This is a genomic window from Bacillus sp. USDA818B3_A (assembly GCF_009928415.1).
Classification (GTDB): domain Bacteria; phylum Bacillota; class Bacilli; order Bacillales; family Cytobacillaceae; genus Neobacillus.
Genome location: NZ_JAABNN010000013.1, coordinates 1 through 57671, shown reverse-complemented (window position 1 = coordinate 57671; position 57671 = coordinate 1). Strand labels below are relative to the sequence as shown.

60 protein-coding genes and 3 pseudogenes (1 of these 63 running past the window's edge) are annotated in these 57671 nt (G+C 37.6%); 30 read left to right on the top strand and 33 right to left on the bottom strand.

Annotated features, from left to right (window positions below; all coding sequences use genetic code 11):
- Positions 1-48, bottom strand: the start of a protein-coding gene (hemE, locus tag GXK58_RS18380; protein ID WP_160724632.1) for a uroporphyrinogen decarboxylase. Its footprint begins 999 nt before the window's first position; only the first 48 of its 1047 coding nucleotides appear in the window; it begins with the start codon at positions 46-48; its stop codon lies off the left edge, out of view.
- A gap of 244 nt (positions 49-292) precedes the next feature.
- Between hemE and GXK58_RS18375 the strand changes: the two genes are divergently transcribed.
- Together GXK58_RS18375 and GXK58_RS18370 are read left to right on the top strand one after the other, a co-directional pair.
- Positions 293-787, top strand: a complete 495-nt coding sequence (locus GXK58_RS18375; protein WP_160724631.1) for an antibiotic biosynthesis monooxygenase family protein — start codon at positions 293-295, stop codon at positions 785-787.
- A gap of 136 nt (positions 788-923) precedes the next feature.
- Positions 924-2315, top strand: a complete 1392-nt coding sequence (locus GXK58_RS18370; protein ID WP_160724630.1) for a hypothetical protein — start codon at positions 924-926, stop codon at positions 2313-2315.
- A gap of 14 nt (positions 2316-2329) precedes the next feature.
- On the opposite strand, the gene GXK58_RS18365 is transcribed toward GXK58_RS18370, so the two are convergent.
- Positions 2330-2965 carry a phosphatase PAP2 family protein gene (locus tag GXK58_RS18365; RefSeq protein ID WP_160724629.1) on the bottom strand — a complete coding sequence of 212 codons (636 nt, stop codon included), beginning with the start codon at positions 2963-2965 and terminating at the stop codon, positions 2330-2332.
- Between the two features lie 148 nt (positions 2966-3113).
- On the opposite strand from GXK58_RS18365, the gene GXK58_RS18360 reads away from it, so the two are divergent.
- Positions 3114-4289, top strand: a complete 1176-nt coding sequence (locus GXK58_RS18360) for a M20 family metallopeptidase (protein ID WP_160724628.1) — start codon at positions 3114-3116, stop codon at positions 4287-4289.
- Positions 4290-4306: 17 nt separating this feature from the next.
- On the opposite strand, the gene GXK58_RS18355 is transcribed toward GXK58_RS18360, so the two are convergent.
- From GXK58_RS18355 to GXK58_RS18345, 3 genes are all read right to left on the bottom strand, one after another.
- Positions 4307-5029, bottom strand: coding sequence for an EcsC family protein (locus GXK58_RS18355; protein WP_160724627.1), 723 nt, complete (start codon positions 5027-5029; stop codon positions 4307-4309).
- Positions 5030-5128: 99 nt separating this feature from the next.
- Positions 5129-6340, bottom strand: coding sequence for an ABC transporter permease (locus tag GXK58_RS18350; RefSeq protein WP_160724626.1), 1212 nt, complete (start codon positions 6338-6340; stop codon positions 5129-5131).
- On the bottom strand, positions 6333-7073 hold the full coding sequence (locus GXK58_RS18345) for an ABC transporter ATP-binding protein (protein ID WP_160724625.1): 741 nt from the start codon (positions 7071-7073) through the stop codon (positions 6333-6335). The genes GXK58_RS18350 and GXK58_RS18345 overlap by 8 nt, the downstream gene beginning before the upstream one ends.
- A 627-nt stretch (positions 7074-7700) precedes the next feature.
- On the opposite strand from GXK58_RS18345, the gene GXK58_RS18340 reads away from it, so the two are divergent.
- Both GXK58_RS18340 and GXK58_RS18335 read left to right on the top strand, forming a co-directional pair.
- On the top strand, positions 7701-8120 hold the full coding sequence (locus GXK58_RS18340) for an HIT family protein (RefSeq protein WP_160724624.1): 420 nt from the start codon (positions 7701-7703) through the stop codon (positions 8118-8120).
- Positions 8121-8277: 157 nt separating this feature from the next.
- On the top strand, positions 8278-8808 hold the full coding sequence (locus tag GXK58_RS18335) for a tryptophan transporter (RefSeq protein WP_160724623.1): 531 nt from the start codon (positions 8278-8280) through the stop codon (positions 8806-8808).
- Between the two features lie 53 nt (positions 8809-8861).
- Here the strand turns inward: GXK58_RS18335 and GXK58_RS18330 are convergent, their stop codons facing one another.
- Positions 8862-9053, bottom strand: a complete 192-nt coding sequence (locus tag GXK58_RS18330; RefSeq protein WP_160724622.1) for a hypothetical protein — start codon at positions 9051-9053, stop codon at positions 8862-8864.
- Positions 9054-9188: 135 nt separating this feature from the next.
- Between GXK58_RS18330 and GXK58_RS18325 the strand changes: the two genes are divergently transcribed.
- Both GXK58_RS18325 and GXK58_RS18320 read left to right on the top strand, forming a co-directional pair.
- A complete protein-coding gene (locus GXK58_RS18325) occupies positions 9189-9551 on the top strand; it encodes a YtxH domain-containing protein (protein ID WP_160724621.1) in 363 nt (120 codons plus the stop codon).
- A 149-nt stretch (positions 9552-9700) separates the two neighbouring features.
- A complete protein-coding gene (locus GXK58_RS18320) occupies positions 9701-10276 on the top strand; it encodes an HTH-type transcriptional regulator Hpr (RefSeq protein ID WP_160724620.1) in 576 nt (191 codons plus the stop codon).
- A gap of 8 nt (positions 10277-10284) precedes the next feature.
- On the opposite strand, the gene GXK58_RS18315 is transcribed toward GXK58_RS18320, so the two are convergent.
- Entirely contained in the window at positions 10285-10623 is a 339-nt protein-coding gene (locus tag GXK58_RS18315; RefSeq protein ID WP_160724619.1) for a DUF1878 family protein, read from the bottom strand.
- Positions 10624-10876: 253 nt separating this feature from the next.
- On the opposite strand from GXK58_RS18315, the gene GXK58_RS18310 reads away from it, so the two are divergent.
- Positions 10877-11056 carry a hypothetical protein gene (locus GXK58_RS18310; RefSeq protein WP_098529757.1) on the top strand — a complete coding sequence of 60 codons (180 nt, stop codon included), beginning with the start codon at positions 10877-10879 and terminating at the stop codon, positions 11054-11056.
- Between the two features lie 95 nt (positions 11057-11151).
- On the opposite strand, the pseudogene GXK58_RS18305 reads toward GXK58_RS18310, so the two are convergent.
- A pseudogene (locus GXK58_RS18305) lies at positions 11152-11241 on the bottom strand (YjcZ family sporulation protein); the annotation flags it as partial.
- Positions 11242-11280: 39 nt separating this feature from the next.
- Positions 11281-11367, bottom strand: coding sequence for a YjcZ family sporulation protein (locus tag GXK58_RS18300; RefSeq protein WP_160724698.1), 87 nt, complete (start codon positions 11365-11367; stop codon positions 11281-11283).
- A 210-nt stretch (positions 11368-11577) separates the two neighbouring features.
- Between GXK58_RS18300 and GXK58_RS18295 the strand changes: the two genes are divergently transcribed.
- Positions 11578-12450: a peptidylprolyl isomerase gene (locus tag GXK58_RS18295; protein WP_160724617.1), complete on the top strand. Its 873-nt coding sequence runs from the start codon at positions 11578-11580 to the stop codon at positions 12448-12450.
- Positions 12451-12496: 46 nt separating this feature from the next.
- On the opposite strand, the gene GXK58_RS18290 is transcribed toward GXK58_RS18295, so the two are convergent.
- The 6 genes from GXK58_RS18290 to GXK58_RS18265 all read right to left on the bottom strand — a co-directional run bounded on the left by GXK58_RS18290 (position 12497) and on the right by GXK58_RS18265 (position 20307).
- Complete coding sequence (locus GXK58_RS18290) at positions 12497-12685, bottom strand: sporulation YhaL family protein (RefSeq protein ID WP_160724616.1); 189 nt, start codon at positions 12683-12685, stop codon at positions 12497-12499.
- A 124-nt stretch (positions 12686-12809) separates the two neighbouring features.
- Positions 12810-13754 (bottom strand): 3'-5' exoribonuclease YhaM, encoded by a 945-nt coding sequence (yhaM, locus tag GXK58_RS18285; protein ID WP_160724615.1) that lies wholly within the window; start codon positions 13752-13754, stop codon positions 12810-12812.
- A gap of 56 nt (positions 13755-13810) precedes the next feature.
- The gene (locus tag GXK58_RS18280) at positions 13811-16810 is read right to left on the bottom strand and encodes an AAA family ATPase (protein ID WP_160724614.1); all 3000 of its coding nucleotides are present in this window, start codon (positions 16808-16810) and stop codon (positions 13811-13813) included.
- A gap of 16 nt (positions 16811-16826) precedes the next feature.
- Positions 16827-18047, bottom strand: coding sequence for a metallophosphoesterase family protein (locus GXK58_RS18275; RefSeq protein ID WP_160724613.1), 1221 nt, complete (start codon positions 18045-18047; stop codon positions 16827-16829).
- 114 nt (positions 18048-18161) lie between these two features.
- The gene (locus GXK58_RS18270) at positions 18162-19415 is read right to left on the bottom strand and encodes an ABC transporter permease (RefSeq protein WP_160724612.1); all 1254 of its coding nucleotides are present in this window, start codon (positions 19413-19415) and stop codon (positions 18162-18164) included.
- Positions 19408-20307 carry an ABC transporter ATP-binding protein gene (locus GXK58_RS18265; RefSeq protein WP_160724611.1) on the bottom strand — a complete coding sequence of 300 codons (900 nt, stop codon included), beginning with the start codon at positions 20305-20307 and terminating at the stop codon, positions 19408-19410. Before GXK58_RS18265 ends, GXK58_RS18270 begins: the two co-directional genes overlap by 8 nt.
- A 140-nt stretch (positions 20308-20447) precedes the next feature.
- Between GXK58_RS18265 and GXK58_RS18260 the strand changes: the two genes are divergently transcribed.
- Positions 20448-20633 (top strand): YhzD family protein, encoded by a 186-nt coding sequence (locus GXK58_RS18260; protein ID WP_160724610.1) that lies wholly within the window; start codon positions 20448-20450, stop codon positions 20631-20633.
- Positions 20634-20811: 178 nt separating this feature from the next.
- Here the strand turns inward: GXK58_RS18260 and GXK58_RS18255 are convergent, their stop codons facing one another.
- From GXK58_RS18255 to GXK58_RS18240, 4 genes and pseudogenes are all read right to left on the bottom strand, one after another.
- Positions 20812-21603, bottom strand: coding sequence for an enoyl-CoA hydratase (locus GXK58_RS18255; protein ID WP_160724609.1), 792 nt, complete (start codon positions 21601-21603; stop codon positions 20812-20814).
- A gap of 275 nt (positions 21604-21878) precedes the next feature.
- Positions 21879-22042 (bottom strand): annotated as a pseudogene (locus GXK58_RS18250) (coproporphyrinogen III oxidase); the annotation flags it as partial.
- Positions 22043-22064: 22 nt separating this feature from the next.
- Positions 22065-22934, bottom strand: a complete 870-nt coding sequence (locus GXK58_RS18245) for a Cof-type HAD-IIB family hydrolase (protein WP_160724607.1) — start codon at positions 22932-22934, stop codon at positions 22065-22067.
- 117 nt (positions 22935-23051) lie between these two features.
- The gene (locus GXK58_RS18240; protein ID WP_160724606.1) at positions 23052-23399 is read right to left on the bottom strand and encodes a YlbF family regulator; all 348 of its coding nucleotides are present in this window, start codon (positions 23397-23399) and stop codon (positions 23052-23054) included.
- Between the two features lie 153 nt (positions 23400-23552).
- On the opposite strand from GXK58_RS18240, the gene GXK58_RS18235 reads away from it, so the two are divergent.
- The 7 genes from GXK58_RS18235 to GXK58_RS18205 all read left to right on the top strand — a co-directional run bounded on the left by GXK58_RS18235 (position 23553) and on the right by GXK58_RS18205 (position 30884).
- Positions 23553-24929, top strand: a complete 1377-nt coding sequence (locus tag GXK58_RS18235; RefSeq protein ID WP_160724605.1) for a YheC/YheD family endospore coat-associated protein — start codon at positions 23553-23555, stop codon at positions 24927-24929.
- Between the two features lie 2 nt (positions 24930-24931).
- Entirely contained in the window at positions 24932-26035 is a 1104-nt protein-coding gene (locus GXK58_RS18230; RefSeq protein WP_160724604.1) for a YheC/YheD family endospore coat-associated protein, read from the top strand.
- Positions 26013-27377 carry a YheC/YheD family endospore coat-associated protein gene (locus GXK58_RS18225; protein ID WP_160724603.1) on the top strand — a complete coding sequence of 455 codons (1365 nt, stop codon included), beginning with the start codon at positions 26013-26015 and terminating at the stop codon, positions 27375-27377. The genes GXK58_RS18230 and GXK58_RS18225 overlap by 23 nt, the downstream gene beginning before the upstream one ends.
- Positions 27374-28414: a YheC/YheD family endospore coat-associated protein gene (locus GXK58_RS18220; RefSeq protein WP_160724602.1), complete on the top strand. Its 1041-nt coding sequence runs from the start codon at positions 27374-27376 to the stop codon at positions 28412-28414. Before GXK58_RS18225 ends, GXK58_RS18220 begins: the two co-directional genes overlap by 4 nt.
- 59 nt (positions 28415-28473) lie before the next feature.
- Positions 28474-28659 (top strand): hypothetical protein, encoded by a 186-nt coding sequence (locus GXK58_RS18215; protein WP_160724601.1) that lies wholly within the window; start codon positions 28474-28476, stop codon positions 28657-28659.
- Between the two features lie 114 nt (positions 28660-28773).
- Positions 28774-29676, top strand: a complete 903-nt coding sequence (locus GXK58_RS18210) for a PucR family transcriptional regulator (RefSeq protein WP_160724600.1) — start codon at positions 28774-28776, stop codon at positions 29674-29676.
- A 107-nt stretch (positions 29677-29783) separates the two neighbouring features.
- A complete protein-coding gene (locus GXK58_RS18205) occupies positions 29784-30884 on the top strand; it encodes an ABC transporter ATP-binding protein (protein WP_160724599.1) in 1101 nt (366 codons plus the stop codon).
- 48 nt (positions 30885-30932) lie between these two features.
- Here the strand turns inward: GXK58_RS18205 and GXK58_RS18200 are convergent, their stop codons facing one another.
- The gene (locus tag GXK58_RS18200) at positions 30933-31130 is read right to left on the bottom strand and encodes a hypothetical protein (RefSeq protein WP_442862485.1); all 198 of its coding nucleotides are present in this window, start codon (positions 31128-31130) and stop codon (positions 30933-30935) included.
- A 369-nt stretch (positions 31131-31499) separates the two neighbouring features.
- On the opposite strand from GXK58_RS18200, the gene GXK58_RS18195 reads away from it, so the two are divergent.
- On the top strand, positions 31500-31706 hold the full coding sequence (locus GXK58_RS18195) for an alpha/beta-type small acid-soluble spore protein (RefSeq protein WP_098529737.1): 207 nt from the start codon (positions 31500-31502) through the stop codon (positions 31704-31706).
- Positions 31707-31778: 72 nt separating this feature from the next.
- Here GXK58_RS18195 and fumC read toward each other — a convergent pair whose 3' ends face one another.
- The 5 genes from fumC to GXK58_RS18170 all read right to left on the bottom strand — a co-directional run bounded on the left by fumC (position 31779) and on the right by GXK58_RS18170 (position 36474).
- The gene (fumC, locus tag GXK58_RS18190; RefSeq protein ID WP_160724597.1) at positions 31779-33158 is read right to left on the bottom strand and encodes a class II fumarate hydratase; all 1380 of its coding nucleotides are present in this window, start codon (positions 33156-33158) and stop codon (positions 31779-31781) included.
- A 305-nt stretch (positions 33159-33463) separates the two neighbouring features.
- Complete coding sequence (locus GXK58_RS18185; protein ID WP_160724596.1) at positions 33464-33919, bottom strand: helix-turn-helix transcriptional regulator; 456 nt, start codon at positions 33917-33919, stop codon at positions 33464-33466.
- 147 nt (positions 33920-34066) lie between these two features.
- The gene (locus GXK58_RS18180) at positions 34067-34222 is read right to left on the bottom strand and encodes a FeoB-associated Cys-rich membrane protein (RefSeq protein ID WP_160724595.1); all 156 of its coding nucleotides are present in this window, start codon (positions 34220-34222) and stop codon (positions 34067-34069) included.
- A gap of 21 nt (positions 34223-34243) precedes the next feature.
- Complete coding sequence (feoB, locus tag GXK58_RS18175) at positions 34244-36250, bottom strand: ferrous iron transport protein B (protein ID WP_160724594.1); 2007 nt, start codon at positions 36248-36250, stop codon at positions 34244-34246.
- Positions 36250-36474: a FeoA family protein gene (locus GXK58_RS18170; RefSeq protein WP_160724593.1), complete on the bottom strand. Its 225-nt coding sequence runs from the start codon at positions 36472-36474 to the stop codon at positions 36250-36252. Before GXK58_RS18170 ends, feoB begins: the two co-directional genes overlap by 1 nt.
- Positions 36475-36735: 261 nt before the next feature.
- On the opposite strand from GXK58_RS18170, the gene GXK58_RS18165 reads away from it, so the two are divergent.
- The 5 genes from GXK58_RS18165 to GXK58_RS18145 all read left to right on the top strand — a co-directional run bounded on the left by GXK58_RS18165 (position 36736) and on the right by GXK58_RS18145 (position 42044).
- Positions 36736-37890 (top strand): histidine kinase N-terminal domain-containing protein, encoded by a 1155-nt coding sequence (locus tag GXK58_RS18165; RefSeq protein ID WP_160724592.1) that lies wholly within the window; start codon positions 36736-36738, stop codon positions 37888-37890.
- Between the two features lie 113 nt (positions 37891-38003).
- Positions 38004-38552, top strand: coding sequence for a GNAT family N-acetyltransferase (locus GXK58_RS18160; RefSeq protein WP_160724591.1), 549 nt, complete (start codon positions 38004-38006; stop codon positions 38550-38552).
- 177 nt (positions 38553-38729) lie between these two features.
- The gene (locus GXK58_RS18155; protein WP_160724590.1) at positions 38730-40040 is read left to right on the top strand and encodes a hemolysin family protein; all 1311 of its coding nucleotides are present in this window, start codon (positions 38730-38732) and stop codon (positions 40038-40040) included.
- Between the two features lie 188 nt (positions 40041-40228).
- Entirely contained in the window at positions 40229-40630 is a 402-nt protein-coding gene (locus tag GXK58_RS18150; protein ID WP_160724697.1) for a MerR family transcriptional regulator, read from the top strand.
- Positions 40631-40691: 61 nt separating this feature from the next.
- Entirely contained in the window at positions 40692-42044 is a 1353-nt protein-coding gene (locus tag GXK58_RS18145) for a hemolysin family protein (RefSeq protein ID WP_160724589.1), read from the top strand.
- 288 nt (positions 42045-42332) lie between these two features.
- On the opposite strand, the gene GXK58_RS18140 is transcribed toward GXK58_RS18145, so the two are convergent.
- Both GXK58_RS18140 and GXK58_RS18135 read right to left on the bottom strand, forming a co-directional pair.
- Positions 42333-42629, bottom strand: a complete 297-nt coding sequence (locus GXK58_RS18140; RefSeq protein ID WP_160724588.1) for a hypothetical protein — start codon at positions 42627-42629, stop codon at positions 42333-42335.
- A gap of 484 nt (positions 42630-43113) precedes the next feature.
- A complete protein-coding gene (locus tag GXK58_RS18135; protein ID WP_160724587.1) occupies positions 43114-43647 on the bottom strand; it encodes a hypothetical protein in 534 nt (177 codons plus the stop codon).
- A 230-nt stretch (positions 43648-43877) separates the two neighbouring features.
- Here GXK58_RS18135 and GXK58_RS18130 point away from each other — a divergent pair, with 230 nt between their 5' ends.
- The 3 genes from GXK58_RS18130 (at position 43878) to GXK58_RS18120 (ending at position 46353) form a co-directional block, all read left to right on the top strand.
- The gene (locus GXK58_RS18130) at positions 43878-44489 is read left to right on the top strand and encodes a DUF3939 domain-containing protein (RefSeq protein ID WP_160724586.1); all 612 of its coding nucleotides are present in this window, start codon (positions 43878-43880) and stop codon (positions 44487-44489) included.
- A 101-nt stretch (positions 44490-44590) separates the two neighbouring features.
- Positions 44591-45847: a DUF445 domain-containing protein gene (locus tag GXK58_RS18125; RefSeq protein ID WP_160724585.1), complete on the top strand. Its 1257-nt coding sequence runs from the start codon at positions 44591-44593 to the stop codon at positions 45845-45847.
- Between the two features lie 137 nt (positions 45848-45984).
- Positions 45985-46353 (top strand): cytochrome-c oxidase, encoded by a 369-nt coding sequence (locus GXK58_RS18120; protein ID WP_160724584.1) that lies wholly within the window; start codon positions 45985-45987, stop codon positions 46351-46353.
- A gap of 159 nt (positions 46354-46512) precedes the next feature.
- Here the strand turns inward: GXK58_RS18120 and allD are convergent, their stop codons facing one another.
- Positions 46513-47538: an ureidoglycolate dehydrogenase gene (gene allD, locus GXK58_RS18115; RefSeq protein ID WP_160724583.1), complete on the bottom strand. Its 1026-nt coding sequence runs from the start codon at positions 47536-47538 to the stop codon at positions 46513-46515.
- A gap of 310 nt (positions 47539-47848) precedes the next feature.
- On the opposite strand from allD, the gene GXK58_RS18110 reads away from it, so the two are divergent.
- A complete protein-coding gene (locus tag GXK58_RS18110) occupies positions 47849-48529 on the top strand; it encodes a GntR family transcriptional regulator (protein ID WP_237389711.1) in 681 nt (226 codons plus the stop codon).
- 181 nt (positions 48530-48710) lie between these two features.
- Here the strand turns inward: GXK58_RS18110 and GXK58_RS18105 are convergent, their stop codons facing one another.
- Both GXK58_RS18105 and alaP read right to left on the bottom strand, forming a co-directional pair.
- Positions 48711-49511, bottom strand: coding sequence for a 5'-nucleotidase, lipoprotein e(P4) family (locus GXK58_RS18105; protein WP_160724696.1), 801 nt, complete (start codon positions 49509-49511; stop codon positions 48711-48713).
- 149 nt (positions 49512-49660) lie between these two features.
- Positions 49661-51061, bottom strand: coding sequence for an alanine permease AlaP (gene alaP / locus GXK58_RS18100; protein WP_160724581.1), 1401 nt, complete (start codon positions 51059-51061; stop codon positions 49661-49663).
- A 346-nt stretch (positions 51062-51407) separates the two neighbouring features.
- Between alaP and GXK58_RS18095 the strand changes: the two genes are divergently transcribed.
- Positions 51408-52640 carry a PucR family transcriptional regulator gene (locus tag GXK58_RS18095; protein WP_160724580.1) on the top strand — a complete coding sequence of 411 codons (1233 nt, stop codon included), beginning with the start codon at positions 51408-51410 and terminating at the stop codon, positions 52638-52640.
- A gap of 134 nt (positions 52641-52774) precedes the next feature.
- Positions 52775-53908 (top strand): alanine dehydrogenase, encoded by a 1134-nt coding sequence (gene ald, locus GXK58_RS18090; protein WP_160724579.1) that lies wholly within the window; start codon positions 52775-52777, stop codon positions 53906-53908.
- 43 nt (positions 53909-53951) lie between these two features.
- On the opposite strand, the gene GXK58_RS18085 is transcribed toward ald, so the two are convergent.
- Both GXK58_RS18085 and GXK58_RS18080 read right to left on the bottom strand, forming a co-directional pair.
- On the bottom strand, positions 53952-55364 hold the full coding sequence (locus GXK58_RS18085) for a SpoVR family protein (protein WP_160724578.1): 1413 nt from the start codon (positions 55362-55364) through the stop codon (positions 53952-53954).
- Positions 55365-55458: 94 nt separating this feature from the next.
- Positions 55459-56433: a M14 family zinc carboxypeptidase gene (locus GXK58_RS18080; RefSeq protein WP_237389710.1), complete on the bottom strand. Its 975-nt coding sequence runs from the start codon at positions 56431-56433 to the stop codon at positions 55459-55461.
- A 151-nt stretch (positions 56434-56584) separates the two neighbouring features.
- Here GXK58_RS18080 and GXK58_RS18075 point away from each other — a divergent pair, with 151 nt between their 5' ends.
- The gene (locus GXK58_RS18075) at positions 56585-56839 is read left to right on the top strand and encodes a YhdB family protein (protein ID WP_160724576.1); all 255 of its coding nucleotides are present in this window, start codon (positions 56585-56587) and stop codon (positions 56837-56839) included.
- A 101-nt stretch (positions 56840-56940) separates the two neighbouring features.
- On the opposite strand, the pseudogene GXK58_RS18070 reads toward GXK58_RS18075, so the two are convergent.
- Positions 56941-57671, bottom strand: a pseudogene (locus tag GXK58_RS18070) (phospho-sugar mutase); the annotation flags it as partial.

Sequence of the window (57671 nt, the reverse complement as noted above, 5' to 3'; positions counted from 1 at the left end):
TTCACCTCTAGCGGCTTTTAAAAATGTTTCATTAATGGTTCTTGTCATGAAGAATGTCCACCTTTCAAAGACTGTCTGTTTTCCATTTTAATATATTGAAGTAAAAATTAAAAACCATTGATACATGAGCTGACTTCAATATATCGATTAAACCTGTCTGCTGTATAGGTTTCAATAGTATCTGTCAAAAAAAAGTCGTTTTTAACTTACCAATTTTGTCTAAACATATAGGTGCATACTGAAAATAGGGAAGTATATTGTATAGAGAATTCATTTTAGGGGTGAGAAACATATGAATATTTATATTACTGCTGGTACACTGGATTATTTAAGAAAAATTGAGGACAAATATCCCAATGAACACATGTACGCAATGATGAATGAAAATGGTGCGGTCCTGCTCCATGAAACCAAGGTCCCCGCCGTCTTTAACGAACCGCGCAAATACGAAGTTTTGGAATCCTATGGAGAATTGAAAAATGAAGGATTTGTTGTAATGAATAACATATCCGTTTCAGATGAAGGACGGCCATTATTTGAACATCAGTTCAAACAACTCACAGGATCGGTCGTAACCGCCCAAGGTCTGACAGCACTGCGATTACTTCGGCCTTTAACCTCTTCTCCTTATATCATCTTAACTTTATGGGAAAGCAAAGTCTTGTATCAAAAATGGCAGAGTTCTAATTCCATTTTTGATCAGCTAAAAGCTGGCTTCGACGCGACGCAAAAGATTTTAACAGGCACACCCTATCTAAGCAAATATACAATGGCGGGAAAAAATTAAATACGTTAAGGCAAAATGGAGTTCTCTGACTCCATTTTTTTTATTTCTCCACCTCACCACTTAGCGGTGATTACATATTCTGTATTACACCATAAAAAGGGCTATAGCCCTTTTATGATCAGAAAGGAGGATAAATATGCTTATTGAACTTACAGCCCTTCATTGGATCTATGTTGCTTTTATTCTTTTAATCATTGGCTTTATGGTTATGAGAAGGGACACCAGCATTGTTTGTATTCTCGGGATCTTCTTGATTGCTCTGACAGCAACAGGAAGTTTAAGTCACTCCATCAGCAGTATTTTTAATAGCTTTAGCTATGCTATTACAGAATTGTTATCAACCATTCTTGTTATTTCTATCATTGTTGCAATGAGCCATACGCTAACGTCAACCGGAATAAATGATGTTATGATTTCACCTTTTCGAAAGTTGATCCGTAATCCAGGTCTTGCTTACTGGACGATTGGTATCTTAATGATGGTGATTTCTTGGTTCTTTTGGCCATCCCCTGCTGTTGCTCTGCTAGGTGCAGTTTTACTTCCAGTGGCGATCAGAGCTGGTCTGCCTGCCCTGGGAGTTGCCATGGCCATGAACCTGTTCGGACACGGAATCGCTCTATCAGGAGACTTTGTTATCCAAGCGGCGCCTAAACTAACGGCAGATGCCGCCGGACTCCCGGTCCAAGAAGTTTTAGACGCCAGTATCCCACTCGTTTTTGTCATGGGGATTGTCACCACGGTTACTGCCTTCTATTTTTTAAGAAGGGATTTAAAACGCGGAACCCTTCAATCCACTTCAACCGTTTTGCCCGACTCGTCTGACAATGAAAAACCCAGCCTCTTAACTCTTGCCCAAAGACGTTTCTTCGCTATTTTGGTGCCGATATTATTTGTGGCGGACGTAGCTGCTATGACCGTTCTCAATTTAACCGGCGGAGATGCTACAGCCTTAGTGGGCGGAACTTCCATACTCATCCTGCTTCTCATTACCCTCACTAGCCATAAAAACAAAGGCCTTGAAAAAACAACGCAATATTTAATTGAAGGATTTCAGTTTGGATTTAAGGTGTTTGGTCCTGTGATTCCGATTGCCGCCTTCTTCTATTTAGGGGACAGCGGTTTTACAACAATCATCGGAGAATATTTACCAAAAGCCTCCCACGGCATTGTTAATGATTTGGGTATAGCCCTTGCAAATATTGTACCGTTAAGTAAACAAGTAGGAGCAATCACACTCACTGCCGTTGGAGCGATTACCGGCTTAGACGGTTCAGGCTTCTCAGGAATTTCGCTTGCTGGATCGATTGCCGGGTTGTTTGCTGCTGCCATCGGCAAGGGTGCCGCGACACTGACAGCTCTAGGGCAAATTGCAGCTATTTGGGTAGGCGGCGGAACTCTTGTCCCTTGGGCTTTAATACCTGCAGCTGCCATTTGTAATGTAGATCCGTTTGAATTGGCCAGACGAAATCTTGTTCCAGTCTGTATCGGCCTGTTGGTTACAACCATTGTTGCGATGTTTCTAATATAAAGAAGAGGCCGGGGTTAACTCGGCCTCTTCTTCTCATATCGATTTTTAAAGTATTTATAGAAAAATATCCAGATAGAAGTCCAAATAAAACCTAGTGCATACCCACCAAATACATCAGAAGGATAATGGACTTGTAAAATAATCCGGCTTGCACCAATGAGGAGTAGTAAAACGGCAGCCAAAAGTGCAATCAGCCATTTTGCTGATTTCGACTGAATGGCCTCGATCAGTAAATAGGCGCACGTAAAGTAAAGGATCATCCCCACCATGGCATGACCGCTTGGATAGCTGTAGCTTTTCACATGAACAAGGTGTTCTAAATCAGGTCTCGGACGAACCAGCCAATCTTTTATTAGTTTACTAGCTTCATTCCCTAAGGCTACCGATAATGCCAACATTGCTGCCCCAGGATAATTGCGTTTTAAGAGCAATAACCAGACTAGCATAATCAAAGCGACAATCCCGATTCCAAGCTTATCTCCCAATTCGGTGACTTGAATAAAAAATGGAATGAGTGCATCGGGTACATGTGAAAAAAGGCCGGCAACATATGAATCGATCCAGAAAGAGCCGTGTAAAGCGACCTTAATAGATGTAAATAATGCAATGAAAACGGCAAGTATTAGAAAAATAAACGATTTCTTTCTCAAAAAAATCTCCCCATCCCTTTGAAACTGTTTTTTGCATACTTTTAAAAGTATAAAAAAAATAAATGTAAAAATCTATATTATCATGTTAAAAGTGTTAAAATTGTTTGAAAATAGATTCTTACTATTCTACCAAAAGGGAGGATTACATATGTTGAACAACCTGTTTTCTAAATTAGAAGGTTATTATGATGACATGGTCGCCATCCGGCGCTATCTCCATCAGCATCCCGAGTTGTCCTTTCAAGAATATAACACCGCTGAATATATTCAAGCCTATTATGAGAATTTAAATATTGAAGTAAAAGGGCAGGTTGGCGGTAATGGGGTTGTTGCAAAAGTTTATGGTAAAAAACCCGGTAAGACGGTCGCATTACGGGCAGATTTTGATGCCCTGCCGATTCAAGATGAAAAGGACGTTCCATATAAATCCTTAGTTCCCGGTGTCATGCATGCCTGTGGACATGACGGACATACAGCTACCCTGCTTGTTCTGGCAAAAACCTTACATGAACTCAGGGATGAATTAGAAGGTACTTATGTTTTTATTCATCAACACGCCGAGGAATATGCACCAGGCGGGGCGGCAAGCATGATTGAAGCAGGCTGTTTAGAAGGCGTGGATGTCATTTTCGGTACCCACCTATGGGCAAGTGAACCAACCGGAACAATTCAATACCGAACAGGTCCAATTATGGCGGCTGCCGATCGTTTTGAAATAGAGATTCAAGGGAAGGGCGGGCACGGCGCCCAGCCGCATAAAACTAGGGACGCCATATTGACAGCCTCCCAGCTTGTTGTAAATCTCCAGCAAATTGTCAGCCGCAAAATGAATCCTGTTGATGCAGCGGTAGTTACAGTAGCATCGTTTATTGCTGATAATGCTTTTAATGTGATTGCTGATAAAGCCAAGCTGACAGGCACCGTTCGGACCTTTAATGAAGAGCTGAGGCAGTTTATTGAAGTTGAAATGGAAAGAATTATCCAAGGTACTTGTTACACTGCAGGAAGTTCTTATCAGTTTGACTTTATTAGAGGTTATCCTGCTGTCGTGAACCATGAAAAAGAAACCAATTTTCTCATCGGATGTGCCGGGCATGTGCCAGAGGTTCAAAATATTGAAGAAACTGAACCACAAATGGGTGGGGAAGACTTTGCTTATTACTTAGAAAAAGTGCCTGGCACCTTCTTTTTCACCGGTGCAAAGCCCGTACGAGAAGAAGATGGATACCCGCATCACCATCCTAAATTTGATATTGATGAAAAAGCAATGTTAATTGCCGCAAAAACATTGGGTTCCTTAAGCTTAAAAGTCCATAACGAATAAACATCCATTGCCCCTGATTATAATTCAGGGGCTTTTTGCAGCAGTCTTAAGCGATAGGCATTCATTGCTGTTTCCCCTAACGTTTTTAAGAGATTATTGTTGGCATAGGCACCGACAAACGCTCCGATTCCTGGTACAAGCTGAAAGAGTTTTGCGAGGTCAATATAATCCCTGTATTCCTGCTGAAACTTCCGCCAGTCCATTTCTGAGAGCTCTTCCTTTCTATTTTCCCATTGTTCAATTTCCAATAAAGTGTTTTTTCGAATGTCATCGCTTGAAAAAGCTAATTGAAATACATGGAGAATAAATAATCTCTCTTCATAGCTTCTTGTATCAAATCCATAAATAGAGGCTGCTTCGAAGAGAAATTTCATTTTAATGGTTAAGAGTAATGGAAAATCAGCCAGCCCCAGTAATATCCCTCCTGCTCCTGTCCCAGCTCCTTCAACAATGGCCGTTTTTTGATAAACAGCCATCTTTTTCCGGACTAATTCATCTTTTTCTTCCAGCGTTAGTCCGGCAGCATGGTCCTTACTAGTAGTCAGCTGCGACCCAAAAAGAGTGGTCTTTACCATTGCCTTAATGCTTTCTGTCATCATTTCATGAACTTTTTCAGGTATCCACTCATTTATTTTCACTTGAGCTTTTTTGGATAACCGATTCATCATTCCTGACCGCCTGATCAGTCTTCGTTTCCATTCTTGCACTTCGTCATAAATTTTTAATTCATATTCGTTCAAGAGGACCCTCTCCTTTCACTTAATATTTATGTTTCAATACGTGGGAACCGTCCAATAGTTTCAAAAAAAAAATCCCCCATAAAGGGGGAAGTCATTCGATTATTTTCTTAAGCGGCTTTTACTATACGAATAAACAAATACATAGCTAAACACCACACCTAAGCCTAAAGCAAGCAGAGAATAGAACCATTCTCCCTTTATCATAATGAATATCGCGAAAATGAAGGTTTGAATCACTAATATTATCATTAATAAAAAATGGAAAGAAGCAGTCTTCTCTTGCTGTGGAACTGGATATAAGTCGACCCACAGTTTATTTTGATGGTGATTCCATAGAGGCAGCAGCTGAAATCCCGTTAAGTATAGAAATAAGATGGTAAGTAATAGTTGTCCAATTCCGAATGAAATAAAATAGATCCCAATTGCCCCTATAACCGTTAAGCGTACAAAAAGTCCTAGATAGTCGGAGGAGCGCAAAAACGTTCTTGAAAACAAATACAAATATGTTTTCTCTTGAAGAAATGGAATTTTACTGATGAAAAAATCAAGGTATTTTCTTCTCTTAACGGTATCTTTTAATTTTGGTACATCTGTAAATAAATTGGCTAACCGATAAAAAGATGCCATCCTCTTTTCTTCTGCCTCAATCAATTGATCCCATTTTAACCCCATTTTGAACGTTCGAACATGAAAGGAGTAATAATAAAAGACCATAATTAATCCAATTGCCAAGAGGATAAAAAGATTTGCCTCTTTAAACAATAGATACGCGAATATGGTATTTATTAAATAGCGAACGATAAAATCCCAGCGTTGAACGGAGAGCTCCACAAAAAAAAGGATTTTCCATGCGGATGCTAAATTCCAAGCCTTCACCAGAAGCAATATCAAGAAAAAAGGGATAAAGGAACCAAATCCGTTCCCGTTGACATGCGCATACATAGGCATTAAAACAGCAAAAACCATTAATAAGATATACCCTTGCAGGACGATGCTTGCAAACCCGGAACGCAGGAAATACCCTTTTAATTTCTCCTCTAGCGGTAGTAAGAACACCTTATCTGCTTCAAGCAGAAAATTATAAACAGGACTATATGTAACAAATAAACCGAGTATCACAGCTAAAACTAGCTCGGCTGGGAAACTTGTTGATAAATTCTTAATCCATTCCTGGTAATAAAATGCCGCGGTTCCAATCAAAAATAGCAGAACAATGACCAGATGACCATTGAAAATATAGCGTAAATATCTGCTTAAATCCTTCATGCGGCCGCCGGCCCGGTCTCTCCAAAGCTTATTTTCGTCAAACATAATTTTCTTCCTTTGTTAATTGAATATACAAATCATCTAAAGAAGCTGCTGGCATCGAGAATTGTTCCCTCAGTTCACTAAGTGTACCTTTGGCGCGGATTTTCCCTTCATGTAAAATGACAAAACGGTCACAGTATTTTTCTGCTGTGGCAAGTATATGTGTAGACATGAGTATGCCGGCACCGTTTTCCTTCATTTTTTTCATTAAGTCAAGAAGTGATTGGATCCCAAGGGGATCCAATCCCACAAATGGTTCGTCTACAATATACAGAGACGGCTGAACCAAAAAGGCACACATAATCATGACCTTTTGTTTCATCCCCTTCGAAAAATGGGCCGGAAACCATTTTAAACGTTTTTCCATCCGAAATTCCGAGAGCAATGGAGCAATCCTTTCTTTATATGCAGACTCATCTAATCCATATGCCATCGCGGTCAGTCTTAGGTGCTCATCCAATGTCAGCTCCTCATATAAAACCGGAGTCTCTGGAACATAAGTCAATAAGCGGCGATAGGTTTCTTTATTTTCTATAAAGGACTGACCGTTAATTTTAATCGTACCTTTATGTGGTTCCATTAACCCGATAATATGTTTAATGGTGGTACTTTTCCCCGCCCCATTTAAACCAATGAGACCAACTATTTCTTTTTCGTTTACATCAAAAGAAACATCTTTTAAGACAGGATTTCTTGTATACCCTCCCACAAGATGATCAATCGTTAATAAAGCCATGTCAAAACGTCCTTCCGTTGAAGTTTATCGCTTGTACTAGAAATTAACTATCATGAATTCCATTTTTTCTAATTTTATCAAATAACCACCGATAAAAATAGTTTTCAACTTTTCTTCACATGTTTTGTATAAAACTTTATTAAGTGGATATCATAATATTCGAAGGGGAAATAACTTATTCCGATGAAGTGATTCATCAAAAATTGAGATGAGGTGTCTGTCAAAGACAATTTCCTTTCAAACAAGTGAGCTTCTAAACGATTCAGAAAAAGGGGATGGTTGTTTTGTACAATGTGCATGGTAACCATTTAGAGTTCAAGTAACACCAACTGTTTATCTTAAAAAAATAAACAACAAATGAGGTGTTTACCGCAGACTACGTCCTGTTTTTAAAGGTTAGGTAACCAATAAAAACATATAGGGGATGGTCAGCTTGAACAATGATGTATCTTTATAAAAAAACACTCTACGAAAAATGAGGTGTTTATCAAAGAACATTCCTGAATGAACCCAGTTTGAAGCATTCCCCTTCGGGAAGGCAGGATTCCACGCGGATCCTGTCTTTTTCTTTTACTCGTAATCATGGTAAAATAATACAAACATTTTTTTGAAAAAGGGGCTGTATGTATGAGTGATTGTATTTTTTGCAAAATTGTCAATGGAGAAATCCCTGCTGCAAAGGTATTTGAAAATGAACATGTTTTAGCATTTTTAGATATCAGCCAAGTGACAAAGGGCCATACCCTTGTTATTCCGAAAGTACATAAGGAAAACCTTTATGAACTCACACCAGAAATCGCCAGAAACCTTTATGAAGTGGTGCCTTCTATTGCAAATGCTTTAAAGAAAGAATTTGAACCGATAGGTTTAAACTCAGTTAATAATAACGGGGAACATGCCGGGCAATCCGTCTTTCACTTCCATCTGCATTTAATCCCGCGTTATGGTAAAGGTGATGGCTTTGGTGCCGTTTGGAAAAACAATCAAAGTGATTATACCCCACAAGTATTACAAGACATGGCTGCAAAAATAAAAGAACAAATTTAGCCTATATTTGCTGTTTAAACGCAAGTTTTCTGAAAATTATTTCTTTATCAAAATTATATTAGTATGTTATAATGAGTTTAAGTTTTTCGCTGCAGGCAATGAGTGCACTGCAGGAAGGACCAAACATTAGCTTAGGATAGCAGAGGAGAGATGAGAAATGAATACAAAGAATCTTGTGGTATTAGCACTTTTGGCGGGAATGGGTGTCGTCTTGCATACCGTAATGCCAGCGTTCCTTAGTATTAAACCGGATATGATGCTTGCAATGATGTTTTTAGGAATTATACTCATTCCGGAGATTAAAAGCGTCATGCTGCTCGCGATTGTAACTGGTGTATTATCTGGCATTACAACAAGTTTTCCTGGGGGAACATTCCCTAATATGATTGATAAGCCGATCACTGCATTAGTCTTTTTTGGTCTATTTTTAGTACTAAGGAAATACCAAAATTCGATTATTAGTGTGGGAGCCTTAACAGCTATCGGCACATTAGTCTCAGGAAGTGTATTTTTAGGTGCAGCATCCTTTATCGCAGGGTTACCTGCCCCATTCACAGCATTATTCGTAGCAGCTGTATTACCCGCAACTGTACTAAATACTATCGTAATGGTTATTTTGTATCCAATAGCTCAATCGATTGTGAAAAGAACTAAATTAACAACATCAGCTACCGTGATTCAAAAGTAATTACGTGATCGCTTTAAGAAAAGAACCCTATGGGTTCTTTTCTTAAATTACTTCTATGATAAATAAGACAGTAAAATTGCAATTAACAAACAAATGATTGCAAAGCCGGCAAGCCCTGCAGCTCTTTTTTTTAATATTTGTTTTGGTGGATAAACACCAGGCCTCGTTAAGGCGAATAAATTTTTAAACGTACCTAAAAGCATCAGTACAGTTAAGATAAAAAATGTGACAGCTGCAGTTTTCATGGCTAAACCCCCTGCTTTGTTAAATATTTCGTACCACAATGGTTGTAACTATTTATATGATTTAGCCCCCATTCATATGAAAGACTTATTAAGGGGAGCTAAAGGAGATTTGTCTAATTGGAGGAAGTAGGAAAAATGAAACTAAAACCATTTCTATTCGGATTAATGACAGGAGGACTTGCTGCTGGTATCAGTTTTTTACTAACTGCGCCAAATTCAGGCAAGGTAACCAGGACCCAATTAAGAAAAAATTCCCAACTTGTAACGGATCAACTACAGAATATTAAAAAGAACCTATTAGACCTTAAAGATGCTTTAGTCGATGCAACAAAAGAAGGACGTGCACAAATTTCAACCTTTTTATCTGAAGTTAAAATCGTGCTAGCCAATTGGGAAAAAGAAATTCGTCCTCACCAGCAAGATCTTCAAAAAGAGATAGTTGAAATGAAGGAAACCATTCACGAATTGGAAGAGGAAATTTCAAATTCAGGTAAATAAAACCGCTCAATTAGCAATAATTCTCAAAATTTTTAAAAATCAAGGTAAAAATTGCGTGATTTCTAAAAATTTTGTGAATTTATACTTTATTAATTTTTATTTTATTGGCATAATGAAAATAGAGAAATTAAAAGTAGGTGAAAATGGGGATGACCGAGAAACAATATTCGTTAAAGGAAGCGATGATTTTTAGTCAACGAATTACACAATTAAGCAAAGCGCTATGGAAATCAATTGAGAAAGATTGGCAGCAATGGATTAAACCCTATGACTTGAATATTAATGAACACCATATTCTCTGGATTGCTTATCATTTAAATGGAGCTTCCATCTCAGACGTTGCAAAATTTGGGGTCATGCATGTCTCAACAGCTTTTAATTTTTCAAAAAAGTTAGAAGAACGGGGATTGCTGAAATTTTCAAAAAAAGAAAATGACAAGCGTAATACCTATATTCAACTCACAGAACAGGGAGAAGAGATCCTTCTTAAATCAATGGAATCTTATGAGCCAAATGGAAATGCTGCTTTTTCAGGGGCCCTACCGCTTCGTGAATTATATGGCAAGTTTCCGGATATTATTGAGATGATGGCCATTGTCCGTAATATTTATGGCGAAGATTTTATGGAAATCTTTGAGCGTTCGTTTCATAATATTGAAAGTGAGTTTGTTGAGGAAAATGGCACTTTAAAAAAGGCTAAAAAAACAGAACAAGAATTAGTTTAGCCTAAACTTTATAGGTACTTTTGCAACTCACGAAAAAGAGGCTCGTATAATCCCTGCTTCAAGCAGGCCTTAATGACCTCTTCGATGCTTAAATTAGCTGGTAACAAAGCTGATAATTCCTTCAGAAGCGGATGGAAATTAACGTAGCCTTCCGCTTTTTGTTCTGCCCATTTTATGCTTATTTTTTCGCATAACTGGTAAAAAGCATTCGTTTCCTTCTCTGTAATCCCGTTTTCAATAATTAACCTATAAAAATCATTATTAGGATTGGTTAGAACCTTTACCATGAGTTTCTGATGAAATTCAAGAAGATTGATTCTTTGCAATAGCACTTCAAGTTCATTCATATATTTGCGCCTCTTTTCATTCCGCTTTACTATGTTCATTATTCACTTTTTAAAGAGGCAGGTAAACCCTTTTTCTTAAAAATTCAAAGATAAAATGCCATACTATAAAACTTCCATCCTTTTTTACTATCTTTTTTTTAAGTTTTTTGCTATTCTATAAAATAGCGGAAAGCTTATTTATCATTTGATCAGTGATATTCTTTAATCAATCGCTGATAAAAATCTTAGTAATCCATCTAGGAGGGAATCATCGATGATCTCCATTTTTATTGTTTTTGCTATTTTTATTTTATTCTATGTAAATAAAATGACCAATTCCCTTTGTATCCAAAAGGAAATACCCGAGGAAAACCAGCATAAGGTATTCCGGACCATTAATGTACTCATAACGATTTTATTAATTTCATCTTATTTGGAAATCCTTTATACATAATCATTAAGATTTATGTTAGGGTTGCAATATTACTATTATAAATAAAAAGCGAAGCGATGAGTTAATTCTCATCGCTTTTGTTTGCTTTTAGATTCTTAATAAATCCATGAAGCTCCAATGATAATTAATAAGATGAAAAGGACTACAACTAATGCAAATCCTCCACCGTAACCTCCTGCTGCACCGGACATTTAGTTACCTCCTCTCGCTGTCATTTCCTTAAATTAATAAACCCAAGAAGCCCCAACAATAATCAACAGGATGAAAAGGACTACAATTAGAGCGAAGCCTCCACCATATCCACCACTCATCTTAAAACCTCCTTTTTCATTTGCTAAGATATACTATTCAACAAGTGGTCATTGCGTTTAGGCGCTTAACTTATTTTTTTATGGAAAAGTCCGTGAGTCTTTTTTTGAAATTTTATAAAAACACTTACATCTTTTATTTTTGCACCTGTAACCATTTATGATATAGTAAACATTGTGGACAAACCAATTACTAATTAGGAGAGATTCAGCATGAAAAAATGGATTTTAGCCCTTACAATGGCTGGCGCGGTTCTTGCATTAGGTGCATGTAATCAAAGCAGTTCAGATACAGTGGCAGAAAGTAAAGCTGGGGATGTAACTCAAGAAGATCTGTACAACACAATGAAGGACAGATATGGTGAACAAGCCCTTCAGCAGCTTGTATACGAAAAGGTACTTTCCAAAAAGTACAAAGTTACCGATAAAGAGTTGGATGCAAAAGTGGCTGATCTAAAAGAACAGCTTGGCACAAATTTTGATGCAACCCTTGCGCAGTATGGTTACAAAGATGAGTCAGACCTAAAGAAGACCATGAAACTTGGAATGTTACAAGAAAAAGCAGCAATGAAGAATGTTAAGGTAACAGACAAAGAATTAAAGGATTATTACGCTTCTTATCAGCCTGATATTAAGGTTCGCCATATCCTTGTTAAAGATGAGAAAACAGCACTAGATATTAAGAAACAACTTGATGGCGGTGCGAAATTTGCTGATGTTGCCAAAAAATCTTCAACTGATACGGCTTCTGCAGCAAACGGCGGCGATCTAGGTACCATTACCAACACAAATAAAGATCAATACGATGCAGATTTCATCAAGGCTGCTTATGCTCTTAAAGTTAATGAAATTAGTGCACCAGTAAAATCACAATTCGGTTATCACATCATTCAGGTTACTGAGAAAAAAGAGAAAAAATCTTATAATGATATGAAGAGTGATATCGAGTATCAAGTGAAATCATCTAAGTTAACAAGTGATGATATCAATAAAGCTATGCAGACTGAGCTAAAATCTGCAAACGTAAAAATTAACGACGAAGACTTAAAGAATGCTCTAGATACCACAACTGCTACACAACAATAAGAACAAAAGCGGAAGCCTCCAAAGGCTTCCGCTTTACTAATTTATTTTATTCACCTGTTGCTCTCAATTCATCCCGTTTTTCCTTCTCTTCCTCGAGTCGTTTAATATAAACTTCTCCTTCACGCTCGATGCTTTCCATCTCCACTTGCCGTTCTTCCCGGCCTGTTTTAATTGCCATTAGTGCACTAATTACGATTCCCGCTACAACTGCATAAATCCAAATAGGTATAGTCAATGTCTCCTGCTCCCCTCGTTAAGGTTTGTCCATTTAATGGGTTCTTTTACTACAACATATTCCTAGATGGTTAAAATATTCTTTTGTTCATAAAAAAAATAACCCTTTTCGGGTTATTTTTTATTCACTTATGAAATACCGGTTTATAGAATGAACGGTTATCTAGTGCAAATACACGCTCCGTATACTCTCCTGGTTTTACACGTTCTAGTGCCCTATCAAGCATATTCATCTTTGCATCAAGATTATCGATATAATGAAGAATTTCTGCTTCTTTTATTAATGGGGGTTTAGGGCTGCCCCACTCTGCTTTACCATGATGGCTTAAGACTAAGTGCTGAAGGATTATTACCTCTTCCCCTGTAATGCCCAATTCCTCCGCAGCTTTACCAATTTCATTGATCATAATCGTAATATGCCCAAGTAAATTTCCTTCAATGGTGTAAACTGTTGAAATCGGTCCCGATAACTCAACAACCTTTCCCATATCATGCAAAATTACTCCTGCATAGAGTAAATCTTTATCGAGACTAGGATATAACGAAGCAATTGCTTTGGCCAGATCCAGCATACTAACAACGTGATAGGCTAGTCCCGAAACAAATTCATGGTGATTTTTTGTAGCAGCAGGATATTCCAGGAAGGCCTTTTGATGTTTTTTTATTAAATGACGTGTAATCCTCTGGATATTTGGATTTTTCATTTCAAACATATATTGGGTTATTTTCCCTACCATTTCCTCCTGGCTGAGTGGTGCAGTCTCAAGAAAGTCCTCGAGCTTTACTCCATCTGAAGGTCCGGTTTTGCGGATTTGCCTGATTTTCAACTGACTTTTCCCACGATAGTTGTGGACATCCCCAATTATTTTTACTATTGTTTGCGGTGCATAATTCTTTTCGTCCTCAGCCCCTGCATCCCAGAGCTTTGCCTCAATTTCCCCGCTTTGGTCTTGAAGAATTAATGTCAAAAACGGCTTGCCGTTACTTGCCATCCCTTTTGTCGAGCTTTTAATGAGGAGGAATAATTCCACCTGTTCCCCAACATCATACTGTAAAATACCTTTGCTCATTCTCTTCACTCTCCCTCCCGATAGTTTGAGTATATCATATCTAAACTTTTACTCTATTAAGTAAACTGAACAGTACCTTTTTCCAGGTAAAGTACATCTTCCGTTTGGAAATAGGATAGTAAATGGTTGTGACAGGTAAAGAATAGGATTTGATTTGCTTTCAAGCTTCTAAGAAGCTCAATGACCTTTTGTGTTCTTTTAGCATCAAAATTAACAAAGCTATCATCAATGATAATAGGAAACAGATAATTCTCATATAGAGTTACAGCCAATGCCAATCGTATGGAAACATATAACTGCTCCGTTGTTGCCTGGCTAAGTTCATTAGCTTCAAACAAGGTATGGTCCTTCCGCTCAACTAAAAAACCGGTCCCTGTCTTCTGTAAGTGAATCCTTTTATAACTGCCATCAGTTAAAAAGGACATGTATTCCTCTGCTTTAGACAGCATTCTAGGTAAATGAACATTCTTATATTTATCAATGGTCTGTGACAAGATCTCTTGTGCCAGGCGATAAACTGACCATTCTTTGGCTGCCTCCGCTAATTCATCATTTTTCTGTTTAAATTGATGAAGCAGGTTGGAGTACATCCCTCCCTCCTCTAAGACTTGAATCTCATAGTTGATGGCAGCATTTTCATTTTGATTATTTTTTAATTTATCTTGTAAATCTTGTATTTCAAGCTCCCATTGCTTTATTAAGTCATCACTCTCGTGAATAGATAAAAATTCTTCCCTTTCTTTTACTGTAAGAGAGGAATAGTGAAGCTGGTTTTGCAGATGGTGTAGTCTCTCAAACAGAGCTTCTTGTTTTATTGCCTTATCGCCCATTTCATAGAATTGCTGCTCTGAAGAAACATTTGCTGCAAGTAACAGTTTATTATGTTCTACTTGTATAAGCTCCAGTTCCTGAACTTTTTGAGATAGATTTTCTTTTAGTTCTTCAAGTTTCTTTGCTCTCTCTTGGCTCTTGATTAATTTTTCGTGTTCTTCTTTTAGTTTCTTTCTTAAGAGATAGGCAGTTTTGTTGAGATCATGCCCTTGTTCTTCTAAAAAGAGATTTTCAAATGATCTTAGCCCTTCCTCTACAACTGATTGTTGATAAGTGATTTGCTCGATTCTTTGTACAAGCTGTTTTTTCTCTCTCAAAATGGATTTATATTGTTCAATGTATTCAAATGCCTCGAATAAAAAACTCGTTCCAATATACTCAGGAATGTTTAACTCATTACTTATTGATAAGATGTTTTCTTTATTTTGTGATACCGCGAACTCCCAATCTTCAAACTTAGAAATAACTTTTTCAAATTGGGATTGCTGCTGCTTTAACTTCAGTTTTAGCAGCTGCCATTCCTCACGTCTTAGATTATCATCTGTTAACTGATTTTTGAGTGTTTGATAATCTAAGCCCTCAGCAGTGCGGAGCTTTTCCTGCAATGTTTTTTCTTTTTCTTTTAAGCTATTTATCGTTGGCTCTAAATGATCTTCTTTAGTCAGCTTCGTTCCCTTTATGATGAAAATTGCCAGACCGATACAGCCTAATAAACCAACAGCCAAAAGGAACCACTGTTTTGTGAAAAGCCCGTATAAGAATACACCGAACAGAATTAATTCAAAAAGAGACATCTGAATCTTTTTTTCGTTCTTCATTCTGTCTTTATCAGCTTGATCTCGTCCATTTTCTTTTTGATAGAACTCAAGTTTCTCTCTTACCGATTTTAATTCCCACTCGATGTCATTTCTATTATTTCTGTGATTTAGCCGTTCCTCCAGTTTGATTCTCTCGCTTTGTGACATCAGCAAATTTTCAGCTGCACGTACTTCTTTCTCCATTTCTTCTAGTGATCTTTTTTCCTCTTGATATTGACTTTCTAAATCTTCCTTCATTTCATCCAATTTTCGTTTTTTGCGCGTCACCATTTCAACTTGGTTTTTCATATATATATTGGTGTTAATCTTAAGAATTTCTTCTTCCGATAAGGGCAAATGAAGTTTTTCACTTGTTATGGAAAGCTGCTCATCATATTCTGAGAGTTTTCGTTCGTTTTGCTGTATCTCTATTCTTGATTGTTCAATAATTGGCACTTTATCCAATAATGTTAAAATAACTGGCTCCTTATCGAGTAATTTAGAATCAGGATGGATCTCCTCCAATTCCTTTTGTAAACTCTCAACTCGGCTGGTTAGGCTCGTAATCTCCGCTTTATAAGGGTGAATAAGCTGATTTAGCTTTTCTATTCTTTCTATCCCACGGGTTGGAAAGCCGATATCTCCTAATTCAGTCAATTCTCTTTTAATCAAGATTTCTTCTTTAACTGCTGACTCGATTCTCTTCCATTCTTTCAATTTATTGATCTTTTCGCTAGTTTCCTGAAGTACATCATTTATTTGGATTCTTTCTATATACAGGTTATCCTTTTTTCTTTGAAGCTGTTCGTACTCGTTATTTCTTCCTGCCGCCTTTTTTAACTCTTTTTTTAATTCGTTAAGTCCCTGTAATTTTTCATTTAGGATCGGTTTTTTCCCAGACGGCTTAAAGCGAGTGTCTAATTCTTTTTGTAAAAAACTCTCCGCTTTAGCAAGCTGTTCTGTTCCAAGTGTTCCTGCTGAAAACAAAAACCTGCCAATTTCTTCTCCTCTCATCTGATGTATGTTCTGCAGCCCCTGTAAGTTAAAAGAAAAGACTGCTTGGAACAAGTTCTTATCAAAGTTTCCAACTAAAGCTTTTAATAGCTCCTCACCGCCGGAAGCCCCGCTATCCATCATGACCGTTACATCACCAGCAGCTTTTCCCTTTACACGTTCAATGACTGCAAAGCCCTGTTCCTCATGATATATTCTTAATTTTCCGCCATACTTGTTACTTTGTTTTGGTTCATAACGCAACTCGGTGGATTGTTTAGTCGGAAACCCAAACAAAATGGCATGTATAAATGCCATTAAAGTTGATTTTCCCGCTTCATTCTCGCCATAGAAAACTTGAAAATCTGATAGTGATTTAATGACTACATTTTCTAATTGACCATACCCATATATGTGAATTTCAATAATTTTCATGCCTCTGCTCCTTTAATTAGGCCTGATAAAGTAATTCAATTAATAGCTTTTCTGCCTTTTCAACTATCTCATCTTTTTCTGCCTCAAGTAAGTGCGGCAGATATTTTCTCCCTAAGTGATGCTCATATAAAGAGGCTAATGCTTGTTCCGTCTGATCATACTGTTGAATCGTCTCAAATAGTTCTCCATAAAAATTTGCTTCCGTCTTCAATTTTTCTTTATCGATTGTTACTACTTCTTCTAATTTCAAATCTGTGGTCCAAACAAATGACTCCTCATCCCGTTCATCCTCTAATAGAAGTTCTAGCAGTTCCCCGCTGATGCTTCTCTGTTCACGAACATCTGTGAGCCGAGTATGTTTTAATCTAAGGCATAGGATCGTTCCTTTATGCTCTTTTCTCACACTTTGAATGGCCGACTGACATAATCGAAAAAGTGCGTCAAAACTATCTACAGTTTCAGCATTGACTGTTACTTCCTCCCAAATGATATCGGAAGCCTCGATAAACTCAAGAATAGGATCCGAATCTGTATAGGTAACATAATAGAACCCTTTTTCCCCAGTCTCTTTCTTATTTCTACCCTGAATATTACCAGGATAAATGATTGGCGGAGCATAAGATAACTCAGCACGCTTATGAATATGTCCTAATGCCCAGTAATTAAAGTCTTTCTCAATCAAATCTTTTACTGTAAAAGGTGCGTAATTATCATGTTCTTTCCCTGAACTTTCATTTCCGTGCAGAATGCCAATATGGTAATCCGCACCATCCAATTTCCGATATTCATCAATTTTCCGCTCAAACACATGTCTTGTTCCATAACTAAAACCATAAAAATGGACGACAGCTCCGCTCTTTGTCTGCAGCACCTTTGTTTCCGTTTTGCTGCTAAAAATATGAACATTTTCTGGCATATCAAGGTGAACCCAAGAGCCATTTAAATGATCATGATTGCCGTGAATCATATATACAGGAATCTTCTCTTTGTTCAATTTCTCCATTTCCTGCCGAAAGCGGGCTTGAGCACGTAAACTGCGATCCTCGCCGTCGTATATGTCTCCAGCAATGATAACAAACTCAACTTGTCTCTCTATCGCGGCAGCTGTTACCTTTTTTAACGCTGTAAATGTACTCTCTTTTACTCTAGTAAAGATATTTGCCGGTAAGTGTCTTAAACCTACCATTGGGCTGTCCAAATGCAAATCAGCCGCATGTATAAACGATATCTTTTTCATAAAATATTCCTTTCGCCGTCTTTTTCTTCATTGTAGCACCTTTATTCACCAAACGCGAATGCATGTTCCTAAAAATAAAAGAGCTTTATCAAATAATTGATAAAGCTCCATAAATTAACGGTTTTTAGTTAATTGTAATGCCTTTTTAATATCTTTAAAGGAGTTAGACTTTCCATACATTAAAACACCGCCGCGATATACACGGGCACCAAAAATAGCCAGTATGGTGATTGTCACAATTAAGATCACAATTCCTGTGATCGCCTCCCAAGCAGGAATTGTCAGCATACCTACACGCAAGAACATAATCATCGGTGTGAAAAATGGGATATAGGAGGTTACAGTAATAAATGGAGCATCCGGCTTACCGAGCCCAAACATCGCTATCATAAAGCCTGCCACAACTAATAAAGTCATTGGTGTAATCATTTGCTGAACATCTTCAATCCGGCTGACAAGTGACCCCAAAAAGGCTGCTAATGTAGCATATAGAAAATAACCAAGGATAAAGAAAATGACTGCATAAGTTATGGTTGCGAAGGGAATATCACCAAACCCGTAAACACCAAAGAATCCATCCTTTAATGCGTCCATATTTCTCGTAAATGATTGATAACCAACCACCAAGAACACGGCCAATTGTGTTAAGCTTAATAATCCTATGCCTACAATTTTCGCAAACATCTGTTTAATTGGAGACACACTTGAAATTAAAATCTCCATCACCCGTGAAGATTTCTCTGTTGCCACCTCCATCGCAATCATGTTTGCATACATAATCACAGCGAAATAGATAACAAATAACAGGACATAAACTAATCCTCTTGCCTGATTTAGTTCTTCCTCCGTTTTTGCATTTTTCTCAAGAGCAAGTTTTTTAAAGGAAACCGGTTCATATAGTTTTTGAAGCTGAGCGGACTCTAAATGAATCTGTGAGGCAGCCAGCATGGTTTTAACTTGCTGTAAACTCGTTTGGAGATCGGTATATAAAGAAGAATCTGCGATACTCATTGCTTTAAAGACTGCTTCCGGCAATTTTTGATCGTTGAGGCGAAGCTGAATGACCCCTGCAATTTCACCTTTTTCGATTAATTTTTCCGCTTGTGCTTCACTGCCCTCGTAAATAATTAAATCAATCTCTTTGTTTACAAGTTTTACCTGCTGTTTTAATGGATCAAATAATTGCCCTGATTGATCGATTACGGCAACTTTTTCCCTGCCGCTATCCTTATCAAATAAATCAATAATACTATTAATATTAGTAATAACTAATACAATCATTACAGTTAATAATGTAGTGATAAGAAACGATTTTGTTTTAAGTTTGTTAACATATGTATGAAATAAGATAATCCAAAAACTATTCATATGAATTACCTACTTTCTCAATAAAAATGTCATTTAAGGATGGCTCTTCAAGAGCAAACCTGCGGATAAACCCGCTATTAACAATCTCTTTAAGAATCTTCTCGGCAATTTCCTCCCCTTCAACCTGCAACTGAATTCCCTCCATTGTAAGCTTGGATTTTACTACTCCAGGAAAAGCCTTTAATGAGTCAAGAGAAAAATCTGCATGTATGACGAGATTTTTTTTGCCGAAGTCACGCTTAATCTCCTTTAAAGATCCGCTGACAACCGGGATTCCTTTCTGCATAATACAGAGATGTTCACACATTTCTTCCACATGTTCCATCCGATGACTTGAAAATACAATGGTTGCTCCATTTTCTTTCAAAGAGAGAACTGCTTCCTTTAACATCTCGACATTGACCGGGTCCAGCCCGCTGAACGGCTCATCCAAGATTAATAATTTTGGTTTATGAACGACCGCTGCGATAAATTGGATCTTTTGTTGATTTCCTTTAGATAGTTCTTCCACCCTTTTGTTCTCATATTCTTGAATTTTAAATCTCTCGAGCCACAATCTTAATTCTGCTAAGGCCTCGTTTTTTGGCATTCCTCTCAATCTAGCTAAATAGATAATCTGATCACGGACTTTTAACTTTGGATATAAGCCCCGTTCCTCTGGAAGATAGCCAACCAGATGGCTAGTGGAATAATTGATTGGTTTACCGTCCCATGTAATGGTGCCTTCCGTACTATCCAAGAGCCCCAATATCATTCGAAATGTTGTAGTTTTTCCTGCCCCATTTGCCCCTAAGAAACCAAACATTTCTTTTTCCGGAATCGTTAATGACAAATCGTTAACAGCGGTAAATTGTCCAAACCGTTTGGTTACGTGCTCAAGTTTAAGCCCCATATCACACACTCCTTTCCTTAAACTAATACGATTATACCAAATTTTGGTTTCAATCTATTTTTTTGTAAACTTGACTGAATTGTGTGAAAATAGATTATATAACATCTTTCATTCATTTGATTACTCAAGGAGGATTATCAATGAAAACTTATAAATTAACTGCCTTCGAAGCAAATGGAGAAAAAATTTTAGATGAAAGTCTTCAAGCTGAAAATGATGAGGCGGCAAAGAAACAAGGGGAACAACTATTGTTAGAGAAACAGCTGCTAGAAAAGACTCACCGATTAACCTCACCTGCCGGAAAGCTCTTGCTGTTTCATTCTTAGATTTAAAAGCGGAAGCGCCTTGGTCAGCCCCGACAAGCACAAGACAAGCCGGCCGAAAGGTTGCTTTTTAACCTTTTGGACGGCTTGGCTTGTGACCTCGAGGGGCTAGGCGCTGGAGCTGGACAATTTTCAATGTAGATTTATATAATCTAAGAAGCCCGAGGGCTTCTTTATTGCACTATTTTCCTATGAAATTTGGTTGTCTTTTTTCGATAAACGCACGTATACCTTCTCTGTGGTCTAATGTCTCACGCATTTTTTGCTGGCCGTATTTCTCTAATTCCAATACTTTTAGGAGCTGCGGCCGATTCTTTTCTGCCATTATTTTTTTGGTTTTAATCATAGCCTGAACTGGACGGCTCAGCCAATCTTGAACCCTTGCTTCAAGAGTTTCCTGCAGTTCACCTTCCGCCACCTCTTGAATCAAGCCCAAATTTAATGCCTCTTCAGCAGTTAATTTTTTTCCATCCCAGATAACCTGCTTGGCCTTCGTTTCCCCTAATCTTTTTTCTAAAAAGAAGTGGGCTCCGCCATCTGGAATCAGGCCGATTCCAATGAAATTCATCGCAAGCTTACTAGTTTTGTCAGCTATAATATAATCCGTTGCGAGCGCTAAGCAGAATCCAAGACCAGCTGCTGCTCCTGATACCGCACTAATAGTCAGTTTTGGGAGGCTGTACAGAGTAATAATCAATTCACTAATCCAATCCATCACAGAAAAGAAATCACTCTCATTCCTATTGGAGACCATAGTTTTAATATCCCCTCCTGATGAAAAGGCCCTTCCTTTTCCTGTTAACACCACAATGTCGACTTCTTCCGACAAACTTATCTCTTTCAGTTTGCTGACTAACCCCTTTATGACATCTGTGTCCAATGCATTCAAAGCCTCCGGCCGGTTTAATTCAATTGTGGCAACTCGGCCATTCATCCGTAAATTCACCTTATCTGTAACATAATTTATTGACATGGGAATCCCCCCTTTTTTACTCATTCACTTTCATTATATAGGGAATGAAGGATAATAAAAACAAGATTTCAAAATATTAGAAATTTTGTCAAAAAACAAAAGCGCAAGCGCCTTGAACAGCCCCGACAAGCATAAGACGAGCCGGCCGAAAGGTTTGCCTTTTAACCTTTTGGACGGATTGGCTGTAGACCATCGAGGGGCTAGGCGCTGGAGCTGGACGTCGACAGTCCATTTATTAACAGTTATCCACAAGCGAAAAAAATTCCCCAGCTGTGTTAAGCTGGAGAATCTTTTTCTGAGAATAATTCATCTAAAATATTTAGTTTATCCTGGGTGTATGCCTCAAAATTATCATTATAAGATTTAGGGTCTTTAGGAATTGCAAAGTGAGTGATCTTTCCTGTTACGGAATCAATAAATTTACTTATGCTCCACAGCCAGGTCATGATATCTCTTCATGATCAGTTTTTGATAATTTTCATTTTCCTTAAAAACTCAATTGGCTGCTGCTTACGGAAATGCTCTTTTACCATATATGCGACACCTTGTTCATTATTTGATCGAGTTACCCAATCGGATGCCCTTTTTACCTCAAAGTCGGCATTCCACATGGAAACCCCTAGCCCAGCCGCTTCAATTAACGGAATGTCATCTAGTCCGTCACCGATATATACCATTTCATCCTTTTTAATACCCAGCTGATTTCCTAAATAAGATAATCCCGTAAGTTTAGAAACACCTGCTGGTACGATATCGAGCCGGAGTGAATCCAATTGAATCACATCAATCTCCGTAAACATCTTTCGTAAGGCCAGGGCTGCATCGTTCAGGTCTCGCTCATCTTCAAAGTAAACCTCTACTTTAGGAGGCGTTACCGGCTGGTCGTGCAAGTATTCACTAAGTGAAGACACAAATTGCTGAGAATAGAAAACGGGATCTCCTGAGGTAAATACGGTCTTCGCCAGCAGCTGATTATTCAGCTTTAATTTATTAGCTAACGAATACTGTTCATGCACAAGGCGAATCTGACATGGCAACCCCTCTAAAAAACGAATCGTATCATACGTAATATCCTCATTAATCCTTTTGACATAAACGGGTTTTTCCAGCTTACTAGCAATAAAGGCTCCTTGGTGAGTGATGAGTGGTGCTGTTATTTTTAACGCCTTAGCCACCTTCTTAGCTGAAGGAAAGCTTCGTGAGGTAACCAAGGTTACATAGATTCCTTTTTGCTGTACATAGTCAATTGCTTCTCTTGTTGATTTATGAATCTTCCCATTTGATTGTAGAAGCGTTCCATCAATATTTAGCGCAAGTAAGCGATAAATCATTATGTTGCCTCCTGTTCTTGGTGAATTGCCCTTTATATCACTTTTATGACTTTTCACGCTTTTATAGAACAAAAAAGCAAAAAGCCTTCAGCTTTAAAGGACTGAAGGCTTCATTAACTATAAGTTTCCGTATAGGTCTTCCAACGGTTTCATAATAATTTTATTTAGTTCCCCGATAATCATGCTCATTCGCTGTTCTGCTTCCATCATCCGCGCGATTTTTTGATTCTGCTGGACAAGAGCGACAGTCGATTGTGCCTGCTGAACTTCCTGCTCAGAGATATTTTGGCCCATCATTTGCTTTTGTTGTAAATTCATTTGCATCTGACGGAATTGCTCAAACATTTGTTTTGCTTGTGGGTCTGCGTTTACTTCGTTATATGCCTGCTTTAATTGTATATACTCTTCACTTTGGCGAATTGCCGTTTCTAATGCATAAGCCGAATCGAATAAATTAACTGCCATCCTAAGTCACTCCTTTATAATAAACATCTTAACAACTATAACAAACTATTCATTTAATTGCGAGAATGTTCAAATCACCATTCCTTATGGAGTTACATAAGTTACTTATATCAACTAATGCCCATCATTCTAGAAAAAAAATGAGGAGTGATTATGTCACTATCGTTAATCCCTATTTTAATCGAACCGAAAAAAAGGACACAAAATGAAATAAATGTGATTCAAATGCCTGATCATCTATTTAAACAGCTTCAAATAAATAAACGGGAGATAAAAATTTCCATCGGCCGAATATCTATACCAGTGATAGTCCAATCCGCTGACTTACCTGAGAATACAATCCATGTGTCCGAAGAATTAATGGAATCCCTTTACTTACCCATACAGCATCTAAAAATGCAGGCAATGTTTCTTCCAGGCCTTCTAACGTTAAAACTGGGACCTGTCATAGCTCTGTTAACGGATTCTATTGAAGCAAGAAACGACAATGAAGCAATATTTCGTTCTATTCATTTGTTTTGTGAGGAAATCAATCAAGGAGTCAGGGAGAAAGGTGGTCTTTTCTATATATTCTCTTTTGACCAGTTTTTAAAGCAGGGATACTTCTTAGAAAACGAAAAGTGGGTCAAGGCACATCTCCCAGCACCCGATGTCATTTATAATCGAATTCATTCTAGAGTGCTAGAGTTTAAAAATGAATATAAACAATTTCGGCAAAATATCAAACAATTATCCATTCCCTTTTTTAATGACCGCTTCCTGTCAAAATGGGAAGTTTATAACTGCCTAAAAGAAACGCAGCTAGATTTCTATATACCGGAAACCAAGCTATTTTCACAGGACCATTTTTATCAAATGACAGAAAAATATGAAACCCTATTTTTGAAACCAATCCATGGAAGTCAAGGAAGAAATATTATCAAAGTGAAACGGGAGTCCACTCTCTACTACTCCCTTGAAACCTCGTTAAAATCCCTGCCTTCTGGAAATGGAGAAAAATTCTCCTTTGATGAACTCTATCAGCTGGTCAAGCCGCTAATCCATAATCGAATTTATATAATCCAACAAGGGATCCCGTTAATGTCACATCAATCAGCTGCGATGGATTTCCGTGTCCTTTGCCACCAGAATGCCTATAACCATTGGAAAGTGACCTCGACAGTGGCAAGGATTGCAGCAAAACAAGAGTTTGTCTCTAATTTGGCAAGAGGCGGAACCCTTACAAGACCATTAAATGCCCTAAGAACAACGTTTAACGAGGAAAAGGCTATTGAGGCACTAGCACTCATGAAGGAGCTAGCCCTGGAAACTGCAGGAATTATCAGCCAAAACTCACAAGGTCTTTTTGGAGAATTAGGCATCGACATCGGTGTAGACCAGGAAGGAAAACCATGGCTTATTGAGGTGAATTCTAAGCCATCCAAAAACTTTGAGGATGGTTTAACAAAAATTAGACCTTCTGCAAAAGCCATTATTCAGTTATGTACTATTCTTACATTTGATTCAGCAGATATGAAGGAGGATTTATAAACGTGTTAACATTCGGCATTTTGTCATTATCTCTAGAAAGTGAAAATTCATATATAAATGAGATAGCTTCTCATGCTGAAGCCTCTGGTATGGAAGTATTTAGGTTTATTCCGTCAGAAATTAATCCACACACACTTTTTGCTAGAGGGCGGAAGTTTGTTCCACAAACAAAAACCTGGGTTGATTGTGAAGCTCCTATCCCAGCCATCATTTACGATCGATGTTTTTATGGAGAGGATGAACATTCCAAACAATGCCTGCCAATTGTAACCTGGCTTAAGAGCCGAAGTGATATAACCTTTTTAGGCTATGGATTGCCTAATAAACTGGAATTGTATCATGCATTAAAAAACACCTCACTATCATCCTACTTACCTGCAACACAGGCAGTTACCGATGTTGAAGAGGTCTTAGAAGAGTTGGCGGCAAAGAAAAAGATTATTCTTAAGCCGATAAATGGATCTCAAGGCTATGGAATTTACTACTTAAAGCAAAATGAAAAAACTTTCCATGTGAAAACGGAAAAACAAAAACGAATTATTTCACGGATTTTCCCCAATGAAGCCAAGCTCACCCAATGGTTAAACCAGCTATTAAAGCATCGAAACTATTTACTCCAGCCCTATCTTGAGCTGTCTAATAAAGAACATCAGCCCTTTGATATACGGTTTCTCCTACAAAAAAATGAGTTAGGACAATGGGAGGAACAGGGCCGGGGAATTAGAATTGGAAATACGGGCGGAATTTTATCTAACTTAGCTGCGGGAGGATCCGTTATTTCCTTTAAAGAATGGCTCACCGCTCTTCAGCCTGTAAAAGGTGAATTTTTAAAACAGGAGTTAGATTATATTATCTCCCGCCTCCCTTCCATTTTAGAATCAGCTTTCATGCCGCTATTTGAAATTGGGGTTGATATCGGCATCGCCAAAGACGGTTCCATCTGGATTCTCGATATCAACTCCAAACCAGGAAGGAAAGTTGTATTATCCACGAATCCTGAATTACAAGAAACTCTTTCTGCCAAGCCACTGCAGTACGGCAAATTTCTATCAATAACAGGACCGACGGAAAGGAAGGTCTATTATGAGAAAACATTATTTCATTGAGGTAGCTCAAAATGATCAATTAATTGTTTTTTGCCCGCCCAAATTAATTGATAATAAGAAGATAAAGAGAATTGCTTTTGGATCAAAATCGATGGAAGCTGAATTCTTACCTCATCCAGACAAAAATGACCGCATTGCAATCAGCAAGAAAATTCAAGAAGAAATCCAATTTATTAACTTCAATGTCCCTTTACACGCGTTTGTGGAAGAGGAGGTTCTTTCAATTGGGCCATTAGTTGGTATCTTTACAGCGGGGTTCACTTCGTACCCTGATCAGCCAATCGGAGAACGAACCTCATTTTTTTCAAAACTGTTATCTGTCAATCGTTCAGTCGGCACACTGTCATTTGTATTCGGTGAGCAGCATATTGACTGGGAGCAAGGAACGATTGAAGGATATTTTTTTCACGATGAGAACTGGAGAACGGTAGAAGTCCCTTTTCCTAATGTCATCTATGATCGCCTTCCGAATAGAAAAAGTGAGGAAAATCCCAAATTAATTAAGGTTAAAAATCGCCTTCAAAAAGAATATTTAATTCCATGGTACAATCCCGGATTTTTTAATAAACTAGATATTTATGAAAAACTTCAGCAGGAGACAACTGTTACCCCATACTTGCCGGAAACTTTTCCCTTTATATCCTTTTCCGCCATCGAAACGATGCTCTCCAAGTATGGTCATGTATATATCAAACCAAGAAATGGAAGCCTTGGGCATGGAGTTCATCAAGTCATCTATGATAAACATACAGAACATTATTATTGCCGCTACCAGGATGAAACAGGTCAAAACCGCTTACGAAAATACTCGAGCCTGGAACAATTATTCCAATCTGTATTCAGCGATCAATCACTTGAAAGAATGCTTGTTCAGCAAGGGATTCATTTACTGCGAAAAGACCAGCGCTCGGTGGATTTCCGTGTCCATACCAATAAAGACGATTGCGGTGAGTGGCGTGTAACCGCCATTGCTGGAAAAATTGCCGGCCAAGGCAGTGTAACTACCCATGCACGAAGCGGTGGAGTGATCAAAACCATTAACGAGATTTTTCCAGAAGAAGAAGCGGCAATTTATACAGAAAAACTTAGCACTGCTGCACTATTGTTAAGTAAAGCACTTGATCAGACGATTGAAGGGATTATCGGGGAGATCGGATTTGATTTAGGCATTGATCGCAACGGAGATGTTTGGCTGTTTGAAGCTAACTCAAAACCCGGCAGGTCTATCTTTAGTCATCCTGAACTAAAAGAATTTGATTTATTAACAAGGAAATTATCGATTGCGTTTGCCGTTTTTTTAACAGAGCAGTCTCTATTACACCCAGAGGAATTATTTAAATGAGTACCAAAGTTAAACCCCTGGTCGGAATCGTAACCTCGAGAAAATCAGATGGAACCATCGCCGGAAATGGCCCCCTCTTCATAGCAATACAAAAAAAGCTTATTTCTCTCAATGGAATAAGCTTTGTCTTTATACCAGAAGACGTGGAAGATGAAGTAATCTATGGTTATGTCTATTCTCCGGAGCATAATTGCTGGAAAAAGGACTGCTTCCCTTTCCCTGATCTTGTTTATAATCGGATCCCATTTCGATCTTCAGAAAAGGATGAAATAAGTCAAAGGTTCTTTTCATTGTTAAAGGAAAAAAAAATCCCTTTTTTTAACCCTTGTTTTATCAACAAATATGAACTTTATCAACTATTTAAAAACGACACTATCCTTAAAAATTATATACCGGAAACCATCTTAGTGTCTGAACCAGAGGATCTATTCGGTTTTCTAATGAAGTTTCGCAGCATTTATCTAAAACCTGCCCAATCCTCAAAAGGAAAAGGAATATTTCGCTTAAGACTTGCCGGGCCTTCAAAACTGAAACTTGAAGGCATCAAACGCCAAGAATACTACCAATCCTTCGAACAGTTTTGGATGGAATGGAATAGGGATTTACTCAGAAAATCCTATTTAGCCCAGGAGGAAATAGACTCCTCGGAATATGACGGGAGCCGTTTTGATTTCCGAATTTTAGCTCATTCCCATCATGAAGAATATTTACTTACCGGGGTAGGAATTAGACTTTCCGAACAGCAGGATGTCACCACGCATATCCCATCGGGAGGAAAAATTCTTCCTTATGAATTATTCCAATCTAAAGAGCAAGATGAATTATTCCAAACAATCGTTTCTAATGCCGGCAAAGTGCTTTCCAGCCATTATGGCTTCTTTGGTGAGTTTACCATTGATGCAGGCTTAAGCAAAAATGGCCGGTATTATATATACGAAGTGAATTCGAAACCAATGAGTTTTGATGAAGCAGCAATCGACGAAAAGAAAATTGAGCATCTGTGCCGCTTATTCCTTAACCTTTCACAAAATGCATGAAAACCCATTTTTTCCCGCAAACTAAGGATAACTTTTTTCAGAGAGGAAAGGTGAATGGGTTGAATAAAGATCATTTAACCAATCAAGAATCCGCATTTGAAGGCAGAGATAAAGCCTATGTGGATGTCGACCGTATGATTAATGAAGGATTGTCCGGCGGGTCGGTTCATTCCCGCTATGATACCGCCAACATTGAGGAAGCGCATGATCTTCCTAAAGAACAACCGCCTGCTGAAACAGAATAATGCATAATGGCTGTACCGATAAAAATAAGGTACAGCCATTAATCTTTTATGCTGTGCCTTACAATTGGTATAATAAGGACTAAAGCCTGAAAATTTTTATAATGGGGAATCAACATGATAAAAAAACTATTACCGCTCTACCAAAATTCCTTCTTTCTTTCCAGCAAGCCTGAAAGTCCTTCTGATCGTTTTTTATACTTCTGTAATGAATCAGAAACTGAATGGGTAGGTATTCCTAAAACCGAACTCAATGAGCGGGAAATATCCCTTCTAAAATCACTATATACGTTAGTGGAATTTCCTAGTTCCAACCTGCATCCAACAATTAAAGCATGGCATGACTTTTTATTATCAAATGGTCCTATACCAAGTCATTTCACCGCAAATACATTAAGAATCATTCAATTCAACATTAATGGAGTGGAAGTAAATCAACCTGAAATAGAATCAGCCTTAAAAGGTTTTTTCACTGAAGATGTGATCATTATTTGGGAAAGTGGAAACCGAGGGATTGTGATTGAAGAGAAAAATACGATGGCCCTTTCAGAAGAAGAGATTGTTTCCATGTCTGAAACATTAGAAAGTGATTTCTATGTGAAAGTTTCATTTTATATTGGTAAACCAAGTGCATTCGCAAAAGAATTACCGATTAAGTTTCTTCAAGAAAAGGAATTTTTCACATTTGCGGCTTCTCGTTTGATTCATTCTAAAATATTTTCTTTTGAACGAGTGTTCCCTGCTTATTTAGCATTTTCTTTACCACAAGAACTAATTGCAAAAATCAGCCAGGATATCATCGAGCTCTTTCAGGAAGACCCTGACATGTTTTCAACCATTAAGGTATTTTTGGAAAACAATTTAAATGCAAGTATGACAGCTAAAAAATTATATATACATCGAAATACGCTGCAATATCGGATTGATAAATTCAGCGAAAAGACGGGGATTGGCCTTAAGGATTTTTATGGGGCGTTCACGGTTTTCATGGCTTGTCTTTTATTTGAACAACAGATGTGACAACATGCCCAAAAAAGCGTTTTCATTTTTTGTGCAACCTGTCTATATGTAAATGTTTTCACTCCCTGTAAACTAAAGGTACAACTTATTCAGGGAGGAAGAAAAAAATGGCTGAATTAAAATTAGATCATATCTATAAAGTTTACGATAATAAAGTAACTGCAGTAGAGGACTTCAACTTGCATATCGAAGATAAGGAATTTATCGTGTTCGTTGGACCATCAGGCTGCGGTAAATCTACCACCCTACGTATGATTGCTGGACTAGAAGATATTTCAAAAGGTGATTTTTATATCGATGGAAAAAGAGTGAACGATGTAGCTCCAAAAGATCGTGATATCGCAATGGTATTCCAAAACTACGCTCTTTATCCGCACATGACTGTATATGATAACATGGCATTCGGATTAAAATTACGTAAGTTCCCTAAAGATGAAATCGACCGCCGCGTGAAAGAAGCAGCTAAAATTCTTGGCTTAGAAGCTTACTTAACTCGTAAACCTAAAGCACTTTCAGGTGGTCAGCGCCAGCGTGTTGCATTAGGACGTGCGATTGTCCGTGACGCAAAAGTATTCTTAATGGACGAGCCATTATCAAACCTTGATGCAAAACTTCGTGTGGCGATGCGTGCTGAAATTGCAAAGCTTCACCGTCGTCTTGATACAACTACTATCTACGTTACCCACGACCAAACAGAAGCGATGACAATGGCGACTCGTTTAGTTGTTATGAAGGATGGAATAATTCAACAGGTCGGTTCTCCAAAAGAAGTTTATGAAAGACCAGAGAACGTCTTTGTTGGCGGCTTTATCGGCTCACCTGCAATGAACTTCTTTAATGGTAAACTACAAGATGGAAAATTCGTAATTGGCACTACTTCCATTACTGTTCCTGAAGGAAAAATGAAGACCCTTCGTGAACAAGGTTATGTTGGAAAAGAAATCATTCTTGGCGTACGCCCTGAAGATATCCATGATGAGCCTGTATTTATCGAAGCATCTGCTGGCACAAAGATTAAAGCCAATATCGATGTTGCAGAATTAACAGGTGCTGAATTAATGGTATATTCCAGCCTTGGTGGACAAGATTTCGTTGCCCGTTTAGATTCTCGTGCAGATGTTCATCCTGGAGATGCTGTAGATCTTGCATTCGACTTAAATAAAGCTCATTTCTTTGATGTAGATACTGAGTCACGTATTAGAAATTAAGTGACAGATAAATAGTGAGAAATGCCCCGTTATCATGATAGCGGGGCGTTATTCTTTTATAAAAATAACTTCGTCACTATGGCAGGCTGGACATCTGTAAAGGTGTGGACATTTCTGCCCAGATTGCGTATCTGGGTAACCATCCTCAAGTTTCATTAAATCTATTTCCATATAAGGACTGTAATCATCAAAAAAGTCAATCAGTCTCCCCGCTTCCAACATAGGTTCCCCACAATTCGTACACATTAGATAAACTTCCCTAAGTCCATTACAAACAGGGCATATCGCCAATATTGTTCACCCTTTTATTATAAGATAAATTTAGTTTGCGTTAATTTAAGCTTCATATGTAATGGAATAACTTCCCAGTAAAGAATTTCGAATAGAACTTTGAAAATTAATCATAATAAAGATTACAAAGCAACAATTACACCGATGGATGAAGCCAAACAGGGTAGTATCCGGTGCAACTCCGGATCATCCAACCAAATGAATCATCTCCAATTACTAATATTCTTTGTCAGAGGCATTGATTATATGGGTTAGGCCAGGTGGCAATATTATGGTTCAATTCCATACTGACCCCAAAATTAATAAGAGGAGTGTTATTCAACTATGGCAAGTAACAACAACTCTAATCAACTTTTAGTACCAGGCGTAGAACAAGCTCTTAACCAAATGAAGTATGAAATCGCTCAAGAATTTGGCGTAAATCTTGGCGCAGATACTACTTCACGTGCAAATGGTTCTGTTGGAGGAGAAATTACAAAGCGTCTTGTAGCTATGGCAGAATCTCAACTTGGCGGCGGCTTCCAACGCTAATTTTCAACAAATTTTATTGGACAAATTAATAATATGGCTTAAGCCCCCTCCTTTTATGGAGGGGGCTTTCATTTATACCATTTTTTCAGGCTGAATCCATTCATCAAATTGCTCCGCTGTAACATAACCTGTTTTAAGGGCTGCTTCTTTCAAGGTACTGTTCTCCTTAAAAGCGAGTTTGGCAATTTCTGCTGCCTTTTCATAGCCGATATGGGGATTAAGTGCGGTTACTAACATTAAAGACCGTTCTACGTTATCTTTAATCTTATCTAGAATTGCCTCTATGCCAGCAGCGCAATTTTCTTTAAATGAACCAATGCCATCTGCAAGCAGTCTTATTGATTGGATAAGATTATAAATAATCACTGGTTTAAAGACATTCAACTCAAAATTACCCTGACTCGCTGCAAAACCAATCGAAGCGTCATTCCCAAAAACCTGACAAGCCACCATCGTTAGGGCTTCACTTTGTGTTGGATTTACTTTTCCCGGCATAATGGAACTACCTGGTTCATTTGCGGGAATACTAATTTCTCCTATCCCGCTGCGGGGACCACTCGCAAGCCAGCGGACATCATTAGCCACTTTCATTAAGTCGGCCGCTAACGCTTTTAGTGCTCCATGGACATACACAATTTCATCATGGCTTGTTAAGGCATGGAATTTATTAGTTGAAGATTTAAAGGCATAACCAGTAATTTCTCCTAGTTCAAGCGCCATCATTTGTCCAAATAGCGGATGAGCATTTATTCCAGTCCCGACAGCTGTCCCGCCAATCGCCAAATTTAATAAGTGCCGGCTCGCCTCTTTAATGATCTCCTCATCTTTTTCAAGCATTGCCCTCCAGCCGCTAATTTCCTGCCCCAATGTGAGCGGCGTTGCATCCTGCAGGTGTGTTCGGCCGATTTTAACAATGCCAGCAAAAGCTTCTTCCTTTTCTCTAAAGGTATTTTTCAATCCTTCAATCGCCGGCAGCAAGTCTTTAATAATCTTAATGTAAGCTGCAATATGCATGGCAGTAGGAAACGTATCATTCGAGCTTTGGGACATGTTTACGTCATCATTGGGATGGACTTTTTCTGCCTTTCCCGTATCAGTAAATATTTGATTGGCCCTATTTGCAATAACTTCATTCACATTCATATTTGATTGCGTGCCGCTCCCTGTTTGCCAGACTGCTAACGGAAAATGCTGATCATAGTCACCATTATGTATTTGCTTACATACATTTACGATGACGTTCATCTTGTCTTCAGTAAGCTTCCCCAACCGAAAATTAACTGCTGCCGCAGCTTGTTTGATAAGGACCAAGCCATGGATGACCTCGAGCGGCATTTTTTCTTCGCCAATTTTGAAATTTTCCCTGCTTCGCTGTGTTTGAGCTCCCCAATATTTATCTGAAGGAACACGCACCTCTCCAAGCGTATCCTTTTCCACTCTAAATTTTTCCATCGGTTATCACCTCACTATTTCAACTACTTCCATATATATATCCATTGCGGACAAATTTATATCCTTTTTGCTGATTAACAAAAAATAAAAAAACTGCAGACATTTGTCTACAGCCTAGGATTTAATGATTGTATAGCCGATGAAATAAGTAAGAATCAAAAAACTGCCTATGGCTAATACAATTGAGTATTCTGACATAAAGATCCCACCCTTTGATTTTGATTTTAAAATATCACAAAGAGCAGGTACTGCAAGTGATAAAAATTACACTTTTGTGACTTTACGTTGAATTTTTTTGAATATATTTATTCACCTTTTGTGAGTTCCTTAAAGCGATGTCTTGATTGTTTCTCATCAAAGCTTGAAAAAATACGGTAATTCTGTTCATCCAGAATTCGAAAATGTTTACTTAAAATATTTTGCTGCAAGATATATCCATTCTTTTGAAAAAGAACCCTCCACCAAATTCTTCCGCCAAGTGTTTTTGTTTTGCGAAGGTCGATTCCGTTTAGGGCAACTGTTTCTAAAACCTCGAGGGGTTCATTACCAAATAAAAATTGGACTGTTTCTGTCTCACGAAAAAGGGCACAAATAGATACAACGGTTGACCAGCCGGCTAACACTCTCCCTTTCTCAATTTGTACTAATGTTTTCTTTGAAACACCAATAATATCTGCCATCTTATCCTGTGTATAACCTGCTTCTGTCCGGATTAGACGGAGCTTTTCAGATACTTGCATTATAATTTCATCCCTGGTCACAGTCAGCCCTTCCTTCAATAGCTTCTAGTGTAATTTTACACAATTTCTTAGAATGATTCAAATTTCAAAAATAAAAGAACTGCTATAATCACATAGCAGTTCTTTGTACTTTATCTTTGACATTGTCTAGCTCCAGCGCCCTAGCGGCTACGCATTTCGTGGTGGTATACTGCATTGACTGGAACATGATTTTTTTAAATCACAGGCGGCGCATTTTCCCTTTTTGGAACGATTAATGAATTTAACTAATGCCCAAGCCGCATATCCAAATATAGCCACACCGATTAATATACTCGCAATCATTTGTTCCACCCCTCTTAAAAGTTAAACCAAGCCAAACAATTTACCGCCTTGATAAATAATCAACGATAGCACGTAGGCAATTGCGAAGGCATAAATCATTGAAAAAGCAGTCCATTTTTTTGAACCAGTTTCCTTATAAATCGTTGCTGTTGTAGCCAAACAAGGTATATACAATAAGATAAATACCATAAAGCTATAAGCTGATAACGGAGTATAGTAATTAGCCAACAGCCCTTGAAGGCTTGCATCATTTGGAACAAAATAAATAATATTCATGGTCGAAATAATTGCTTCTTTTGCTAAAAAACCAGTTATTAACGAAGCGGTTGCCTGCCATGTTCCGAAACCAATCGGATCAAAGATCGGTGCGATAACATTTCCAATGGCCGCTAAAAAACTATCATCCATATTAACCTTTAAACCATGAGGTCCTGCATAGGATAGCAGCCAGATAAAGACAGAACCGGCAAAGATAAATGTTCCAGCCTTTCTGATGAACCCTTTCCCTTTATCCCATGTACTTCTCCATAAAGATTGAAATTGTGGAAGTCTATAGGGAGGAAGTTCAATAACAAATAAAGATGTTTCTGATTTCACTATGGTTTTTGAGAATATTTTTGCAAGTGTTAATGCAACTACAATTCCCAGCACATAAAGGCTGAGGACAACAAACGCCTTCTGTCCGACGAAAAAAGCTCCTACAAATAAGGCATATACTGGTAAACGTGCCGAGCAGGACATTAATGGTGTCAATAGGATGGTTAAGAGTCTCTCCCTTGGAGTTTCAATCGTCCTTGCCGCCATGATCCCAGGTACATTACAGCCAAAGCCAATCATCATTGGGATAAATGCTTTACCATTTAACCCTACAGATTCCATAATACGATCCATTACGAGTGCAACACGTGCCATGTAGCCAGAGTCTTCTAACAAGGAAATAAAGAAGAAAAGAATAAATATCTGCGGTACAAACACAAGCACACCGCCAACCCCTGCTACAAGTCCTTCAATAATTAAAGCATGGATAAAATCTGAAGCATGAACTGCGCTCAAGACAGATTCAAATCCGGTCGTGACTGGTCCTGTTAAAAAGGCATCAAGCAGGTCCGATAAAGGCGTTCCCAACCAATCAAATGTCAGCATAAACATCAAATACATGAGCAAAAGAAAGATGGGCATTCCTAGGAACCGGTTGGTTACCATGCTATCAATTTTTTCAGACAGCGGTAAACCCGATTCACTTTTGCTTGAAACTTCAGCGACGATCTTGTCTATTACTTCTTTTCTTTTTAAATAAATGTAATTCGACAGTGATTTACCGTTCAATCGTGCTTGAAGCTTGTTTTCCAAGTTAATTACAACATCCTTCATTCTTTGAGGATTTGTAATACTATGAACATAGTTTTGAACGTATTGGTTCCCTTCTAGATACTGAATGGCAAGAAACCTTGGAGAATGATGGGTCTTACTAGAAATTTCCCCGGTTATCGCCGAAATCGTCTCTTCAGCCTCCTTGCCATAGTAGACAAGGTGTTTCTTATTGGCAGGCTGGATTGATTTTGTAGAAATCATTTCTGCAAGCTTGTCACAGCCCTTTCCACTTCGGGCAACGACTGGGACAACTGGAACACCCAAGACTTTCGAAAGCTTCTCTACATGAATGTGAATCCCGCGTTTATTCGCCACATCGATCATATTTAGGCCAATTAAAGCTGGTTTCTCATATTCAAGCAGTTGAAGCGTCAAATGTAAATTACGTTCCAATTGTGATGCATCAAGGATATTTAACAACCTGTCAAAGGATTCGTTTAAAAAAAACGAGGTAACGACCCCTTCGTCCTTTGACAAAGGGTTAAGAGTATAAACTCCGGGTAAATCTATTAATTGTCCAATATTATTCTTAAAGACTCCAACCTTCTTTTCAACAGTCACACCGCTCCAGTTGCCAACATACTCATAGGAACCTGTTAAATTATTAAATAATGAAGTTTTCCCTGTATTCGGATTACCGATTAAAGCAATTTCCATTATAGTCTCTCCACTTCAATCTGAACTGCTTCTTTTCTGCGGATCCCAACACATTGTCCGCATGATTCGATCATGACCGGTCCGCCAAAGGGCATAATGCACTTGACACAAACTTCAGATCCCTCTGTAATCCCTAAATCAAGCAAGCGTCGTTGAACGAGGTGACCGACATGAGATAAATCAATAATTTTTCCTTTATCCCCTGCTTTTAAAGTACCAAACATGTATATCACCCTATCTAGGTTAATTGAGAATGATTATCTTTCTAAATGTATTTTAACACTATTTTGAGTAAAATAGCTTAATAAATTTGACAAAAGTTCGAATTATAAATTGAAAAGTCTTACTATTATAGAGAATAAACGTAAGAAATGGATACATTCATTGATAAAAATTTATTTTCTTTTGTTTTAAAAAGGATTTTTAAACTCATCAGCGAATTAATCATGATAATCAGTTCGGTTAAAATCATAGGAGGAAAAACCATGTTTACGGGAGAACAGACAGATTTAATTACTTTTTTTGTACGTAACAAAGAGCAAATAGTTCAAGAATGGGAAAAAGCCATCATGATTGATCATAAGGATCCATTTAAAGGGAAAATTCGCGAAAATGGCGAAGCCCTTTTAAATATCATTCTTTCTATGCATAATGTATCAAAGGAAGAATTATTGAAGGTAATCGAAAAAATCGCTATAGATATATCTGAGGAAAGGGTAATGGCAGACATTAACATCGGTGATTTCGTCTATAATGTCAATATTGGCAGAACCATTCTATATAGCTATTTAAGTAAAACAGGGCTCACATGGCCAGAATTACAAAAGTCCATAAATGACATTAATTTTTGCTTTGATAAATTTTTATTTTTTGCTGTATCGCATTATTCTGAAGCAAAAAATAAAATTATTGAAGAAAAGACAATGTTCATTGACTCCACACACCAAGATCGCTTAACACTTCTTGGTCAAATGACGTCAAGTTTCATTCATGAATTTAGAAACCCGCTTACATCTGTGCAAGGATTTATACAGCTGCTCAAAGCTGATTATCCAAATATGAGGTATTTGGATATTATCTCAAGTGAATTAGATCAGCTAAACTTTCGCATCTCGCAGTTTCTGCTGCTTTCGAAGAAAGAGCTCATTGGTAAAGAAAAAGTATATTTTAAATTAAATAATTTGATCGATGAAGTATTGAATTTCCTCTACCCTAGTATTTTGGACGGTAAAGTGAAAGTCCAAAATCATATCAGCGGTGATTTTTCTTTAAATGGCTATGCGGATGAGATCAGACAGGTATTTATTAATATCATTTTTAATGCCATTGATGCCTTGAATCATCATGGGGTACCCAATCCAACCATAGAAATAAAAAGCGGGCTGAAAGAAAATAAAACGATAAAAATCAGCATTTCAAACAATGGGCCTGTTATTCCAGCCGAAATGCATAAAACCATTTTTGAACCTTTTTTCACCACAAAAAAACTGGGGACAGGCCTTGGCTTGTTTGTATGTAAGGAAATTATTGAAAAACATAAAGGTGAGTTAACCTGTGACTCTTCTCAAGATAAAACCACCTTTTCCATTTACCTGCCCGTTGCTTTAAAGTCTGATGAAGAGAAAGAACTAAATCCATAAAGCAAACCTGAATCCCACTTTTGATAAGCAGGGATTTTTTTCTATTCATTCATCTCCCGTTCCGCCCTTCCTCCGCATATGATGTACCAAAATGATCATCAGGAGAATGGCCTATGTTTACTTTAAAAGTGGATCATGAAATCGAACTTCAATTGTTTCAGCGTCACCACGCTTTAAGTCTGTATAAGCTTATTGAAGAAAATCGAGAACATTTGCGGGAATGGATGCCATGGGTAGATAGTATGGCTTCCCCCTATCAAATAGAAACAATCATTCCTGTATGGCTAAACCAATTTGCTGAGAACAGTGGGATGAATGTTGGGATTCTTTACCGGGGGGAGCTGGCAGGCTCCTTAGGATTGCACCAAATTGACTGGTATAACAGTATGGCAAGTATAGGGTATTATTTGGCAAAAAATGCAGAAGGGCATGGTATTATCACCAGATCAGTTAAAGCCTTACTAAATTATTGCTTTTTTCAATTAGGATTGAACAGAATAGAAATTCGCTGCGGTGTAAAAAACAATAAAAGCCGCGCCATTCCAGAGAGGCTTGGATTTGTTAAAGAAGGCATTGTACGGGATGGTGAACATTTAAATGGGCATTTCCATGATTTATTCATATACAGCATGCTAGCGCGTGAGTGGAATTCAAGAATATAGAACCATGGGCAGCCCAGGCTGCCTTTTTTCAGTCCTCATTTGATAATAATGTCCATTTTTGAAATAATAAAGAAAACTTTTTGGATTCATAAAGTTAGAAGTTTATTTACAGGGAATAATGTTTAGATAGAGTAAAGTAAGTGAGGTGGCATGCCTTACCTTTTTGTAAGGTGATAAATGATTTGGATGAACGTTATTATTATTGCAATCTTGATTACCTTTACCGCATTTTTTGTTGCATCAGAATTTGCCATGGTAAAAGTACGGACAACCAGAATAGATCAGCTAATTTCAGAAGGAAACAAAAAGGCTGAAGCGGCCAAAAAAGTGATTTCTAATCTAGATGGATACTTATCTGCCACTCAAGTTGGCATTACAATTACATCCTTAATCTTGGGCTGGCTGGGAGAGCCAACCATACGTAAAGTATTAGAACCTATCTTCGATTGGATCGAATTACCGCTATCATTAAAACAAGTTATCTCATTTATTCTCGCTTTTGCGATTATAACCTTTTTTAACGTTGTTATTGGGGAATTAGCGCCAAAAACGTTTGCGATTCAAAAGTCAGAACAAATTATTATGCTTTTCGCAAAACCTATGATTGTGTTTTATCGACTGATGTATCCCTTTATTTGGGTATTAAACCGGTCGGCCCGGTTGGTCACAGGACTTTTCGGTATTAAACCTACTTCTGAGCAAGAGATTGTATTATCAGAGGAAGAACTGCGGATGATTCTTTCGCAGAGCTACGAAAGCGGCGAAATCAATCAATCAGAATACAGTTATGTGAATAATATTTTTGAATTTGACGATCGAATTGCAAAGGAAATTATGGTACCAAGAACGGAAGTAGTTACACTTTCAAGGGATGCAACTATGGATGAGATTATCGAAATTGTCCGTGAGGAAAAATATACACGCTATCCTCTTATTGATGGTGATAAAGATAATATTCTAGGAGTAGTGAATATTAAAGAAGTTCTAACCGATTGTATCCAGCAAAAATGCGCAGGAGAACAACCACTGCTTCCTTACATTAAACCTGTGATTCATGTGATTGAAAGTATACCTATTCAGGAATTATTAGTAAAGTTACAAAAAAACCGCTCTCATATGGCCATTCTATCTGATGAATATGGCGGTACGGCCGGGATAGTCACTGTAGAAGATATCCTCGAGGAAATTGTGGGTGAAATCCGTGATGAATTTGATTTGGATGAGCTTCCGCTTATTCAGAAAAAAGGGGAAAATCATTTTATCTTAGATGGGAAGGTCTTGATCAGTGAGGTAAATGATCTTCTTGGCACTACACTTGAAGAAGAGGAAGTTGATACCATTGGCGGATGGTTTTTAACACAAAAGTTTGATATCAAAAAAGGCGACACAATTAATAAGGAAGGTTTCACCTTTCAAATATTAGAAAATGAAGGCCACCATATTTTATATATTGAGGTAAACAAGGTCGAAAGCAGCGCTTCTGAATGATGGAAGCGTTTTTTATGTCGATATTTTTGTAATATTAAGTATTTTTTACTCATACTTATTGGATTTCTCCATAAAATATAAGTATCATTAACTATCTAAACTAGAACGTTTGACTGTATGGTTTAAATTATTTATAATTATTATTAATTTTAAAATTTAAGAGGTGATATGATGGGGCTGTCTATCGAATTGGTGAAATAGCAGAAATAGCGCATGTGTCAAAACGAACTATTGATTACTATACGTCTATTGGCTTATTAAAGGCAGAACGCTCAAAGTCAAATTACCGCATTTATTCGGATGAAGCATTGGATGACTTGAAATTTATAGAGGAATGTAAAAACCTGCATTTTCCTTTAGACGAGATTAGAAGAAAACTAGAAATGCGCAAAGCAAAGCACTTACGTCAATCAGAGGTTGAAAAGCATGTTAGTGCTGTAACGCAGCAAATGAAACAGTTGAATAGCGACTTGTTTGACCTCATCCCCATCTTAGAAAAATTGGATGAGGAACAGAAAGAAAAGCTGACCAGCAATCTTAGTCTGCTCCGGACAGCTCTTATGAAATCACTTTTAAGTGTAACGACTTAATTTTTTTATTAAACTGGGAGGTGACTCCTTACCCGTCTATTAGCGGGATAAGGGAACTTATTTGGACATATTTAACTTGGTTATTATAGCCATTTTAATTGCCTTAACTGCCTTTTTTGTAACTTCCGAATTTGCCATTGTCAAAATTAGAAGTTCAAGAATTGATCAGTTAATTGAAGAAGGAAATTCGAGGGCTGTTTCCGCAAAAAAAGTGATATCAAACTTAGATGAATATCTATCTGCTTGTCAACTGGGTATAACCATAACTGCCTTGGGATTAGGTTGGATTGGGGAATCGACAATCGAGCATTTGCTTAGCCCACTTTTCCTAAAATTGAACTTGCCTGAGAGCGCAACGCAAATATTTTCAGTTGGGATTGCATTTGCGACCATTACTTTCCTTCATGTTGTGGTTGGGGAGCTAGCACCTAAAACTCTTGCTATTCAAAAGGCAGAATTGATTACCTTAGTCATGTCACGTCCCTTAATCTTATTTTATAAGATTATGTACCCTTTTATTTGGGTACTAAATGGGTCTGCACGGATTGTTTCTAGTCTTTTCGGGTTAAAGCCGGTATCGGAAAATGAAATTGCCCATACGGAGGAAGAACTTCGAATTATCCTGTCTGAAAGCTATAAAAGTGGCGAAATTAACCAATCAGAGTTTAAGTATGTAAATAAAATTTTTGAATTTGATAATCGGATTGCCAAGGAAATCATGGTACCTCGAACAGAGATGGTTTCGTTATCAAAGGACGATTCATTAGAAACATTTCTTCAGGTCTTACGGGAAGAAAAATTCACCAGATATCCTGTCATTGATGGCGATAAAGACCATATTATTGGTTTAATCAATATCAAGGAAATCATGACTGATTTAATAGGCAATGAAAATCTCTCATCACAAACTCTAGAAAACTTTACTCGACCAATTATTAGAGTAATAGAAACGATTCCTATTCATGATTTATTGGTTAAGATGCAAAAAGATCGTGTTCATATGGCAGTTTTAATGGATGAATACGGCGGGACATCAGGACTGGTTACAGTTGAAGATATCCTAGAGGAAATTGTCGGTGAAATTCGGGATGAATTTGATATGGATGAGATTCCAGAAATTCGTAAGATTAAGGAAAACCATTATATTATTGATTCAAAGGTCTTAGTAAGTGAGATTAATGATTTACTAGGTGTTGAGATTGATGATGAAGATATAGATACGATAGGCGGCTGGATTCTAACCGAAAATTATGAGGCTAAAGAAGGCGATATCATCCTTCATGAGTCCTATACATTCAAGATTCTAGATATGGAGGATCACCATATTAAGTATATTGAAGTAATAAAAAAAGCTCATAATGAAGAATCGACTCTTCCTCAAGTTTCAGTAGCAAAATCAGAAGTCCTTTCATAAAGATCTAAAAATAGACCGATGAATTCGGTCTATTTTTATTGAATAGGCTGTGTTAAAGAAAATTGTTGATCTTTAAACCAACTGTTGATTGGAGCGGAAGGCACGAAGACTCCTGTGGGAGTACGGTTCAGGGGAGACCCCGGAGGCGCAAGCGCCGAGGAGACTCACCGAAACGCCCACGGAAAGCGAAGTGCCTGGAGTGGAAATCAACAGCCAAGTTTAACACAGCCTTGGAATAAATAATTAAAATAAAAAGACTGTATAGGATACACAGTCTCCATTCAACCATTACTTGTTTTTTGAAATCATCATCTCTTCTTCTAACTTCGCTATCTTTACTAAATGGGAGTCAAGACGACGATTTATATGCTGAATTCCATTGTTGTGTTTATCTTCAATTCGCTCTAGGGAATCTTTTATATCAGACAAGTCGATTTGGTTTACCTCAACCCTATGTTCAATACTATCCATTTTTTCTAACCTCGAGAGTCTTTTTTCAATGGTTTCCAATGTAGCATTAAAAGTTTGGATTAAGCTTATTAAATCCAGTTCGTTCTCTGGTAACTTTTCAAATTTCACTTCCATTGAACAAACCTCCCTTCATTTGTTACCTCTATCTTAACATCGTTAACACTATAATTATGTTACAAAATCAGCACATCCGTATTAGAAAAGTGCTTTTCCTGCACTTATTCATAAAGTTGTCAACAAAAGGAACAAAAGCGTAAGCGCCTTGAACAGCCTAAGGCAAGCATAAGACGAGCCGGCCGAAAGGTTTGCTTTTTAACCTTTTGGACGGATTGACCTAAATGTGGAGGCGAATGCCCTGGGACGACAGACTAAGACGCACCCTGCAAGAAGGCGCTTTTTGCCTTCTTCAGGGGGTGGCTTAGGCTTCAGTCCCAAGGAGCCGTAACTGGATAAGCTTGTGACCTCGAGGGGCTAGGCGCTGGAGCTGGACGTCGACAGTCCTTTTATTAACAGTTATCCACAAGCGGAAATTTTATAATTTTCCTAAAGGAACAATAAAAGACCAGCTTTTGAATGAGCTGGTCTTTTTGGTTATTGTTTAGTTTACTTGCTTGCCTAGAGTTGGTGGAAATAATTTAGCACTTTCAAAAACTTTTCCAAGTTTTTCTTCTCCTTGTGCAAATAAATCATCCCCAGCAGTAAGTGAAGGTGTATCTTTTTTCAGTTCATCAGCTTTTGCCTGGTAGGATGCAGCATAGTCTTTTAAAGCAGCATCAAGATCACTTTTTTGATCTTTAAGTGTTCCAGGCACTTGAACGCTGTTTAATTCAGCAGCAACAGCTGCAGCCGATTCACTCGCTTTTGCTTTTTCCTCAGCCGTTGGCAATTCTTCAGGTGCAGCATCTTCCTTAGTTGCCTTTGCCATATATGAATTTAAGTCAGCATCTTTTGCATTGATCTTATTGCCAATTTCCATATAGAATTTTACTAATTCCTTTTTAACATCCACTTTAGGTGCTGCTGTTTCTTTTGCCGTTTCCTTCTTTTCATTAGTTGACTCGTCATTTGCTGAGCAGGCAGCTAACCCAATAGCCATAATAATGGCTGTTAATGATAATAAAAACTTCTTCATTTGTAAACCCCCATTTTCTCTTTATAATGCCTTGAATATTTTACACTAAATTCTCTGACGAAAAAAGATAAAAAAGGGGTCAAAATTAATTTTTTTGCTTATCATATAAAGAATAAAAGAGGTTATTCTATTAACAAAATATTATTTTTAGTATAATAAAGATGACATAAACTTCCAAACTTTCAAGAGTCCGTCCGTTTCAAAACTAATAAAGAAAGGGGTTGGATATCATGGAAGCCATCCTACTATTTCAAACGTTTCAAGTTACTTTCTCCTTTATTTTAGCAGCCATTCTTTTCATTGGGGTTGTTGTACCAACGGTATATTTAATTGTTCGTAAATACTTAAAAACCCCATTCAAAGGAGAAATCACCGAATTTACTGACAGTGATTTAATTATTGATTACCCAACGATTGATGTTACCCTCGACCATGTTCGAAAGGCGGTCAGAGAATTTTCAGATAATCTGCCTAAAGGAGTGTTTCGAACCATCTTAGTGCAAGAGGATAATAGCATTGATTTTGAACAACTTGCTCCCCATCTTGGCGGTATTCCTAATAAAAGTTTTTATATGTCCAAAGAAACATACGATTTATTTGAAGAAAGTGAAAAACATATACCAAGTGAAATGGATATCGTCCAAAAAGCCGTAGACCAATATGTAAGAGATAAAAAGGAATTCCCGATGCTGCCTTTTGACCCAGAGCACCGGGTAAATTATTATTTGCTCCTGCAGGAACATTATTTAAAAAAAGCACCTGCCATACAATTTTATATTACCGATCTTGATGGTTTAATTACACATATTAAGACTGAGCATAAAAACTCCTCTCAATTCTGAGAGGAATTTTTGCTTTTGAGAGGTTTTTTTTTGCTTTTTTTTCAAGCTTATTGAGATAATAGCACTAATACAGAAAATTATATTTAAAAAGGGGTACAAAAATGGTAAAACAGAAAAATAAATCGCAGCACTTAGCGACTATTTCTCTAGCTATCATGGGAGTAGGGTTTATTGCTACCATTCCGTTACAGCACTCATTTTGGGGAAGCATCCTCCAGGGTGGTTTTGAAGCGGGGCTTGTTGGGGGGTTAGCTGATTGGTTTGCTGTAACAGCTTTATTTCGGCATCCGCTCGGTATTCCCATACCACATACAGCACTGCTGCCAAAGAACCGGCAAAGAATTACTGAAGGAATTATCTCCATGCTTGAAAATGATTGGCTAACAAAAGAAAGTATTCGAAAAAAGATCAATACCATTGGTTTCACAAAAAAGTTAGTAGAAATTATCGGGTTAGAAATTAATACTAAGGCGGTCCAAACCAACATTGTTACGTTTATTCAACACTTGATTAAAAAAATTGAGTTAACAAAGTTAACACCTATAATTGAAAAAGAATTAAAGGCTCAATTAAGTGACTGGGACGTAAAAAAATACCTGCCTTTATTACTTGATCAAGTAACTGAACGCAAATATGATGAGAAGACCCTTGATTATGTCCTTAAGGAAATAGATGAATGGGCAGCGAAGGATTCCACTAAGTATAAGCTGGGCGGAATGGCTGTAAATGCCGTGGAAAATATTAAAGCAGATGGCTTTATGCAGTTTGCGTTAAAATCATTTAGTAACTTGGTTAACGAAGAAAAATTGGGTAATATCATTCAAAGTTTGATCCAAAAAGGAGTATCGAGTTACCGCGATTCCAATAATCCTAATCGTCAAACCTTACTTATTCATATCCGTAACAAGCTTACTTCCATTAAGACGGATGAAAAAATTTATGAGGAGCTTTCTAGTTTAAAAACTTATGCGATTACTAAATGGGAGCCTCAAGATCAAATTAATCATTTTTTAGGACAGTTTCAGCAAAAAGCAATTGATTTTGTGGGAGATGATGCCTTTTTAACGGAGTACTTACTTCCATTTATCCAAGATAATTTAAATGAATTAGTCAACAACCCGGAAAAAGTAGATGCCGTTGATTCATGGATTAAATCAAAACTCTCAGCTTTTGTTGATGAAAATCATTCTAAAATAGGAAAACTTGTCAAAGAAAATTTAGATAGATTAGATGATAAAACATTGATTAATATGGTTGAAACTAATGTAGGAAAAGACCTTCAATGGATAAGAGTAAATGGAGCTGTTTGTGGATTTTTGATAGGGTTAATCTTGGTAGGTATTAGAACTTTCTTTTAAAAAGGCCTTAAGTTTTTTAAGGCTTTTTTATTTGCGTACATTAATTTTTTTTAGCTGCAACCTAGTTCTTTTTTCTTATCCCTATTCATATCTAGTACTATAGTCATTATTTTTAAATTGATAAGGGGGCAGAAAAAATGGCTGTTAAGCTTATTAAGATTTCTGTGGTCTATTTTGTTATTGGGGTACTTATTGGTATGTATATGTCGATGACAGAAGCCTTTGACTTCACACCAGTTCATGTGCATATTAATTTATTAGGCTGGATGTCAATGGCGCTGGCAGGCTTGATTTATGTTGGATTTCCAAAAGCAGCAGAAACAACACTTGCAAAGATTCATTTTTGGCTGCATAATATCTCCCTCCCTATTATGATGATTGGGCTTGCCCTTTTAGTTTCCGGCGTGGACAGTGCAGGGCCTGCAGTTGCTGTGGGCGGGACCTTAATGGTAATAGGGATCATTGTATTTGCGATAAATATCTTAAAAAATGTAAAAGAAAAATGACTATCTTAATATAGACTTATTTGTACTCCACTCCGAAGACTGAAATCTATCTTTTGGGGTGAATTTTATGGCTAAATAGATTTCAATACCCCTCATATATGCAAACGCTCAACTTAAGCGTTTGCATATATTTTGACAGGATATGGGGATATTGGAATATCACACCATTTCTTTGATTTGAATTAAGTAGTCGTATACTGTTTGGGTAACAGGAACACCATTAACAAGCCTTTCCTCTTCTCGAATCTGCTCAGGTTCTCCCGGTACCATAACCTTACTGAACCCTTTAGCTGGCGGTGTTTGATGAATTTCATCTATCATATTGTCCATATTTTCTAAGAAGGCATTACTGTCTGTAAAAACAGCTGGGTTTAACACAATCAAGAAATGACCTAGCTTGCGCTTTTTATTGTAATCACCATACATTGCAGTAATATGTGGTCCAAAAGCAGATCCCGTTAAAAGGCCTGATAGTACATCCACTACCATTGCCAGACCATATCCTTTAGGGCCCGCGAAAGGCAATAAAGCATTTACCTCATTTGGGTCAGTCGTTGGTGAACCGTTTACATCAACGCCCCAATCACTTGGTATTGATGTTTCTGCCTCTCTTGCATGAAGAACTTTACCGAACGCTACGTTACTTGTTGCCATATCTAATATAACTGGCTTATTTTTCTTAGCCGGGAAACCAAATGCGATTGGATTTGTACCAAAGTAAGGTTTTGCACCCCCAAATGGGACTACGACTTTGTCCGTATGTGTCACTGCCATACCAACCAAACCTTGCTCTGCTGCTAGTTTAACAAAGTAAGACAGTGCCCCGCAATGACTGCTGTTTATTACAGCAACTGTGCCAATACCATTCTTTTTAGCAAGCTTGATAGCGTAATCCATTGCTTCTTTAGCGATCACATGCCCAAACCCATCATCTCCATCAAAAATAGCTGAGGAAGGACCTGTATTTTTAATTGAGAACTCAGGATTTGGATTCAATCCACCTTCAAAAAGACGTTTTACATAATGCTCTGTTCGTAATACACCATGTGAACTTACACCTCTCAAATCAGCATGAACAAGTACGTCGGCAACAATTTTCGCGTGCTCTTCTACTAATCCACCTTTAACGAGCTTATTGATAACAAGATCTTTTAATTTTTCGTGATTTACAATTACATTTGTCATTTCTATTCCTCCTGTTTTTTATAATGTACAAAAAACAAACATTTTTATAAACTGAGCATTTTACATAAAACGCTTACTTCTCATTTATCTAACATGTAACATTTCACATATTACATGTTAGATGCTAAATCAATATTAATAATCAGTCAATAAATAAAAACAATTTAAATAAAAAGGTTTTTATTGTGAAACAGTTGCACAAGAAATTGACTTCATTTATCTAGTTACCCTATAATTTCATTAACTAAGTAACATATTACATGTTAGATTTTAGATGTTAGATAAAATTAGGAGGGTTACTTTGGCTGCAATGATTGAAACCTCTGCTCTTGCAACACAAATATATAAAGTACTTCGAAATGATATTATTAGCGGAACTTTTGCACCTGGAGATAAATTAGATATTATTAAATTAGCAAATAAATATGGAGTCAGTCGTTCACCCGTAAAAGAAGCGGTAAATCAACTGGTTCATGAAGGGTTAATTGAAATATTACCAAGGAAAGGAACTTACATTACCCAATTGCGATTCAAGGATTGTATAGAGGCTCTTGATGCTCGATTCATGGTTGAAACATGGTCTGCAGCACAAGCTATTAAGCATGTAACCGTTCATGAAATAGACATTTGGAAACAGATAATGGATAAAATGGATTCACTATTGATCGTACAGCCCTTTTCCTACGAATCATACAGTAAACTGGATATGGAGTTTCATCAATTATTAGTGCAATGGGCTAGGAATCAAAAGGTTCAACATATTTATTCTTCTATTAATCCTCTCATATCACTAGCACGAGTTGGGTACAGTGAAGTTTTTGAAAATAGCTTAAAAAGACACAAAGATCATCAAAATATGTACGAAGCATTAAAAAATCGTGACCTCTCCTCCTTGATTGATGCATTGCAACAACATAATGATTCCTTGAAAGAGGACCTAAAGTTACATTGGAATGAACAATTATATGGACCAATTGATGAATCAATTTAACCTGCTTACATTTTAAAGTAAAAGTTTGTCTTAAAAACAGTTGATAAACCATTGAGTATGAATACACTTAATACTAGCTTTAACTTCAACATTTAAAGATAACGCAAAACAAAAATCCAAATCATTTTACAGATGATTTGGATTTTCAAAGTCCTTTTATTGATAAAGGTAAATTAAGGATTTATCGTTTATAAATTTCTAAAAATTCCTTTCTAAGCTTGTCCTTTTCCTTGTTTGTTTTTCTATAATCATAATGATAGATGGCACCTTCCCAATCACCATACATAGGATTTGGGAATACAATTAGCTTTCGGCCAAACTCATCCTTTCGTTTGGCGGCCTCTTGTGCTCTCTCTGAAACCGTTAACCCCTCAAACCCGCTAAAATCTCCTAAGTTATCACCAAAATATAGAAGAATATCATGAGTCTTTGACACTTGAACCCGGCGCATTTCTTTTCCTTTTTCTCCAGGCTGTTGTAATAATACATGGTCAATTCTCACCTGCGGAGCACCTACAGCTATTAAATTTTTCATAGTCGGTGCTTTTTGTGCTTCATTTCGGTTAGAGATATAGAAGATATCCACCCCTCTTGCATTCGCATAGTGCAAAAATTCAATTGCCCCTGGTAGGGCCTTTGCTATCCCACGATTAAACCATTCATTCCAGCTAAAGGGAACTCCTTGGCCATGAAGGACAAACCAGGCCTGATAAGCACTGTTATCTAGTATAGTCTCATCAATATCTAGGACTATTGCAGGTTTCAAACCAAGTGCATGAACACGTTCTTTTAACATCTCATCTAATCTCATTCTCCCAATATTATAGCTTTGATAATATAAGGCTTTTGCCTCGGCTGAATTTTGAAACCAAAGGACAGACATGGTATTTTGCTTATATAAGTTTATTGAAGGACGGCTCTCCGTCTCAGCCTTTACTGTAAAGGATGAAAAAGAGAGCACAATAAATACGGATAAAAACATGCTAATTTTTTTCTTCAATTAAATACCTCCCACTATACTTTTTTAATATTATTAGTATGTGAAGGAATGTATTTTATAATTATTTTCGAATCATATTTTCCATTTAAAAAAGCAGCAAGTCCATTACAAGACTTACTGCCAATTTTTCTTTAAATGATCCTCTTTTTTACATTTGATTCTTTCATATCCCGTTTATGAAACCCTTTTAAATAATAAACAACTACTAAGAAGACAAGGAATAACGGCCCAATTACTAAAGCTATTCGCGTATCTGGGCTATAGGCCATTAAACCGATGACAAATGCTAAAAATGCTAGAGACAAATAGGATGTATACGGAAATAAGGGCATTTTATATTTAAGTGCCTTTACTTCCCCTGTCTGCAGGGTCTTACGATATCTTATCTGCGATAATAAAATGACACCCCAGGTCCAAATAGCACCAAACGTAGCAATACTCGTAACCCATGTGAATACTTTTGCCGGTACAATATAATTTAAGATTACCCCAATTAATAAAGCTCCAGCTGATGCAAGTACAGCTATTCCAGGTACACCGCTTTTCGTCACTCTGCCAAAGTTTTTCGGAGCCTCTCCGTGTTCAGCAAGGTTAAATAACATTCTAGCCGTACTGAAAATACCGCTATTACAAGATGAAAGAGCTGCAGTTAGAACAACAAAATTAATTATACCTGCAGCACCTGGAATTCCAATCTTTTCAAAGGTTAGAACAAAAGGACTTCCTTTCGTTCCAATTTCTTCCCAAGGATAGATCGACATAATAACGAATAATGCCCCAACGTAAAATAGAAGAATTCGCCAAAAGACTGTATCAATTGCTTTTGAAAGAGACTTTTCCGGATTCTTAACCTCTCCTGCGGTAATACCAATCATCTCAATTCCCAAATAGGCAAACATAACCATTTGCAATGATAGTAAGACACCCTTTATACCGTTCGGAAAAAATCCGCCATGCTCCCATAAATTTTTAATACCTGTAGCAAAGCCGCCATTGCCAATTCCAAAGATAATCATCCCGGCACCAATGGCAATCATCGCAATAATCGTAATAATTTTAATTAAAGCAAACCAGAATTCTAACTCTCCGTAGGCTTTTACTGCAAGGAAGTTGATTGCCGCCATCATCACAAGCGCAGCCAATGCCCAAATCCATCTTGGGACAGAAGGAAACCAGTACTCCATATAAATTCCAATAGCAGTAATCTCGGCCATGCAAGTAACAACCCATAAAAACCAATAATTCCAACCTGTTATGTATCCCGCAAGTGGTCCCAGATAATCCCTTGCATATTTACTGAATGATCCTGCTACCGGTTTTTGGATCGCCATTTCTCCTAAAGCTCTCATAATGAAAAACATAATTAACCCGCTAAATGCATAACCAGCCAGAATCCCGGGTCCGGCCATTTTTATTGCAGTCGCTGAACCTAGAAATAACCCTACTCCAATAGCTGCACCAAGGGACATTAGTGTTATATGTCTTTCCTCTAATCCGCGATGAAGTTCTTTGTTCTGAGTGTTTTTACTCATCCATGATCTCCCCCTGATAAAAAAACTTCTTACCCATTCATTTGTTCATAATAAGGAAATTAACAATTCATATTACAAAATAATATAATACTACTTCCAAACAATTATTGCGACGGTCTTCCCTCCCTTTTTTCTATTGTCAGCGCTTACAAATCTAGTTAAAATTAATGTGAACTTTCTTTGACATTATTTTAACATTTTTGTGAACAATCTTTTTTGTAGAATAACGAGAAAATTATCTTATCTTTTTGTAGAATTGAACTAAAGAGAAAAGTGGAAGCAATTTGACTAGTCGCTGAAGCTGGACAATTAATCATTTCTTAATAGAATTGCGGAGGTTTTTATTTTGAATACTAGACAACCGGATCCGTTTAAAGCCGCTTTTGATAGCTTAGAAGAGCTTGCAGATCTAATCAGCCAAGTTTTAAATTGCCCGATTACTATTGAGGATGCGAATCATCGCCTTCTTGCCTATAGCACCCATGATGAACGAACTGACCCGGCTAGAATATATACCATTATCGGAAGAAGAGTACCTGAGAAGGTCATCAATCAATTATGGAAAGAGGGCACAATCCCAGCATTGCTGCAAACTCGTGAGCCCATACGCGTAAAAAATATTGATGATATTGGGCTTAATAATAGAGTCGCTATTTCTATCTGGAAACAAGACGAAGTATTAGGATTTATATGGGCCATTGAAATTGATAAAACCTTAACTGAAGAGGATTTTGATCTGCTCAAAAAGGCTGCAGATTCTGCGAAAAATAAGCTATTACAGCTGCAAACGCGGAAAAATAAAAAAGAAGAGCATTCACAGGAATTCTTTTGGAAACTACTCACAGGTCATTTGCAGGGTGAAAAAGACATCTATGAGCGGTTTCAGTCGTTAAAAATATCGCCCTCTCCTTCCTTTGCGATTGCGGTTTTTCAATTTCCAGTCAACATAACAAACAAAATAGAGCAAAACATTTATTACCTTTTAAAAACAAGTCAACTGATGAAAATTATGCTCTATACAATAGACTGTAATCAGCTGATTGTCCTAATCTCTGCAGCAAATATTAGAGAGACTTCCAACAATTTAAATCACTTTGTCCAAACCTTTGTAAGAACTATGGATGAGCGGTACAGTATGAAGGGCATTACTCCTGTATACAGCAGTATTTATGAGGATTATCAAAAAATGAGCCAAGCATACAAAGAAACAATGGCTGTTTTATCAATTAAGGAGAAATTTCCTAACGAGACACAAGATATCTTTAATTATCATAAGCTGGGAATTTTCCAACTTTTTGATGTGATTTTAGAAAAAAGAAAATCAGATCCATATGAAAACCATTCTTTAAAAAAACTTCAAGATTATGACCAAAAACATAGCAGTAATTTAGTTGAAACATTAGAAGTCTTTTTAAATAATGATAACAATATTAACGATGCCGCGAAGGAACTAAATGTCCATGCCAACACCCTGAATTATCGTTTAAAACGAATTTCAGAAATTGGCGATGTTAACTTCAAGGATCCTAATCAGAAAATGCTTCTATATCTTGACTTGAAGCTCGAAAAATACAAATAGAATTTGAACATTTTGTGAAAATCTCCAAAAAGGTAAAAAACTTTTCTTCTATCTTAACAAAGAATTTCAGCAAGAAACCTTCTATACTTTAGCCATAGCTTAGAAATAGTTAAAGTTTAGAGGAGGAATTCTAAATGTATATTGGTGTACCTAAGGAGATTAAAAATAACGAAAATCGTGTTGCACTTACTCCAGCTGGAGTTGTTACTTTAGTAAAAGCTGGTCATACTGTACTAATCGAAAAGGGCGCTGGTATTGGAAGCGGTTTCAATGATGGTGATTATTCAAAAGCAGGGGCAGAAATCGTTGAAGACGTGAAAAATGTTTGGTCACAAGCAGAAATGATTATGAAGGTAAAAGAACCTTTAGAAAGTGAATATCAATATTTCCGCCCAGGATTAATCTTATTTACTTATTTGCACCTTGCAGCAGAGCCTTTATTAGCTCAAGCTCTAAAGGACAAAGGGGTTACTGCCATTGCCTATGAAACAGTGTCTATTAACAGAACACTTCCACTGCTAACTCCCATGAGTGAAGTGGCAGGCCGTATGGCAGCACAAATTGGTGCACAATTTTTACAAAAGAATAACGGCGGTCAAGGAATTCTTCTTGCCGGCGTACCAGGAGTAAACCGCGGAAAGGTAACGATTATTGGCGGGGGTATTGTTGGTACAAACGCAGCCAAAATGGCTATTGGTCTTGGTGCCGATGTGACGATTATTGATCTAAGCGCGGACCGTTTACGCCAGCTGGATGATATCTTTGGAAATCAAGTGAAAACATTAATGTCTAATCCATATAACATTGCAGAAGCCGCAGCGGAAGCTGACCTTTTAATAGGTGCTGTATTAATTCCTGGTGCCAAGGCTCCGAAACTTGTAACAGAAGAAATGGTAAAGTCAATGAAGCCTGGTTCTGTAATTGTCGATGTAGCAATTGACCAAGGGGGAATTGTGGAAACAAGCGATCATGTGACCACTCACGATAATCCTACTTTCATAAAACACGGAGTTGTTCACTATTCTGTTGCCAATATGCCAGGAGCTGTTCCGCGAACATCAACGATCGCACTGACAAACGTTACTGTACCATACGCATTAGAAATTGCAAATAAAGGGGTTCTAAAAGCCATTTCTGAAAATTCTGCTTTAAAACTTGGCTTAAATGCAGCGAATGGAGAAATTACCTATGAAGCGGTGGCAAAGGATCTTGGGTATCAGTATGTAACAGTAGAAGAAGCACTGGGAAAAGAGCTTGCATCCCTTTAAATAAAATTTCAGGCAGCTATCAAATGATAGCTGCCTGAAATATCTATAAATATTTTCGATGGACCCCTTTACCATCATAGGAGAACAGCATTCTTCTATCCTCGATGACACTTTCCATATGAACGGGCCTTCCCCAAAGCTGGTGAATATATGGAAGTACCTTTTCAAGATACTTCACATCTAATTCTACTCCCTCATACCAATGCTTTAAGTACAGTTCTCCATTCTTTAGAAAATCACCATCATTTACCGTTATATACGGGAATCCCCCATTTACCCTCATATTTACCAATTGATCGCGAATGTGTTCCCATTCTTTATCAACGATTTTGTAATCTCTTCCCTGCTTTTGGAAAAGATACATATCCTCCCTCATCACAAGGTCTTTGTTTAAGTAATTACGAAGAAATGAAATATCGGATTCAACTTCGCGAACCTCAAACATCTTTTCTCGGCCCGATCCCGGCTGAACGCCCCTCCTTCTCATCTCTTCTGTTGGATTATTATACCGTTCTTCTATATCCTCAAAAATCTTAATGCCCAGGTAGTAAGGGTTGATACCTGTTTTGGATGGCTGAACCACTCCTGCATTTAGTTTTGCAAATTCGATTGCTTCACCGCTTGTTAATTCCATTTCCCTTAATATCCGCTGGTGCCAATAGGAAGCCCAGCCTTCGTTCATTATCTTTGTTTCAAGCTGCGGCCAGAAATAAAGCATTTCCTCACGCATCATGGTTAAAATATCACGCTGCCAATCCTCTAGCTCTCGGCTAAAGGTCTCAATAAATAATAAGATGTCCTTTTCAGGTCTTGGCGGGAACTTCTTTTTCTTCGGCGGCTTAGTTACCGATTTATCCTTATCGTCAAGTCCCCATAAATCATCATAGGGTGTTACACTACGCTGCTCGTCTTCCTCTTGATCATCATCCGTGATCGACCATGAAAGTTTCGGTCTCATCAGAGAAGGATCAATATGCTCATCGATGGCCAACACAGCATCTAAAAAGGTTTCTACTTCTCTTTTTCCATATTGAATCTCGTATTTATGGATGCGTTCAGCCGTTGCTGCCATACTTTCAACCATATCCCGCTTCGTATTTTGGAAGCGGACATTGTTTTTGAAGAAATCACAATGCGCCAAGACGTGAGCAACAATTAACTTGTTCTGTATAAGGGTATTTGAATCCAGCAAAAAGGCATAACAAGGATTAGAGTTGATTACCAGCTCATAAATTTTACTAAGCCCCAAATCATAATGCAGTTTCATTTTGTGAAATTGCTTCCCAAAGCTCCAATGTGAGAAGCGGGTTGGCATACCATAAGCACCAAAGGTATAAATGATTTCTGCTGGACAAATTTCATAACGCATGGGATAAAAATCAAGGCCAAAGCCGTTGGCTATTTCAGTAATTTCTTGAATTGCATATTCTAGCTGCTTACGATCTTCTACTTTCATTCCTCACTCCCCCTTTTCCTCTTAACACAATGTATGAAGAAAAGATAGGATTGATGAGAAAGATGCAAAAAAACAATGGCAAGTTCTTATTTTTTCAGTCTTTTGCCAGTCTACAGAGTAACAGTCCCACACTTTTGTTACGTTTCCACTCTTTCCTAAAGACTGACAGCGGCGGGTTTGTCTCCCCCACCAAGTAGCTGATTTCAATTGTCATTGCTGGTTTATGATAGGTTGTAATAAACCAATCCGTGAATCCGCCCCCGACAGCATCAGGGTCTGGCTCTGCTAATTTATAGCCCGTCGCTCTAGACACCTTTTTGGCCACCCGATAATCGCGCTTTAAATGTTTTCCGTTTTTATAATTCCAAAAAATTTCTCTACCCGCTGTATGATAGGCCACAGCAATAGAAGGATTAATTTCATCAATAAATTGAGTTAAAGCTATTACCTCTTTGGACTCAAGAGGTTTTATCCCTCGATAAAATGCATAGCTTGGCTTTGATGGTTCTGGATTAAGCCTTTCCCAGCCTGCTGGGTATTGTCTGTTTAAATCTACTCCCAGCCCATTTGCCTTCCACCTTTTAAACGACCTGGCGCCTTCATTCATCTGGATCAAGCGCTGTTTGTGTTCGATAGGAAATGATTCTAAATTATTTTGCTGAATCTCGACACCGTCAGGATTTAACATAGGTATAAACCAAATGGAAACCTCATTAAGGATATCCGTAGACCTAAATCCAACTCTATTACCGTTCTGGCAGGCTTCTGCATAGGTCTCCAGCATGTTCATTAAAAGCATGCTTGTCAGCCATTCACGTCCATGATGAGAACCAATTAAAGTAATATTCTTTTCTCCCTCCCCCAGTTTTATTGCCCAAATCTCTTTCCCAAAATGAGTCTTACCGATCGATTTGACTTCAATATGCTGTTTATATTTTTGGTTTAATTTTTTTATATCCTGTTCAAGGCTTTGATAGGAGTATGGTTTATTACTTTTAATAACCTTAGCTTCGATTCCTGTTGATATGATAGTAAATAAAGAAAAAAGGACACAAAGCAAACGGAACAACTTAAAACACCACATTTCTTAAAAATCTGATTTTTATTCAGGTAAAAGTTGAAAACAGCGTAGTTATAAGGTGTCCAACATTTTCTGTGAAAGTTATTTGGAGAATGTCATAAAATAAAGTCAACTCCTAATAAGGAGGAGGCAAACGCAAATGAATAAATTGGATTATGACCGAGCGCTTTATTATACGCACCGATCAGAGTGGGACAATTTGCTTATTCTAATGGTTCGTACAAAAGACCAATTCTTATCAAAGAAAATCGAACAATTCCTGCATGCTTATAACTTTGAACGCGATTACACCGTGATTGAAACAAAATTATATAGTCTTCTCCGTTACATTGACCATGCTAATGAATCACTGGATCCTGATGCAAATGGCTTACCGATGTATAGTCTTTCCTGAAAAATGAAGTGGATACTAATTTGCCTGAGAAAATAATTTACCGGAAAAAGGAATTCCACCAAAAAACGGCCTCCAAAAATGGAGGCCGCTTTCCCTTATTATTATTTCATTTGAACGATTTTGACTTTTTTATCAACCAATTCCATAAAATCCTTTTCAATGGTTTGCAGTTTTTGTTTACTCTCTGCCAAACTTGAACTGTTCACACCAAAATAGAACTTTACTTTTGGTTCTGTTCCAGATGGACGTAAACATACCCATGAACCATCTTCAAAAGTATATTTTAAAACATTGGACTTAGGCAGTTGAATCACTTGTTCGCCATCTTTTGTAACCCGGATACTAGTCAAATAATCCTCACTGGCATGGGTATTCAGGGAACCGAGATTTTTTAATGGCTCACTGCGGAACGAGGCTAAAAGGCGTTGAATCATTTCTGCCCCTTCTTTTCCTTTTAATGTCAATGAACGAAGCCCTTCTTGATAGAATCCGTATTTATTAAATACGCGGAGCATTCCTTCATATAGAGTTAAGCCCTGTTTTTTATAAAAAGCACAGACCTCCGTTGCTAGTAAGGCAGCTTGAACCGCATCCTTATCACGTGCAAAGTCCCCAATTAAGTACCCATAAGATTCTTCATAGCCGAAAAGATAAGAATGCTCGCCAGTTGTCTCATATTCCTTGATCTTTTCAGCAATAAATTTAAATCCAGTTAATACATCAACCGTTTCTAATTGGAAAGCTGAAGCAATCTTTCGTCCTAATTCAGAGGTAACGATCGTTTTTAAGACCACACCATTTTTCGGAAGCGTTCCTTTTTCCTGTTTCTGAG

What these genes read in the sequence shown, in the direction of transcription:
- GXK58_RS18375 (WP_160724631.1), top strand. Translation starts at nt 293, where the DNA reads ATGAATATTTATATTACTGCTGGTACACTGGATTATTTAAGAAAAATT.
- GXK58_RS18370 (WP_160724630.1), top strand. Translation starts at nt 924, where the DNA reads ATGCTTATTGAACTTACAGCCCTTCATTGGATCTATGTTGCTTTTATT.
- GXK58_RS18360 (WP_160724628.1), top strand. Translation starts at nt 3,114, where the DNA reads ATGTTGAACAACCTGTTTTCTAAATTAGAAGGTTATTATGATGACATG.
- GXK58_RS18350 (WP_160724626.1), bottom strand. Translation starts at nt 6,340, where the DNA reads ATGTTTGACGAAAATAAGCTTTGGAGAGACCGGGCCGGCGGCCGCATG.
- GXK58_RS18345 (WP_160724625.1), bottom strand. Translation starts at nt 7,073, where the DNA reads ATGGCTTTATTAACGATTGATCATCTTGTGGGAGGGTATACAAGAAAT.
- GXK58_RS18340 (WP_160724624.1), top strand. Translation starts at nt 7,701, where the DNA reads ATGAGTGATTGTATTTTTTGCAAAATTGTCAATGGAGAAATCCCTGCT.
- GXK58_RS18335 (WP_160724623.1), top strand. Translation starts at nt 8,278, where the DNA reads ATGAATACAAAGAATCTTGTGGTATTAGCACTTTTGGCGGGAATGGGT.
- GXK58_RS18330 (WP_160724622.1), bottom strand. Translation starts at nt 9,053, where the DNA reads ATGAAAACTGCAGCTGTCACATTTTTTATCTTAACTGTACTGATGCTT.
- GXK58_RS18325 (WP_160724621.1), top strand. Translation starts at nt 9,189, where the DNA reads ATGAAACTAAAACCATTTCTATTCGGATTAATGACAGGAGGACTTGCT.
- GXK58_RS18320 (WP_160724620.1), top strand. Translation starts at nt 9,701, where the DNA reads ATGACCGAGAAACAATATTCGTTAAAGGAAGCGATGATTTTTAGTCAA.
- GXK58_RS18315 (WP_160724619.1), bottom strand. Translation starts at nt 10,623, where the DNA reads ATGAATGAACTTGAAGTGCTATTGCAAAGAATCAATCTTCTTGAATTT.
- GXK58_RS18310 (WP_098529757.1), top strand. Translation starts at nt 10,877, where the DNA reads ATGATCTCCATTTTTATTGTTTTTGCTATTTTTATTTTATTCTATGTA.
- GXK58_RS18300 (WP_160724698.1), bottom strand. Translation starts at nt 11,367, where the DNA reads ATGAGTGGTGGATATGGTGGAGGCTTCGCTCTAATTGTAGTCCTTTTC.
- GXK58_RS18295 (WP_160724617.1), top strand. Translation starts at nt 11,578, where the DNA reads ATGAAAAAATGGATTTTAGCCCTTACAATGGCTGGCGCGGTTCTTGCA.
- yhaM (WP_160724615.1), bottom strand. Translation starts at nt 13,754, where the DNA reads ATGAGCAAAGGTATTTTACAGTATGATGTTGGGGAACAGGTGGAATTA.
- GXK58_RS18280 (WP_160724614.1), bottom strand. Translation starts at nt 16,810, where the DNA reads ATGAAAATTATTGAAATTCACATATATGGGTATGGTCAATTAGAAAAT.
- GXK58_RS18275 (WP_160724613.1), bottom strand. Translation starts at nt 18,047, where the DNA reads ATGAAAAAGATATCGTTTATACATGCGGCTGATTTGCATTTGGACAGC.
- GXK58_RS18270 (WP_160724612.1), bottom strand. Translation starts at nt 19,415, where the DNA reads ATGAATAGTTTTTGGATTATCTTATTTCATACATATGTTAACAAACTT.
- GXK58_RS18265 (WP_160724611.1), bottom strand. Translation starts at nt 20,307, where the DNA reads ATGGGGCTTAAACTTGAGCACGTAACCAAACGGTTTGGACAATTTACC.
- GXK58_RS18260 (WP_160724610.1), top strand. Translation starts at nt 20,448, where the DNA reads ATGAAAACTTATAAATTAACTGCCTTCGAAGCAAATGGAGAAAAAATT.
- GXK58_RS18255 (WP_160724609.1), bottom strand. Translation starts at nt 21,603, where the DNA reads ATGTCAATAAATTATGTTACAGATAAGGTGAATTTACGGATGAATGGC.
- GXK58_RS18245 (WP_160724607.1), bottom strand. Translation starts at nt 22,934, where the DNA reads ATGATTTATCGCTTACTTGCGCTAAATATTGATGGAACGCTTCTACAA.
- GXK58_RS18240 (WP_160724606.1), bottom strand. Translation starts at nt 23,399, where the DNA reads ATGGCAGTTAATTTATTCGATTCGGCTTATGCATTAGAAACGGCAATT.
- GXK58_RS18235 (WP_160724605.1), top strand. Translation starts at nt 23,553, where the DNA reads ATGTCACTATCGTTAATCCCTATTTTAATCGAACCGAAAAAAAGGACA.
- GXK58_RS18225 (WP_160724603.1), top strand. Translation starts at nt 26,013, where the DNA reads ATGAGAAAACATTATTTCATTGAGGTAGCTCAAAATGATCAATTAATT.
- GXK58_RS18220 (WP_160724602.1), top strand. Translation starts at nt 27,374, where the DNA reads ATGAGTACCAAAGTTAAACCCCTGGTCGGAATCGTAACCTCGAGAAAA.
- GXK58_RS18210 (WP_160724600.1), top strand. Translation starts at nt 28,774, where the DNA reads ATGATAAAAAAACTATTACCGCTCTACCAAAATTCCTTCTTTCTTTCC.
- GXK58_RS18205 (WP_160724599.1), top strand. Translation starts at nt 29,784, where the DNA reads ATGGCTGAATTAAAATTAGATCATATCTATAAAGTTTACGATAATAAA.
- GXK58_RS18200 (WP_442862485.1), bottom strand. Translation starts at nt 31,130, where the DNA reads ATGTGTACGAATTGTGGGGAACCTATGTTGGAAGCGGGGAGACTGATT.
- GXK58_RS18195 (WP_098529737.1), top strand. Translation starts at nt 31,500, where the DNA reads ATGGCAAGTAACAACAACTCTAATCAACTTTTAGTACCAGGCGTAGAA.
- fumC (WP_160724597.1), bottom strand. Translation starts at nt 33,158, where the DNA reads ATGGAAAAATTTAGAGTGGAAAAGGATACGCTTGGAGAGGTGCGTGTT.
- GXK58_RS18180 (WP_160724595.1), bottom strand. Translation starts at nt 34,222, where the DNA reads ATGATTGCGAGTATATTAATCGGTGTGGCTATATTTGGATATGCGGCT.
- feoB (WP_160724594.1), bottom strand. Translation starts at nt 36,250, where the DNA reads ATGGAAATTGCTTTAATCGGTAATCCGAATACAGGGAAAACTTCATTA.
- GXK58_RS18170 (WP_160724593.1), bottom strand. Translation starts at nt 36,474, where the DNA reads ATGTTTGGTACTTTAAAAGCAGGGGATAAAGGAAAAATTATTGATTTA.
- GXK58_RS18165 (WP_160724592.1), top strand. Translation starts at nt 36,736, where the DNA reads ATGTTTACGGGAGAACAGACAGATTTAATTACTTTTTTTGTACGTAAC.
- GXK58_RS18160 (WP_160724591.1), top strand. Translation starts at nt 38,004, where the DNA reads ATGTTTACTTTAAAAGTGGATCATGAAATCGAACTTCAATTGTTTCAG.
- GXK58_RS18155 (WP_160724590.1), top strand. Translation starts at nt 38,730, where the DNA reads ATGATTTGGATGAACGTTATTATTATTGCAATCTTGATTACCTTTACC.
- GXK58_RS18140 (WP_160724588.1), bottom strand. Translation starts at nt 42,629, where the DNA reads ATGGAAGTGAAATTTGAAAAGTTACCAGAGAACGAACTGGATTTAATA.
- GXK58_RS18135 (WP_160724587.1), bottom strand. Translation starts at nt 43,647, where the DNA reads ATGAAGAAGTTTTTATTATCATTAACAGCCATTATTATGGCTATTGGG.
- GXK58_RS18130 (WP_160724586.1), top strand. Translation starts at nt 43,878, where the DNA reads ATGGAAGCCATCCTACTATTTCAAACGTTTCAAGTTACTTTCTCCTTT.
- GXK58_RS18125 (WP_160724585.1), top strand. Translation starts at nt 44,591, where the DNA reads ATGGTAAAACAGAAAAATAAATCGCAGCACTTAGCGACTATTTCTCTA.
- GXK58_RS18120 (WP_160724584.1), top strand. Translation starts at nt 45,985, where the DNA reads ATGGCTGTTAAGCTTATTAAGATTTCTGTGGTCTATTTTGTTATTGGG.
- allD (WP_160724583.1), bottom strand. Translation starts at nt 47,538, where the DNA reads ATGACAAATGTAATTGTAAATCACGAAAAATTAAAAGATCTTGTTATC.
- GXK58_RS18110 (WP_237389711.1), top strand. Translation starts at nt 47,849, where the DNA reads ATGATTGAAACCTCTGCTCTTGCAACACAAATATATAAAGTACTTCGA.
- GXK58_RS18105 (WP_160724696.1), bottom strand. Translation starts at nt 49,511, where the DNA reads ATGTTTTTATCCGTATTTATTGTGCTCTCTTTTTCATCCTTTACAGTA.
- alaP (WP_160724581.1), bottom strand. Translation starts at nt 51,061, where the DNA reads ATGAGTAAAAACACTCAGAACAAAGAACTTCATCGCGGATTAGAGGAA.
- ald (WP_160724579.1), top strand. Translation starts at nt 52,775, where the DNA reads ATGTATATTGGTGTACCTAAGGAGATTAAAAATAACGAAAATCGTGTT.
- GXK58_RS18085 (WP_160724578.1), bottom strand. Translation starts at nt 55,364, where the DNA reads ATGAAAGTAGAAGATCGTAAGCAGCTAGAATATGCAATTCAAGAAATT.
- GXK58_RS18075 (WP_160724576.1), top strand. Translation starts at nt 56,585, where the DNA reads ATGAATAAATTGGATTATGACCGAGCGCTTTATTATACGCACCGATCA.